The organism is Neisseria sp. HMSC15G01 (genome assembly GCF_001808255.1).
Taxonomy (GTDB): Bacteria; Pseudomonadota; Gammaproteobacteria; order Burkholderiales; family Neisseriaceae; genus Neisseria; species Neisseria subflava_A.
Genome location: NZ_KV792686.1, coordinates 286,392 through 338,751 on the forward strand (window position 1 = coordinate 286,392; position 52,360 = coordinate 338,751).

At 49.5% G+C, this 52,360-nt stretch carries 52 protein-coding genes; 29 read left to right on the top strand and 23 right to left on the bottom strand.

Annotated elements, in window-relative coordinates:
• Positions 1–67: 67 nt before the first annotated feature.
• Complete coding sequence (gene ribBA, locus HMPREF3139_RS07730) at positions 68–1,411, bottom strand: bifunctional 3,4-dihydroxy-2-butanone-4-phosphate synthase/GTP cyclohydrolase II (protein ID WP_210388925.1); 1,344 nt, start codon at positions 1,409–1,411, stop codon at positions 68–70.
• 195 nt (positions 1,412–1,606) lie between these two features.
• Here ribBA and HMPREF3139_RS07735 point away from each other — a divergent pair, with 195 nt between their 5' ends.
• A complete protein-coding gene (locus HMPREF3139_RS07735; RefSeq protein WP_070461518.1) occupies positions 1,607–2,209 on the top strand; it encodes a DUF4230 domain-containing protein in 603 nt (200 codons plus the stop codon).
• Positions 2,210–2,274: 65 nt separating this feature from the next.
• Here the strand turns inward: HMPREF3139_RS07735 and HMPREF3139_RS07740 are convergent, their stop codons facing one another.
• A complete protein-coding gene (locus HMPREF3139_RS07740) occupies positions 2,275–3,522 on the bottom strand; it encodes an N-acetylmuramoyl-L-alanine amidase (RefSeq protein WP_070461460.1) in 1,248 nt (415 codons plus the stop codon).
• The gene (gene tsaE / locus HMPREF3139_RS07745; protein ID WP_063068225.1) at positions 3,510–3,980 is read right to left on the bottom strand and encodes a tRNA (adenosine(37)-N6)-threonylcarbamoyltransferase complex ATPase subunit type 1 TsaE; all 471 of its coding nucleotides are present in this window, start codon (positions 3,978–3,980) and stop codon (positions 3,510–3,512) included. The genes HMPREF3139_RS07740 and tsaE overlap by 13 nt, the downstream gene beginning before the upstream one ends.
• A gap of 171 nt (positions 3,981–4,151) precedes the next feature.
• Here tsaE and pheA point away from each other — a divergent pair, with 171 nt between their 5' ends.
• From pheA to prfH, 3 genes are all read left to right on the top strand, one after another.
• A complete protein-coding gene (gene pheA / locus HMPREF3139_RS07750; RefSeq protein ID WP_070461461.1) occupies positions 4,152–5,240 on the top strand; it encodes a prephenate dehydratase in 1,089 nt (362 codons plus the stop codon).
• A gap of 397 nt (positions 5,241–5,637) precedes the next feature.
• Positions 5,638–6,771: an RNA ligase RtcB family protein gene (locus tag HMPREF3139_RS07755; RefSeq protein ID WP_070461462.1), complete on the top strand. Its 1,134-nt coding sequence runs from the start codon at positions 5,638–5,640 to the stop codon at positions 6,769–6,771.
• 2 nt (positions 6,772–6,773) lie between these two features.
• The gene (prfH, locus tag HMPREF3139_RS07760) at positions 6,774–7,412 is read left to right on the top strand and encodes a peptide chain release factor H (protein WP_070461463.1); all 639 of its coding nucleotides are present in this window, start codon (positions 6,774–6,776) and stop codon (positions 7,410–7,412) included.
• An 86-nt stretch (positions 7,413–7,498) separates the two neighbouring features.
• On the opposite strand, the gene HMPREF3139_RS07765 is transcribed toward prfH, so the two are convergent.
• The 6 genes from HMPREF3139_RS07765 to HMPREF3139_RS07790 all read right to left on the bottom strand — a co-directional run bounded on the left by HMPREF3139_RS07765 (position 7,499) and on the right by HMPREF3139_RS07790 (position 15,595).
• Entirely contained in the window at positions 7,499–8,728 is a 1,230-nt protein-coding gene (locus HMPREF3139_RS07765; protein ID WP_070461464.1) for an HlyD family type I secretion periplasmic adaptor subunit, read from the bottom strand.
• 88 nt (positions 8,729–8,816) lie between these two features.
• Entirely contained in the window at positions 8,817–11,000 is a 2,184-nt protein-coding gene (locus tag HMPREF3139_RS07770) for a type I secretion system permease/ATPase (RefSeq protein ID WP_070461465.1), read from the bottom strand.
• A 42-nt stretch (positions 11,001–11,042) separates the two neighbouring features.
• Positions 11,043–12,272 carry a TolC family protein gene (locus tag HMPREF3139_RS07775; protein WP_070461519.1) on the bottom strand — a complete coding sequence of 410 codons (1,230 nt, stop codon included), beginning with the start codon at positions 12,270–12,272 and terminating at the stop codon, positions 11,043–11,045.
• 303 nt (positions 12,273–12,575) lie between these two features.
• The gene (locus tag HMPREF3139_RS07780) at positions 12,576–13,835 is read right to left on the bottom strand and encodes an RsmB/NOP family class I SAM-dependent RNA methyltransferase (protein WP_070461466.1); all 1,260 of its coding nucleotides are present in this window, start codon (positions 13,833–13,835) and stop codon (positions 12,576–12,578) included.
• A gap of 35 nt (positions 13,836–13,870) precedes the next feature.
• Complete coding sequence (locus tag HMPREF3139_RS07785; RefSeq protein WP_070461467.1) at positions 13,871–14,740, bottom strand: DUF1853 family protein; 870 nt, start codon at positions 14,738–14,740, stop codon at positions 13,871–13,873.
• Positions 14,741–14,779: 39 nt separating this feature from the next.
• Entirely contained in the window at positions 14,780–15,595 is an 816-nt protein-coding gene (locus HMPREF3139_RS07790) for an RNA methyltransferase (RefSeq protein ID WP_070461468.1), read from the bottom strand.
• A gap of 175 nt (positions 15,596–15,770) precedes the next feature.
• On the opposite strand from HMPREF3139_RS07790, the gene HMPREF3139_RS07795 reads away from it, so the two are divergent.
• The 6 genes from HMPREF3139_RS07795 to HMPREF3139_RS07820 all read left to right on the top strand — a co-directional run bounded on the left by HMPREF3139_RS07795 (position 15,771) and on the right by HMPREF3139_RS07820 (position 20,470).
• Complete coding sequence (locus HMPREF3139_RS07795; protein ID WP_070461469.1) at positions 15,771–16,556, top strand: inositol monophosphatase family protein; 786 nt, start codon at positions 15,771–15,773, stop codon at positions 16,554–16,556.
• Positions 16,557–16,818: 262 nt separating this feature from the next.
• Entirely contained in the window at positions 16,819–17,622 is an 804-nt protein-coding gene (proB, locus tag HMPREF3139_RS07800; RefSeq protein WP_070461470.1) for a glutamate 5-kinase, read from the top strand.
• A gap of 9 nt (positions 17,623–17,631) precedes the next feature.
• Positions 17,632–18,882, top strand: a complete 1,251-nt coding sequence (locus tag HMPREF3139_RS07805) for a glutamate-5-semialdehyde dehydrogenase (RefSeq protein WP_070461471.1) — start codon at positions 17,632–17,634, stop codon at positions 18,880–18,882.
• Between the two features lie 88 nt (positions 18,883–18,970).
• On the top strand, positions 18,971–19,282 hold the full coding sequence (gene grxD, locus HMPREF3139_RS07810) for a Grx4 family monothiol glutaredoxin (protein ID WP_003681608.1): 312 nt from the start codon (positions 18,971–18,973) through the stop codon (positions 19,280–19,282).
• A 146-nt stretch (positions 19,283–19,428) separates the two neighbouring features.
• Positions 19,429–20,055 (top strand): uracil phosphoribosyltransferase, encoded by a 627-nt coding sequence (gene upp, locus HMPREF3139_RS07815; protein WP_004519527.1) that lies wholly within the window; start codon positions 19,429–19,431, stop codon positions 20,053–20,055.
• A 97-nt stretch (positions 20,056–20,152) separates the two neighbouring features.
• A complete protein-coding gene (locus tag HMPREF3139_RS07820) occupies positions 20,153–20,470 on the top strand; it encodes a DUF2322 family protein (protein WP_070461472.1) in 318 nt (105 codons plus the stop codon).
• A gap of 61 nt (positions 20,471–20,531) precedes the next feature.
• On the opposite strand, the gene trxA is transcribed toward HMPREF3139_RS07820, so the two are convergent.
• The 9 genes from trxA to HMPREF3139_RS07865 form a co-directional block, all read right to left on the bottom strand.
• Entirely contained in the window at positions 20,532–20,864 is a 333-nt protein-coding gene (gene trxA, locus HMPREF3139_RS07825) for a thioredoxin TrxA (RefSeq protein WP_003681479.1), read from the bottom strand.
• Positions 20,865–20,990: 126 nt separating this feature from the next.
• Positions 20,991–22,556 carry an ABC transporter ATP-binding protein gene (locus HMPREF3139_RS07830; protein ID WP_070461473.1) on the bottom strand — a complete coding sequence of 522 codons (1,566 nt, stop codon included), beginning with the start codon at positions 22,554–22,556 and terminating at the stop codon, positions 20,991–20,993.
• A gap of 81 nt (positions 22,557–22,637) precedes the next feature.
• The gene (locus HMPREF3139_RS07835; protein WP_070461474.1) at positions 22,638–24,191 is read right to left on the bottom strand and encodes a fatty acid--CoA ligase; all 1,554 of its coding nucleotides are present in this window, start codon (positions 24,189–24,191) and stop codon (positions 22,638–22,640) included.
• 321 nt (positions 24,192–24,512) lie between these two features.
• A complete protein-coding gene (locus tag HMPREF3139_RS07840; RefSeq protein WP_070461475.1) occupies positions 24,513–25,298 on the bottom strand; it encodes a TatD family hydrolase in 786 nt (261 codons plus the stop codon).
• 8 nt (positions 25,299–25,306) lie between these two features.
• On the bottom strand, positions 25,307–25,660 hold the full coding sequence (locus HMPREF3139_RS07845; protein ID WP_003682949.1) for a PilZ domain-containing protein: 354 nt from the start codon (positions 25,658–25,660) through the stop codon (positions 25,307–25,309).
• A 10-nt stretch (positions 25,661–25,670) separates the two neighbouring features.
• Positions 25,671–26,651: a DNA polymerase III subunit delta' gene (locus HMPREF3139_RS07850; RefSeq protein ID WP_070461476.1), complete on the bottom strand. Its 981-nt coding sequence runs from the start codon at positions 26,649–26,651 to the stop codon at positions 25,671–25,673.
• 322 nt (positions 26,652–26,973) lie between these two features.
• A complete protein-coding gene (locus tag HMPREF3139_RS07855; protein ID WP_070461477.1) occupies positions 26,974–28,290 on the bottom strand; it encodes an MFS transporter in 1,317 nt (438 codons plus the stop codon).
• A complete protein-coding gene (gene ccoS, locus HMPREF3139_RS07860; protein ID WP_070461478.1) occupies positions 28,290–28,475 on the bottom strand; it encodes a cbb3-type cytochrome oxidase assembly protein CcoS in 186 nt (61 codons plus the stop codon). The genes HMPREF3139_RS07855 and ccoS overlap by 1 nt, the downstream gene beginning before the upstream one ends.
• A complete protein-coding gene (locus HMPREF3139_RS07865) occupies positions 28,475–28,780 on the bottom strand; it encodes an HLGFF motif protein (RefSeq protein ID WP_070461479.1) in 306 nt (101 codons plus the stop codon). The genes ccoS and HMPREF3139_RS07865 overlap by 1 nt, the downstream gene beginning before the upstream one ends.
• Positions 28,781–29,014: 234 nt before the next feature.
• Here HMPREF3139_RS07865 and HMPREF3139_RS07870 point away from each other — a divergent pair, with 234 nt between their 5' ends.
• On the top strand, positions 29,015–30,211 hold the full coding sequence (locus HMPREF3139_RS07870) for an acetate kinase (protein WP_070461480.1): 1,197 nt from the start codon (positions 29,015–29,017) through the stop codon (positions 30,209–30,211).
• 151 nt (positions 30,212–30,362) lie between these two features.
• Here the strand turns inward: HMPREF3139_RS07870 and HMPREF3139_RS07875 are convergent, their stop codons facing one another.
• Both HMPREF3139_RS07875 and HMPREF3139_RS07880 read right to left on the bottom strand, forming a co-directional pair.
• Positions 30,363–33,125 (bottom strand): TonB-dependent receptor domain-containing protein, encoded by a 2,763-nt coding sequence (locus tag HMPREF3139_RS07875; protein ID WP_070461481.1) that lies wholly within the window; start codon positions 33,123–33,125, stop codon positions 30,363–30,365.
• Positions 33,126–33,510: 385 nt separating this feature from the next.
• Positions 33,511–33,972, bottom strand: a complete 462-nt coding sequence (locus tag HMPREF3139_RS07880) for a c-type cytochrome (RefSeq protein WP_070461482.1) — start codon at positions 33,970–33,972, stop codon at positions 33,511–33,513.
• Between the two features lie 132 nt (positions 33,973–34,104).
• Between HMPREF3139_RS07880 and HMPREF3139_RS07885 the strand changes: the two genes are divergently transcribed.
• The 6 genes from HMPREF3139_RS07885 to HMPREF3139_RS07910 all read left to right on the top strand — a co-directional run bounded on the left by HMPREF3139_RS07885 (position 34,105) and on the right by HMPREF3139_RS07910 (position 39,454).
• Complete coding sequence (locus HMPREF3139_RS07885) at positions 34,105–34,929, top strand: SDR family oxidoreductase (RefSeq protein WP_070461483.1); 825 nt, start codon at positions 34,105–34,107, stop codon at positions 34,927–34,929.
• A 113-nt stretch (positions 34,930–35,042) separates the two neighbouring features.
• Positions 35,043–35,516 (top strand): Fur family transcriptional regulator, encoded by a 474-nt coding sequence (locus tag HMPREF3139_RS07890; protein ID WP_049351198.1) that lies wholly within the window; start codon positions 35,043–35,045, stop codon positions 35,514–35,516.
• Complete coding sequence (locus HMPREF3139_RS07895) at positions 35,504–36,433, top strand: CobW family GTP-binding protein (RefSeq protein ID WP_070461484.1); 930 nt, start codon at positions 35,504–35,506, stop codon at positions 36,431–36,433. Before HMPREF3139_RS07890 ends, HMPREF3139_RS07895 begins: the two co-directional genes overlap by 13 nt.
• Positions 36,434–36,530: 97 nt before the next feature.
• Positions 36,531–37,586: an ABC transporter permease subunit gene (locus tag HMPREF3139_RS07900; protein WP_070461485.1), complete on the top strand. Its 1,056-nt coding sequence runs from the start codon at positions 36,531–36,533 to the stop codon at positions 37,584–37,586.
• A 36-nt stretch (positions 37,587–37,622) separates the two neighbouring features.
• Positions 37,623–38,663, top strand: a complete 1,041-nt coding sequence (locus tag HMPREF3139_RS07905) for an ABC transporter permease (RefSeq protein ID WP_070461486.1) — start codon at positions 37,623–37,625, stop codon at positions 38,661–38,663.
• Positions 38,664–38,773: 110 nt separating this feature from the next.
• Positions 38,774–39,454, top strand: a complete 681-nt coding sequence (locus HMPREF3139_RS07910; RefSeq protein ID WP_003680951.1) for a sulfite exporter TauE/SafE family protein — start codon at positions 38,774–38,776, stop codon at positions 39,452–39,454.
• Between the two features lie 85 nt (positions 39,455–39,539).
• Here HMPREF3139_RS07910 and HMPREF3139_RS07915 read toward each other — a convergent pair whose 3' ends face one another.
• From HMPREF3139_RS07915 to xseA, 3 genes are all read right to left on the bottom strand, one after another.
• Positions 39,540–40,349: a sulfite exporter TauE/SafE family protein gene (locus HMPREF3139_RS07915; RefSeq protein WP_070461487.1), complete on the bottom strand. Its 810-nt coding sequence runs from the start codon at positions 40,347–40,349 to the stop codon at positions 39,540–39,542.
• A 1-nt stretch (position 40,350) separates the two neighbouring features.
• On the bottom strand, positions 40,351–41,130 hold the full coding sequence (pssA, locus tag HMPREF3139_RS07920) for a CDP-diacylglycerol--serine O-phosphatidyltransferase (RefSeq protein WP_070461488.1): 780 nt from the start codon (positions 41,128–41,130) through the stop codon (positions 40,351–40,353).
• A gap of 123 nt (positions 41,131–41,253) precedes the next feature.
• Positions 41,254–42,603 (bottom strand): exodeoxyribonuclease VII large subunit, encoded by a 1,350-nt coding sequence (xseA, locus tag HMPREF3139_RS07925; protein ID WP_070461489.1) that lies wholly within the window; start codon positions 42,601–42,603, stop codon positions 41,254–41,256.
• Between the two features lie 181 nt (positions 42,604–42,784).
• Between xseA and lpxK the strand changes: the two genes are divergently transcribed.
• The 12 genes from lpxK (at position 42,785) to HMPREF3139_RS07990 (ending at position 51,897) form a co-directional block, all read left to right on the top strand.
• On the top strand, positions 42,785–43,795 hold the full coding sequence (lpxK, locus tag HMPREF3139_RS07930) for a tetraacyldisaccharide 4'-kinase (RefSeq protein WP_070461490.1): 1,011 nt from the start codon (positions 42,785–42,787) through the stop codon (positions 43,793–43,795).
• A 64-nt stretch (positions 43,796–43,859) separates the two neighbouring features.
• The gene (locus tag HMPREF3139_RS07935) at positions 43,860–44,525 is read left to right on the top strand and encodes a DUF2059 domain-containing protein (RefSeq protein WP_070461491.1); all 666 of its coding nucleotides are present in this window, start codon (positions 43,860–43,862) and stop codon (positions 44,523–44,525) included.
• A gap of 46 nt (positions 44,526–44,571) precedes the next feature.
• The gene (locus tag HMPREF3139_RS07940) at positions 44,572–45,120 is read left to right on the top strand and encodes a DUF2059 domain-containing protein (RefSeq protein ID WP_070461492.1); all 549 of its coding nucleotides are present in this window, start codon (positions 44,572–44,574) and stop codon (positions 45,118–45,120) included.
• 93 nt (positions 45,121–45,213) lie between these two features.
• Positions 45,214–45,396: a Trm112 family protein gene (locus HMPREF3139_RS07945; RefSeq protein ID WP_003679524.1), complete on the top strand. Its 183-nt coding sequence runs from the start codon at positions 45,214–45,216 to the stop codon at positions 45,394–45,396.
• Positions 45,393–46,151: a 3-deoxy-manno-octulosonate cytidylyltransferase gene (gene kdsB / locus HMPREF3139_RS07950; RefSeq protein ID WP_070461493.1), complete on the top strand. Its 759-nt coding sequence runs from the start codon at positions 45,393–45,395 to the stop codon at positions 46,149–46,151. The genes HMPREF3139_RS07945 and kdsB overlap by 4 nt, the downstream gene beginning before the upstream one ends.
• 21 nt (positions 46,152–46,172) lie before the next feature.
• Positions 46,173–46,691 (top strand): 3-deoxy-manno-octulosonate cytidylyltransferase, encoded by a 519-nt coding sequence (locus HMPREF3139_RS07955; RefSeq protein ID WP_070461494.1) that lies wholly within the window; start codon positions 46,173–46,175, stop codon positions 46,689–46,691.
• Positions 46,692–46,762: 71 nt separating this feature from the next.
• Positions 46,763–47,410 carry an adenylate kinase gene (adk, locus tag HMPREF3139_RS07960; protein WP_003746105.1) on the top strand — a complete coding sequence of 216 codons (648 nt, stop codon included), beginning with the start codon at positions 46,763–46,765 and terminating at the stop codon, positions 47,408–47,410.
• Positions 47,411–47,520: 110 nt separating this feature from the next.
• Positions 47,521–48,252, top strand: coding sequence for an orotidine-5'-phosphate decarboxylase (pyrF, locus tag HMPREF3139_RS07965; RefSeq protein WP_070461495.1), 732 nt, complete (start codon positions 47,521–47,523; stop codon positions 48,250–48,252).
• A gap of 13 nt (positions 48,253–48,265) precedes the next feature.
• A complete protein-coding gene (locus tag HMPREF3139_RS07970) occupies positions 48,266–48,937 on the top strand; it encodes an NAD(P)H-binding protein (protein ID WP_070461496.1) in 672 nt (223 codons plus the stop codon).
• 41 nt (positions 48,938–48,978) lie between these two features.
• Positions 48,979–49,941, top strand: a complete 963-nt coding sequence (rfaE1, locus tag HMPREF3139_RS07975) for a D-glycero-beta-D-manno-heptose-7-phosphate kinase (RefSeq protein ID WP_070461497.1) — start codon at positions 48,979–48,981, stop codon at positions 49,939–49,941.
• Positions 49,942–50,080: 139 nt separating this feature from the next.
• Positions 50,081–51,085, top strand: coding sequence for an ADP-glyceromanno-heptose 6-epimerase (gene rfaD, locus HMPREF3139_RS07980; protein WP_070461498.1), 1,005 nt, complete (start codon positions 50,081–50,083; stop codon positions 51,083–51,085).
• Positions 51,086–51,552: 467 nt separating this feature from the next.
• Positions 51,553–51,897, top strand: coding sequence for a hypothetical protein (locus HMPREF3139_RS07990; RefSeq protein ID WP_070461500.1), 345 nt, complete (start codon positions 51,553–51,555; stop codon positions 51,895–51,897).
• The last annotated feature ends 463 nt before the right edge of the window (positions 51,898–52,360 follow it).

Consider the following 52,360-nt stretch of genomic DNA (forward strand, 5'->3'; position numbering starts at 1 on the left):
AAAAGGCCGTCTGAAAATTTTCAGACGGCCTTTTATTTCATTTGCTTTGAGAATCAATCAAGCAAGATTATTTCTCAGCTTCTTCAAAACCGACGACTTCGAGGCCGAAGCCGGTGAGGCCGGTGAAGGATGAAGGCTGGCCGAGGACGCGCAGTTTTTTGACGTTGAGGCCAGCGAGAATTTGTGCGCCTATGCCGTAGCTTTTGCTGTCCCATTTGTAGGCTTGGTTTGCGCCTTTGGGCAGGGTGCGGTCGAGCAGGGTGGCGCCGTCTTCGGTACGGTGCAGGAGGATGACTACGCCGCTTTCGGCTTGTTGGATGCGCTCAAGGGCTTTGGGCAATGACCAGGAATGGCGCGGGTTGGCTTGGATGAAGTCCATGACGCTGAAGGGTTCGTGGACGCGGACGAGGGTTTCTTCGTCGGCGGTTGGTGTACCTTTGACGAGGGCGAGGTGGGTTTCGCCTGAGAGTTTGTCGACGTAAACGTGTTGTTGGAACTCGCCCCACGGGGTTTGTACGGGTGCGTTGCCCATGTCTTCGAGCAGGCTTTCGGTGCGGCTGCGGTATTCGATGAGGGCGGTAATGGTGCCGATTTTGAGGTTGTGTTCTTCGGCGAATTTCATCAGTTCGGGCATGCGCGCCATGGTGCCGTCGTCGTTGATGATTTCGCAGATGACGGCGGCGGGAATCAGGCCGTTCATTTGTGCCAGATCAACGCCGGCTTCTGTGTGTCCTGCGCGGACGAGTACGCCGCCTTTTTGGGCACGCAATGGGAAGATGTGGCCGGGTTGGACGATGTCTTCTGGTTTGGCGGATGGGGAAACGGCGGTTTGAATGGTCAGGGCGCGATCGGCGGCGGAGATGCCGGTGGTAATGCCGTGGGCGGCTTCGATGGAGACGGTAAAGTTGGTACCGTATTGCGCGCCGTTTTTCTGGGTCATCATGGGCAGGCCGAGTTTTTCGACCATTTCGCCGTCCATCGGCAGGCAGACCAGGCCGCGTGCGTGTTTAATCATGAAGTTGATGGCTTCGGGGGTAACGAATTGGGCGGCCATCAGCAAGTCGCCTTCGTTTTCGCGGTCTTCGGCATCGGTGATGATGACCATTTTGCCGGCTTTGATGTCTGCTAGGATTTCTGGGATGGTGGAGATGTGGGACATGGTATTTCTTTCTTGGCTGATGGTGGGGGCGTGGCGGTCTTGGTGGTCTTGATCCAGCCACATGTCAGGCATATTGGCTGCCTGCTCGATTTTTCGGGCTTTTTTCTCGCCGAAAGATTTGTTTTTCAACAGGGCGGACAGCTCGCCTTGGTTGATGGCGATGGCTTGTGCAAACTTGGTCTGCTGGCCGTTGTGGTGTTGTGTTATCCATTGCCGCAGGTTGTGGCGGCGCAGGTCGGTGGTGTTCATGATGAGATGGAATTGAATTGTGTGTAATGGATTGTAGTCTTGTCTTTACCAAAAGGCAAACTTTGTTTATTGAGTTTTTTTATTACTTTTTAGTAATAAGTTTTAATATTTCAGACGGCCTGGGTATGGCTTGAAATTGACGGTTTTGGGAGAATATGGGGAATGTTTTGATGATTATTTTAACGGGGGATGTTTGAAATGAAAATGCTTGGGCGCGGATTGGTCGTGCTGGTGTTGTGTGCGCTGACGGCTGCAGGCGGCTGGTTTTATGCCCTGCATGGTCAGAACGAAGAACATCAGGTTTTGTCCCGTGAGGGGGTTTTGATGCAGATTAAGCAGATGAACCGCTTGGAAAGTACGGCATTTTATATCGATACGATTATCCGTACGGAGAAAAAAGGGGATTGGCGCAGGCTTTGGCAGGATTCTCAAAGCGGTATTTTTATTGTGCGCGGTAAGGTGTTGGCCGGTTTGGATTTGGACAAGTTAGGCGCGGACAATGTCAATATTGTGGACGACAAGGTCTTAATCAGCCTGCCGGCGGTGGAAATTTTGAGCGTGGATTTGGAAAATATCGAAGTGTACGATATTCAGACCGGCTCGTTTAATTTGCTGCCTATGGATAAGTCGGTATTTAAGACGGTGCAGGAAGAAGCGAAAAGGCAGGTATTGCAAAGCGCGTGTAAGGCTGAGATTTTGGAGCATGCCAACCGTCAGGCGCAAATCCAGTTGGAAAACTTATTTGCATTGACGCAGACGAAGGTGTCCGTCTATCCGGCTGCGGTAGGGAAGTGCGGTTAAATAGATTGCTTGAAAAGATAAGGCCGTCTGAAAAATTTTCAGACGGCCTTTGTTTCATCAAGCCATTATCCGCGTCGTAAAACGGCGGTATTGATGTATTTTTGAATACCGGTGGCAATGGCTTGGGCGCATTGTTGGCGGAAGGATTCGCTGCCGAGTAGCCGCTCTTCGGTAGGGTTGGAGAGGAAGGCGGTTTCCACCAAAATGGACGGAACATCCGGCGCGCGGAGGACAGCGAAGTTGGCTTCGTCAACGCGGCCTTTGTGTAATTGGTTGAGTTTGCCCAATTCGGTCAAGACGGAATGGCCGAGTTTGCGGCTGTCACGCAGGGTCGCGGTTTGGGTCATGTCCAAAATCGTGTTGTCGACATTGGGGTTGCCGCTGGTTTGTACGCCGCCGATGGCGTCGGCGTTGTTTTGGGTTTGGGCAAGGAATTTTGCCGCCGAGCTGGTCGCTCCTTTGGTATTGAGCATATATACGCCGGTACCGCGAGCGGACGGGCTGGTAAAGGCATCGGCGTGGATGGACACGAATACGTCGGCATTGCGTGCACGGCCTTTGGCAACGCGTACGCCCAATGGGATAAAGATGTCTTCGTTGCGCGTCATGAATACGTTGTAACCCAAGGCTTCGAGGCGTTTTTTGGTTTCGCGTGCAATGGAGAGTACAACGTTTTTTTCTTTGAGGCCGCTCGGGCCGATTGCGCCGGGGTCTTCGCCACCGTGACCGGGGTCAATCATAATCACGGGACGGCGGTTGCCGCCGCTGCCGCGATTGTTTTTAGGGGCAGGGGTGTCGTATGCGATATTGGTATTCGGACGTTGTTTGGGGACATTGCCGTTGAGCAAGGCCATCATCGGGTCGTTGGCATCTGCGCCGTGCGGATAGAGGTCGATAACCAAGCGGTTTCTGAAGTTGCCGACGGGGGCGAGCGCAAAGACTTGCGGATGGGAGCTTTGTTTGAGGTCGATGACGATACGCACGGTATTGGGCGTATTTTGACCAGCACGAATGCTGCGGATAAAAGGGTCGTTAGACAGCACTTTGCTGGAAATGCCTTGCAGGACGCTGTTGATTTCCGCTCCTTGAATATCTACAACCAACCGGCTGGGGTTGTCCAACATAAAATGTTGGTATTTCATCGAATGGTTGCTCTCAAGGGTAACGCGTGTGTAGGCGTTCGCCGGCCAAATGCGGACGGCAAGGAATTGCGCAGGAGAGGCCGGTTTGGCCAATGCGGCACCAACGGGCGTGAGGGTGAGAAATAGTCCTGTGCCTTGACGGAGAATGTGTCTTCTAGTTAATTTGACCATGATTCTAAACTTTTTCGGCCTTGGTTTGTGTGGGCGGAAAAGGTGCAGGTTCTGCCCTTATCGGTGTACGTCAATGTAATGGTAATGTCTGCCGGAGGCGTGAATTCCCCACCTTGCTGCGGCCATTCGATGAGGCAGATGCTGTCGGGCGCAAACAATTCGTCCAAACCGGCATCTTCCCATTCCTCGGGCATGGTAAAGCGGTAGAGGTCGAAATGGTGGAGGGTGAATGCATCCAGCGGATAAGATTCGACAATGGTGTAAGTCGGGCTTTTGACTGCGCCCGTATGTCCCAGTCCGCGCAAAATCCCGCGTGTCAGCGTGGTTTTGCCTGCACCCAGCCCGCCTTCAAGATAGATGGTCAGCGGAGCGGAAAGCTGCTTGCTCCATTCTTCACCCAGTTGCAGGGTTGCTTCTTCATCGGGCAGAAAACGGGTGTACAGTCCGTTTGAGTGCATGGAATAGGCCTTGTCGTTCAAAAGGCTTAATTATGATGGAATTGGCGGCGTTTGCAAACCTGATAGACGATAAAGTTAGATAAAGATAGTGTTGAGGCCGTCTGAAAACGGAATTCAGACGGCCTTTAATGTTAAAATGAAAATATCCCTCACAAAATTGCGAGACAGCTTATGCCTTTATCCATAGACGAACAATTATTGCCGCACCGCAATGCCATCGACAGCATTGATGCGGAAATCCTCCGTTTGCTCAACGAGCGCGCCGGTCATGCGCATGCTATCGGCGAATTGAAAGGGACAGGCGCGGTGTACCGTCCTGAACGGGAAGTGGCCGTTTTACGCCGGATTCAGGATTTGAACCGCGGCCCCTTGCCGGATGAATCGGTTACCCGGCTGTTTCGCGAGATTATGAGCGAATGTTTGGCGGTAGAGCGTCCGCTGACGATTGCCTATTTGGGCCCGAAGGGGACATTTACCCAGCAAGCCGCCATCAAACATTTCGGCCACGCCGCACACACCATGGCGTGTACCACCATCGACAACTGCTTCAAACAAGTCGAAACGCGCCAAGCCGATTATTTGGTGGCGCCGGTGGAAAACTCGACCGAAGGCTCGGTGGGCCGTACTTTGGACTTGCTGGCTGTAACCGCGTTGAAAGCCTGCGGCGAAGTGGTTGTCCGCATTCATCACAACCTGCTGCGTAAAGACAACCACGAAATCGGCGGCATTACCAAAGTTTTTGCCCATGCCCAAGCCTTGGCGCAATGCAACGACTGGCTCGGCCGCAACCTGCCCAATGCCGAGCGTATCGCCGTAGCCAGCAATGCCGAAGCGGCGCGTTTGGTTACCGAATCTGACAGCCCGAATGTGGCCGCCATTGCCGGACGTATCGCGGCGGAAATTTATCAGTTGAGCTTTGCCGCTGAGTGTATCGAAGACGAGCCGAACAACACCACGCGCTTCTTGGTGATGGGCCATCAAGACACAGGCCGCAGCGGCAACGACAAAACTTCTTTGGTCGTCTCCGCGCCCAACCGTGCCGGTGCCGTTACTGCTTTGCTGCAACCTTTCACCGAGTTAGGCATTTCCATGACCAAATTTGAAAGCCGCCCAAGCAAATCGGTTTTGTGGGAATACCTGTTCTTCATCGACATCGAAGGCCATCAAAGCGATGAAAATGTCCAAAAAGCCTTGCAGCTTTTGGGCGAACGCGCTTCCTTCGTGAAAGTTGTCGGCTCTTATCCGACCGTTGTTTTGTAAGGATTATTGGGTATCAAAGGCCGTCTGAAAAGTTTTCAGACGGCCTAAATTATGTTCTCAATATTTGCTATTTATGCAACATTATTGGCAGATTGATGTCAGTAAGTTTGCATAATTGGAAATAAACCCTCTATAATCCGAACGTTTTTAATATTTTCATGCAAAGAAAGGAGCAAGCCATGACACGCAATATTTCAATCCGCTCAATCACATTCTTTGCAGCTCAAGCGTCGGTCTGACTTTCGGATAACGCTTTTCGCATTCCATGTCGCCCGTTTCGGGCTGCTTTCCTTACGATTATCGGCTAGAAACCAGGCCGTCTGAACATTTCTCAGACGGTGGCTATTTATTGTCATCTGCTGACGATTTCTATCCGTTTTAAAGAAAGCATAAACACATGGGCAATTATCCCCATCATATTCAAATTATTGCCGATTCAAATACATGGATTGAAGGCAACGCTGTCGCACAGCTCGAAACCACCGCCCGATTACCGCATATGTTGCGCGTTGCCGGAATGCCGGATTTACACGCTGGGCGCGGTTATCCGGTTGGCGCGGCATTTTTCAGCGACCGTCATTTTTATCCTGCCCTGATTGGAAACGACATCGGTTGCGGCATGGCGTTTTGGCAGACCGATTTACGCGCGGCCAAACTCAAACCTGCCAAACTCGCCAAACAGCTTGGCAATATCGATACGCCGCTAGATAAAGACGAACAGGTCGATTTATTAGGTGACGCTGTCGATATGCACCAATTTTCAGACGGCCTTGCTGTAGGTACGATTGGCGGCGGCAACCATTTTGCCGAGTTGCAAACCGTTGACACCGTTTATCGCACCGATTTGCTTCCGCCCGATTTTGATGAAAACCATCTGCAACTGTTGGTGCATAGCGGTTCGCGCGGATTGGGCCAGCAGATTTTGCAATACCATATTGCCGCCTTCGGGCATCAAGGTTTGGCGGAAGAGGGCGAAGCGGCGGCGGCCTATCTTGCCGAACACCAAACAGCCCTTGAATTTGCCAGCCTTAACCGCCGTTTGATTGTGGCCAGAATGCTTGACCGTTGGCGCGCAGAAGGAACATGCCTGCTCGATGTCCACCATAATTTTTTGGAACAAACCGAGATTGACGGCACAATCGGTTGGCTGCACCGAAAAGGCGCAACGCCCACCGATAAAGGCTTGGTCATGATACCCGGCTCGCGCGGCGATTACAGCTATCTGGTCCAACCTGCCGAATATTGTCAAATTTCGTTGAATACCTTGGCTCACGGCGCAGGTCGGAAATGGCAGCGCGGCGAATGCAAAGGCAGGTTGTCGCACAAATACACTGCCGACAGCCTGCGCCAGACCGAATTCGGCAGCGTAGTCGTTTGTCAGGATAAGGCCTTGATTTTTGAAGAAGCGCCGCAGGCTTATAAAAGCATCGACAGCGTTATTGCCGCCATGAAAAACGCAGGTTTGATTGAATTGGTCGCGCGGTTTAAACCTGTTTTGACTTATAAAACCGGCGGCGAGTGTGGAGCGTAAAGATGAAACAGAATACACCAGCGGTTCATCTGCAAATTTCCACCGCGCAAGGGCCGGCAGAGTGCCGAATATTTGCCCGTTTCGTCTTGGGCAAGCTGCTTGCCGAAGCCCAATCAAAAGGCATTGATGCCGAACTCGTTAACGAAACCGCCGATAAGTACGGCATTTTGTCGGCGACGCTCAAATTGGCAGGGCAAAAAGCCGAAAGTTTGGCGCAAACTTGGCAGGGGACGCTCCAATGGATATGCCCCAGCCCCGTCCGCCCGAAACATCCGCGCAAAAATTGGTATATAGGCGTTTTTCGTTTGCCCGATATGCCGCAGACGTATGAAATGCCGTCTGAAAACGGAATCGAGTTTCAAACCTGCCGTTCGGGCGGTAAAGGCGGGCAACACGTCAATAAAATCGAAAGCGCCGTCCGCGCTACCCATAAAGAAAGCGGCATTTCCGTGTGGGTCGAGAGCGAACGCAGCCAGCATGCCAATAAAAAATTGGCGGTAATGTTATTGGCGCAAAAGCTGGCAGAGCATCATGCCGGACAGGCAGGAAATTTTGCGCAGGAGCAGCACACGCAACTCTATCAAGTTGAGCGCGGCAATCCGAAAAGGACGTTTGTCGGAGCGACGTTTAAGGAGAAGTAATTTGCCTGTCGGATAAACAGGCATAGTGAAAACATAAACCAAAGGCCGTCTGAAAACTTTCAGACGGCCTTTTATCAGTTTATCGATTAGCGTTCGCTCAACGCTTGTTTCATACGCGTAATCGGTTTGATCAGGTATTGGAAGATGGTTTTTTCACCGGTTTTGATGTCTACCGTTGCAACCATACCCGGAATAATCGGCATCGGTTTGCCGTTTTTGTCTTTCAGGGAGTTGTTTTCGGTTTGGACGAGAACGCGGTAATAAACTTGGTTCGGGTCAAGTTTTAAGTCGTTGGCACGGTTTTGCATAGAGTTGCTGACGGTATCGGCGCCGACGAGGGTAACTTTGCCTTCTAAACCGCCGTAGATGGAGTAGTCGTATGCGCTGACTTTAACCAATGCAGGTTGGCCTGCGCGGATAAAGGCGATGTCTTGCGGACGGATATAGGCTTCGACCAGCAGTTTGTCATCAACCGGGACGATTTGCATGATGTCTTCGCCTGCGTTCACAACGCCGCCGATGGTGGTGACTTTTATGCCTTTGACGATGCCGCGCATAGGGGCGCGGATTTGCGAGCGTTCAACCGGGTCGGCACGCATGGCAACGTTTTCTTTGGATTGCGCCAGTTCGGATTCGGCTTGCAAGAGTTCGTTGTTGGCATCGGCTTTGTAGCGGTTGCGGCGTTCAGAGATTTGGGTGGCCAAGTCTGCGGAATCGCGGCGCATTCTTAAAAGTTCGACTTCGGAAACATAACCTTCGGAAACAAGAGGAGCAGTAATGGCAATCTCTCGATCAAGTGCGGCCTTGCTTTGGGATAGGCCGTTGATGGCATCCACCATGACTTGGCGGCGTGCTTTGTAGGCGGCGATTTCGCGACGGCGAAGCTCGGGACCCACGCTGTCAGGGAAGGAGAGCTTGGTTCCGTAGGCTTCAGCTTTAAGGCGGGCAATAGTGGCTTCGAGGTTTGCGACTTTGGCTTCGCTTTCGCGCAAAACGGCGGAGCTGCGTGTGTCGTCGAGTTTCATCAGAATCTGATCTTTCTCGACCATATCTCCTTCTTTAACCATGATTTCGGTTACGATGCCGGGATCCAGGCTTTGGATTACTTGCTCACGGCTGCTGGGAATGATATTGCCGTTGCCACGGGTAACTTCTTCGACAGGGCTGTTGTAAGCCCAAATAACGAAGACAATCATCAGAATAAAAAACAGGATGATGACAATAAACTGGCCACTGTGTTTTTCTTTTTGCAGGGCGGCGTTGAGGTCGTTGATAAGGTCGAGATCTTTGGATTTGACGTTGTTTTCGCGGCTCATAATCGTGTGTCTTTATTGTGTTTGGTGGATTTTAACCATTAGGGCAGGCTGTTTGAAAGGGCAAGTAGGTTTCAGACGGCCTTTTGCTTTATCGTGCTGCTGATTGAGAGGCAGCAGCAGCTTGTTGCTGTTGTTTGGCGTTGGCTGCTTTGGCCTGTTCGTTTTGCATGAGTTTTTGCAATACGAGGTCACGCGGGCCGTCCATCACGACTTTACCATTATCCATCACAATGATGCGGTTGACGATTTGCAGCACTTGCGGACGGTGGGTCACCAAAAGCATGGTGCGGTTGCGACCCCATTGGGCAATAGCATTGAGCGCCATGCGTTCGGTAGCCTGGTCCAGGCTGGTGGTCGGCTCGTCCAGCAAGACGACTTTCGGGTTGCGCAAGGTCATGCGTGCCAGGGCGATGATTTGTTTTTGACCGCCGGACAAGCCTAAGCCGTCTTCACCCAGAGGCATATCCAAACCACGTGGATGGTTGCGGATGATTTTGTCGAGGCCGAAGCGGTTGAGCGCAGTCAGTAAGTCTTGGTCGGTAGAGTAGCTGCCGGTACGCGCCAAGTCCATATTTTCACGCAATGTGCCGAGGAACAGGCGTGGCGATTGGCTCAACAGCAGGACTTGATCGCGCAGGAAGTTGGGGTCAAGCTGGCGCATATCGACGCCGTCAAGGGTAACGTTGCCTTTTTCAGTGTCGTACAGACCGCTGGCCAGTTTGAGCATGGTGCTTTTACCGCTGCCGATACGGCCCAAAATACCGACTTTTTCACCCGGTTTGATGGTCAGGCGCAAATCTTCGACGGCGCTGTTGTTGTCGGCTTGATATTTGAACGATACATTTTCAAAGGTAATGTTGCCTTGTACGTTGTCCAAAGTAATGTATTTGCGTTCCGGATTGCGCTCGATAGGGCGGGTAACGATGTCGTTTACACCTTTGAGGGCAAGTTTGGCCTGTTGGAAGCGGGTGGCCAAACCAGCGATTTGTGCCAACGGCGCCAAGGCGCGGCCGGACAGAATCACAGAGGCAATCAATGCACCCATGGTGATACGTTCCGCATGGTTGTCGGCATGAATCAAATAGGTACCGACGACGACCAAGAAGACGGTATTGAGCTGCTGCATGGCAACGGCGAAGTTGACCATGAAGTTGCTGGTGTCTTTGACTTTGATGGAAGAAGCGGAAGTTTTGGCGGTGTATTCGTCCCAACGTTGTTGCGCCCAAGATGTGGCGTTGTTGGTTTTCAGGGTTTCGATGCCTTCGATGGCTTCAACGGCAAGGCCGGAGCGTTGCGAACCTTCTTTCATCGATTCGTTGATGTGGCGAGAGAGCGGGCGTTGTACGACAAAACCGACAATCACGACAATCGGAATGATGGTTAGGGGAACGAGTGCCAGTTTGCCGCCGACCATGGAAATTACGAAGATAAACAGCAACAGGAAAGGCAAGTCGACAATAGTCAACAAGCTGGCACTGGTCATGAACTCTCGCACGGCTTCAAATTCGCGCAGGTTGCTGGCGTATGAACCGGAAGAAGCTGGACGGTCTGCCAGACGTAATGCCATCACGCGGCGGAACAGGGCGGAGCTGATGATCAAGTCGGCTTTTTTGCCGGCAATATCGGTCAAATGACCACGAATCATCTTGGCGGCAAATTCAAACAAAATCGCCAAGACCACGCCGATGCTCAATACCCACAAGGTTTCATAGGCCTGATTGGGAATCACGCGGTCGTACACGTTCATCACATACAGGGAGCTGACGAGCGCAAGGAAGTTGATAATGATGGTGGCCAAAATGACTTGGTAGTAGTAGCTGCGGAAACGCCAAATGACTTTCCAAAACCATGCTTTGGGCAGATGGTATTCAGGCAGCTCCGAGCGCATATCGGTCGCCATTTTGGGTTTGATAAACCAGCAGTAGCCCAAATACAGGCCGGAAAGCTGCTCGTGGCTGAGTTCCTGTTCCAAACCGTCTACTTGGCGGATATGGTATTTGCGCTCTTGGCCGGAGCCTTCGATTTGGGTGATGACCGCTGCCTCTTCGTTGTGCAGGATAATCATGACCGGCACGGCGAGCGAGGGGATGTCTTCCAGATTGCGCTTGGATAAGGTGTTTTCAAAGCCGTGGCTGCGCAGGACTTCGACCAGTGAGTGATAGTTGACCTTGAGCTTTTTGTCGCGCACGACTTCGGCGGACAAAGCGGCTTCGGATACGGGCGCACCCAAAAGGCGGGTCACTAAAACGATGTGTTCAATGATGGCTTTCATATTTTTCGCGTAATGTTTTTGATTTAACCGGTGGATATGGCTTTATTTTTTTGCCAAACCGACCCAAGCGGAGATTTTGGCCTGAGTATTTAAATAGTCGAGTGCCGCATCGCGGAAATCGTTGCGGGCGGCAACGTAATCCTGCTCGATGGAGGATAACTCGCTGTATGCGCTCAAAACGTCGGTCAGCGTACGTCTTGCAACTCTAAATTGCATTTCATAGGCTTTGATAACATCTTTTTGAGCGAGAATATGTTGAGCTGTTAATGCGGTGCGCTGTTCGCTTTCCTGCATATCGATGGCCGACGTTTGAACGCGTTCGTTCATGTCGCGCAGGATTTGTTCGGACTTGGCTTCTGCAGCAATCAATGATTTGGCATTGCGCTCTACATTGTGGCGTGCAGCAATATCCAACACATTCCATGCAACGTTTAAATAAAGCTGTCTGGTGTTGCGCGTTGCACTGCCTTCCAAATTGAGGGCAGGCAGGCGTTCGGCTTTGGAAGCGTCCAAATCGGCACGGACGCTGTCGCGTTCGGCTAATTGTGCCTGATAGGACGGATTGTTGTTACGGTTGGGGTTGTTAAAGCGTTCGCTGATGGATTTTGCTGTGTCGTTTTTAAACGGATCTTCCAAATCGTTGGCGGTCAGTTGGCGCGAGGTATAGCGGGACAGACGGCTCAGAGCCAAATCCATGGTGCGGCGTTGTTGGGCGATAATGTTGGCTACTTGCAGCTGGCGTGCGCGCGCTTCAATCAGTTCAAAGTGGCGGCCGGCATCCTGTTTGACGATTGTGGTCAAGGTTTTTATGAGGGCGTTATGGCGCGCCAAAGTCTGTTCGTTGAGGATCAGGGTTTCTTTTGCACGTAATGCGCTCAGGTAGAGGCGGCCGATATCGCTGCCCAGCTGCTCTTGGCTTTCGGTGTATTTGTGTTGATAGTATTCTTCGCGGCTGCGGTCGCGGCGGACGGCGGCTTCAATCGCACCCCATGAGTAGATGTTCACGCTGCCGCGCACGCCGATACCGTCATCCATATCGTTGCTGTTGTATTTATTGTGTTGCGCCAGCACTTTCGTGCCGGTCAGGGTAACGACAGGATAATGGCGTGCACGCGTGGCTTTGGTCGTGCTTTGTGCTGCTTCTTGAGTGGCTTTGGCTTCACGCACAATCGGGTCGCTGATTAAAGCGTCCCTGAGGATGTCTTGCAGGCTGTATGCAGAGGCCGTCTGAAACGGCAGCAGGCAGCAGGCGACGGCAATAGCCGATGACAATAAACGGGGCTTTGTGGGGGAAGAATAAATATGCGACATGATTTTTAACCAAATAATTTATATATTATCGTTGTCCGTATCGGGTATCACCTGAGGCATGACCGGGCGAATTTTGAACGAGAACACATACATTTACAAAGCATAGAGCATTTTTTCCAGCTTTTCACAATATTCTGATAAAAGGTCGAGATACATGCCTTAAAGTATATTATTGCAGAGCGCGACTATCGTTTCTAATGATTTTAATGTAAAAAATCTATCAAAAAGGCCGTCTGAAAGGATTTCAGACGGCCTTTTTCAACCTTAATCCTTACGTTGCAATACAGCGGCAAAGAAGCCGTCGGTTTGGTGTTCTCCGGAGTTGAGGCGCAGGTATTTTCCGGTATCCAAATCGACCTTCAGGCTTTGCAGCAGTTCGGCGCAGTTGACGAGTTCAAATTCGGGATGTTCGGACAGGAAACGTTCGACTTGCAGCTCGTTTTCTTCCGGCAACACGCTGCAGGTGGCGTACACCAAGCGGCCTTGCGGTTTGACCAATTTGGAGGCGGCATCGAGGATGCTGTGTTGCTGTTCCAAAAGGTTGGCCACGGTCTCGGCGGATTGGCGGTATTTGAGGTCGGGATTACGGCGTAAAGTACCCAAGCCGGAGCAGGGCGCGTCCACCAACACACGGTCGGCTTTGCCTGCCAGTCGGGCGATACGGGTATCGTGTTCGCTGCTGATGCGTTCGGGGTGGATATTGGTCAGTCCGGCACGGGTCATGCGCGGTTTGAGGTTGGCAAGGCGTTTTTCGGCGATGTCGAATGCGTAGATTCTGCCTTTGTTGGCCATTTGCGCGCCGACAGCCAAAGTTTTACCGCCGGCACCGGCACAGAAATCGACAATGATTTCGCCGCGTTTTGCGCCCACCAATAAGGCAAGCAGCTGGCTGCCTTCGTCTTGGACTTCCAGTGTACCGTCTAAAAATAGCTCGTGTTTGTTAAGCGCGATTTTGTTTTTCAGGCGGATGCCCCAAGGCGAATAAGGCGTGGCTTCTGCATCGGCACTTTCGGCTTGCAACAATGGCAGCACTTTATCGCGTTTGCCTTTCAAGGTATTGACGCGGATGTCGAGCGGGGCAGGTTGGTTGATGCTGCGGCCGAAGGCGAGAATTTCTTCTTCGCTCCAATGCTGTTGCAGCTGTTCCACCAGCCATTGCGGCAATTCTGCGGCGGTATTCAGGCCGTCTGAGAACTCGGTTTTGCGGGCTTTCAAATTGCCGAGGAACTCTGTTTCTTCTTCATCAAGCAGGTCTTTGATTTGGCTGATGTTGGTACTTCTGCCGAGAACCAGCGCGGCGAGTGCGGCTTTGCGCGGCTGCGCGTGCGGACGGCGCAGGGCGGTACTGATTTTTTGATAGTGGCGCAGTGCGGCAAAGGCGGTTTCGGCGATTTCGTGGCGGTCTTGGCGGCCGAGCTTTTTGTGTTCGCGGAAGTAGGCGGAGAGGACGGCATCGGCAGGCTGTTTGAAAGTCAGCATTTCAGCCAAAACTTTGGCGGTATGGTCGAGTTGTGCGGCGTTCATAATGTAATGGGTTCTCTTAAAGTGGGTAAATGGTTTCAGACGGCCTTCATAATGCGTTCGATTTCGTGCCAAAAGCCGTCCGGCCGTAATTCCAAAACGGCAATCAAGCCTTGGTCGATACGGCGGATTTCGGTTGCGTTTAATGTTTCGGTTTCGGCGACACGCGCAGGTGCAAGATAGGCCATGCGGTCGAGCAAGTGATAACGCGCTTCTTGGCGTTCAAACCCGTATTCCGCCCAATCTTGAATATAGATGCCGCGCCAGCCGTATGGATTAAGTGGCGGCTCAAAAGCATGGAAACCGTGTGGAAAAAAGCCGATGCCGCGCACGATGGAAGCAGGAAGCAGATTTTCCGGCAGGCCTTGTGCGGTTAAGGTTGCTTTGCCTTGCGGCGTATGCAGCAGCTGGGATTGCTGCACCAGTTTGGTGGCTTTGTCCGTCAGCATGTCTTTAGGATTGAGGCCGCGCAGGTTTTGCGCTTGGTCTCCGCCGTAGTATTTACACGCCAGCTCGATATGGTAGGGCTGTTGGTTGAGGGAAACGACGAAATCCGCAGCGCCTAAGGTTTGGCCGTCTGAAAAAACGGGCAGATTGTATGCGTGCAGTTTGGCGTGCGGCGCGTTGGCAAACCAAAAAGTCAACAGCTCTTCAGCATAAATGCCGAGACGATGACCAAACGGGGCGCGTTGGGCGAGGTAATCCATCAGCGGTGCGGGATCGGCGTCCAATGCCAAAAGGTAGCGGAAACCGTGTTCCCCCAATAGTTCGCGTACGCTCAATTCGCAACCGTTTTGCCACAAAGGGGGCGCAGTCAGCAGCGAGGCGAGGTCGCGGACGGGTTGGCTGGTGAGCTTCCACCATAATGCGTCTAGGGCGTAATTCATGCTTATCCGAATATCAGTCATGCCGTCTGAAAGGCTGGAAATGTTTTCAGACGGCCTTAATCAGTCTTTTTTATGGATACGGTGGCTGACGGTATTGAAAAAACCGCGCAGGATATCGATGTCTTCGGTTTGCGTGTTGGCGCGTCCGAACAGGCTCTGCATACGGCGCATCAGGCGCTCGCCGTTGCGGCGGTTGAAAAAGCCGATGTCGTTCATCACGCTTTCCATGTGGGCGACCATGCCTTTGATTTGCTCGTGGGTCGCGGAGTGGTCTTCCTGTTGAAGATGGGTCATGGGCGAATCGGTTTGGCTGAAGATTTCGTAGCACACGACCTGCACGGCTTGGGCGAGGTTGAGCGAGAAATAGTCGGGATTGCCGTTGATGGTCATCAGTCGGTTGCAGGCTTGGACTTCTTCGATGCTCAAGCCGAAAGTCTCGTTGCCGAAGACCAGCGCCACTTTCTCGCCGCGGTTGGCGGCCTGCAGTAATTCGGGCACCAAATTGCGCGGCGTTTGCAGCGGCGCGGTGATTTCGCGGCGGCGGCTGGTCAGGGCGCAGGCGATGGTGGTGTCGGCAAGGGCTTCGTCCAAAGAAGCGGCAATGGTGGCATTTTCCAAAACGTCTGCCGCGCCGGAAGCGAGGATGAAGCTTTCTTCCGGTAATTTAAACAATTGCGGATGCTCCGGGTCGAACACGGGCGGATTTTCCGTCATCGGCGTTGCCATCAGATTGGGGGCGACGATGGTCAGTTTGTGCAGGCCCATTGTTTTCATGGCGCGCGCGGCGGAGCCGATATTGGCGGGATGGCTGGTGCGTGTGAGGATGATGCGGATGTTGTCCAGATAAGCGGGCAGGGCAGGTTTTTCGGAAGTCATGTTTTATTTTCTGTTTGTACGGGAATCAGGTATAATGCGCCATCTTTTTGTTTTCAGACGGCCTTTTTCCATGCCGTCTGAAATGTTCTTTAACAGCATCGGAAACGATTAACAGCCTCTTGTGTGCCTTGTTCGGCGCATTAGGGCGTATTTTACCTGAATTAGGAAGAAAACCATGAATCCGTTTTTAAATACCGCTTTCAAAGCCGCCCGTAAAGCAGGGCAAATGATGATTCGCGCCGCCGGCAATCTGGATGCCGTCAAAGTAGACAGCAAAGCATTCAACGACTTCGTTTCCGATGTTGACCGCAGCTCCGAGATGATTTTGGTGGAAGCGCTCAAAGAAGCCTATCCGCATCATAAAATCACTTGCGAAGAAGGCGGCTCCCACGGTAAAGCCACCGCCGAGTACGAATGGATTATCGACCCGCTCGACGGCACGACCAACTTCCTCCACGGCCATCCTCAATACGCCATCTCTATGGCACTCTTGCACAAAGGCGTGTTGCAAGAAGCTTTGGTGTACGCACCTGAGCGCAACGACGTATATATGGCTTCCCGCGGCAAAGGCGCGTTGCTTAACGACCGCCGCATCCGCGTTTCCAACCGCATCGAATTGAACCGCTGCCTGATCGGTACCGGCTTCCCTGTTGTCGATCAAAGCATGATGGACAAGTATCTGGCGATTTTGAAAGACTTCTTGGCAAAAACCGCCGGCGGCCGTCGTGAAGGCGCAGCTTCTTTGGATTTGTGTGCCGTTGCGGCCGGCCGTTTGGACGGTTTCTTCGAGTTCAACCTCAAACCTTGGGATATTGCCGCCGGTGCATTGATTGTCCAAGAAGCAGGCGGCATCGTTACCGATATGTCCGGTAATGAAGGCTGGTTGGAAAGCGGCGATATCGTTGCGGCCAATCCTAAAGTATTGGCGCAAATGCTGAAAATTATTTCTGAGCACCAATAAGCGTTTGTAGGGAACGGTCTGTATTTATCTTTGCAGGCTAGAGTTTCAATAATCGGTAAAAGGCCGTCTGAAACCTGAAATAGGGTTTCAGACGGCCTTTTGTTTTGTTGTTAACGGATTCGGATAAGAGCTGAAAATACGCTTTTAAAGGAAGCATTTTTAATTTTGTCTGTATTTTCTATTGCTTCGCAGTTATGATGTGGATTAGCTTGGCTGAAATAATGCCGCGTGCAATCATAAAAATAGAAAGCAGAGGAGAATAATGAAACGAGATTTTGAAGCAGTAAAACGCATTGTCATTAAGATTGGAACCAGCTCTTTGGTGTTGCCAAACGGTAAAATCAATTTGGCAAAAATCGACCAACTGGCCTTTGTCATTTCCAGCTTGGTCAGTAAGGACAAAGAAATTGTGCTGGTGTCTTCCGGCGCGATGGGCTTTGGGCTGAATGTCCTCAATATGGAAAAACGTCCGGCGGAAATGGCGCAGCAGCAGGCTGTTTCCAGCGTCGGCCAAGTGGCCATGATGAGCCTTTACTCGCAGATTTTTTCCCATTATCGGATGACGGTATCGCAAATCCTGCTGACGCGTGATGTGGTCGAATATCCAGAAAGTTTGGCAAACGTTACCAATGCTTTTGAATCCCTGCTTTCCATCGGCGTCATCCCTATTGTCAATGAGAACGACGCGGTCAGCGTGGACGAGATGGACCATGCTACCAAGTTTGGTGATAACGACCGCCTGTCGGCAGTTGTGGCGAAAATCGTTAAAGCCGATTTGCTGATTATGTTGTCCGATATCGACGGTTTGTTTGATAAAAATCCGGCTGTTCACGCCGATGCCAAGCTGCGCAGCCATGTGGCCGATATTACTGAGGAAATCATTGCTTCTGCCGGCGGATCGGGCAGTAAGTTTGGTACGGGCGGCATGCTCAGTAAGATTAAGAGCGCGCAGATGATGTTTGAACATCACGGCCAGATGGTGTTGATGAACAGCGCCAATCCGCGCGATATTCTTCAGGTTTTAGATGGCGCGCCTATCGGAACTTGGTTTGCACAAGAGAAATAGGGAGGTTTGATGAGCTATATCGAACAGTTGGGCAAGAATGCCCAAAAAGCCAGTAAAACGTTAATCAGCTTGGGAAGCGTGGAAAAAAACAATTTGGTGCGTCAGGTCGCAAAGGATTTGGTTGAACAGGCTGAGGTGATTTTGGCGGAAAATGCCCGCGATTTGTCCGCTGCAAAAGAAAACGGCATTTCGGACATTATGCTCGACAGGCTGCGCTTGAATCATGAACGCATCAAAGGCATTGCAGAAGGCGTTGGGCAGGTTGCCGATTTACAAGACCCGATTGGGCAGGTTGTCCGCGGCTATACCAATTTGGACGGTTTGAAGATTGTTCAAAAACGCGTGCCTTTGGGCGTGGTCGCCATGATTTTTGAAAGCCGCCCGAATGTTTCGGTCGATGCGTTTTCTCTGGCCTTTAAAACCGGCAATGCCATTATTTTGCGTGGAGGTCGCGACGCGATCCATTCAAATACCGCATTGATTGCCGTCATCAGGCAGACTTTGGTAAAAGCGGGAATGGATGCCGATGTGGTGCAGCTGGTTGAAGATACCAGTCATGCCGCTGCCGAGGAATTGATGCAGGCAGTCGATTATATTGATGTGCTGATTCCGCGCGGCGGTGCGCGCTTGATTCAGACGGTGAAAGAGAAATCGAAAGTTCCCGTCATTGAAACCGGAGTCGGTAATTGCCATATTTATGTGGACGACAGTGCCGATTTGGAGATGGCAGTCGATATCGTCGTGAACGCCAAAACGCAGCGTCCGAGCGTGTGCAATGCAGCTGAATCTTTGGTTGTCCACGAAAAGATAGCGGAGGCGTTTTTGCCCAAACTGGAAGAAGCAGTTGCCAAAGTGCATCCGGTCGAATTTAGAGCCGATCAGGAAGCACTGCGTATGTTTAAAAATGCTGTTTTGGCAACCGAGGAAGATTACAGTACCGAGTTTCTTGACTATATTATGTCGGTCAAAACGGTAAAATCAGTGGAAGAAGCCGTCGATTGGATTAATGGCCATACGACGCATCACTCGGAAGCGATTGTGACCCAAAGCATTGCCCATGCCGAGTTTTTCCAAGAAAGCATTGATGCGGCGGCGGTTTATGTCAATGCGTCTACTCGGTTTACCGACGGCTTTGTTTTCGGATTGGGCGCGGAAATCGGTATTTCCACCCAAAAAATGCACGCCCGTGGCCCGATGGGTTTGGAAGCGCTGACTTCGACCAAATTCTATATCAATGGCAACGGTCAGATCCGACGTTGAGAAACGCCCCTCAACTTCATCAATTTGCGTATAATGGCGGGAAATTTGATTTTCCCCGAACAACCGATTTAGTAAAAAGGAACACACCATGTCCTCTATCCACGATCAAATCAAAGAAGTCGTTACCACGCACCGCGTCGTATTGTTCATGAAAGGCACGAAGCAATTCCCTCAATGCGGCTTCTCTTCCCGCGCCGTACAAATCCTGAATGCGGCAGGTTGCACCGACTATGTGACTGTCAACGTATTGGAAAACGATGCCGTACGCCAAGGCATTAAAGAATACAGCGACTGGCCGACTATTCCTCAACTGTACGTCAACGGCGAATTTGTCGGCGGTTCTGACATTTTGATGGAAATGTACGAAGCCGGCGAACTGCAAGAATTGCTGAAAGCTTAATCATCTACAATATTCCGTAATGTAAAATTGTTGACAAAGGCCGTCTGAAACCCTGATTCAGACGGCCTTTCGCATGAATACGCACTTTGCGCGCCATGCGAAAAAAAGTATAATCCCCCTCCATCAACGCAATTCGGAAAATCAACATGAACGTTACCGTTATCAACCACCCTTTAGTCCGCCACAAACTCACGCTGATGCGTGAAGCGGATTGCAGCACTTACAAATTCCGCACGCTTACTACCGAGTTGGCACGTCTGATGGCATATGAGGCCAGCCGTGATTTTGAAATTGAAAAATACATTATTGACGGCTGGTGCGGCTCTATTGAAGGCGACCGCATCAAAGGCAAAACGCTGACCGTCGTCCCGATTTTGCGTGCCGGTTTGGGTATGCTCGACGGCGTACTCGACCTGATTCCAACTGCCAAAATCAGCGTTGTCGGCTTGCAGCGCGATGAAGAAACTTTGAAACCAGTTTCTTATTTTGAAAAATTTGTTGACAGCATGGACGAACGTCCAGCTCTGATTATCGACCCAATGTTGGCGACCGGCGGCTCTATGGTTGCCACCATCGACCTTTTGAAAGCCAAAGGTTGCCGTAACATCAAAGCATTGGTATTGGTTGCCGCTCCGGAAGGCGTGAAAGCCGTCAATGACGCGCATCCTGATGTAACCATCTACACTGCCGCGCTCGACAGCCACTTGAACGAACACGGCTACATCATCCCAGGCTTGGGCGATGCCGGCGATAAGATTTTCGGTACACGTTAATTGAAATGTTTAAGGCCGTCTGAAAAGTGTCAAACATCAACTTTCAGACGGCCTTGTTATATGGTTTGCTTTAAAACCCACATCAGAAAGGACAATCATGAGCTTCCAAGATAATCTGGCCACCATGCCTGCCATCGACCATTTGAGCGGCTTGGATATTCTCGATAAAGAGGACAATGTGGTTCATCACATTCCCAATGCGCCCGGCAAACAAGGCTCGCTCAAGCTTTACTATGCTTTGGCACAAGAGTTTGACAGCAAGCTGGACGCAGCGGCAGCAGAACGCGGCCTGGCATGGTTTGCCGAACATGTTGCCGATGCCGAAGCCAATCCGGGTAAACATCCAAATATTGATTTGCTGTTTAAAGTGAAAGCTGACAATATCAGCCTGACTTTGAAACCATTGGCTGCTTAATGAATACAAAAAAGGCCGTCTGAAAACAATTTTCAGACGGCCTTTTTATATGCTTAAAGCCTTAAGCGATAGAAGCTTCAACGAATGCAGTCAGTTGACCTTTAGCCAATGCGCCGACTTTAGTGGCAACGTTTTCGCCGTTTTTGAACACCATCAGGGTAGGGATGCCGCGAACGCCAAATTTGGCAGGAGTGGCTTCATTGTCGTCGATGTTGATTTTAACGACTTTCAGACGGCCTTGGAATTCGGAGGCGATGTCGTCCAAGATTGGGGCAATCATTTTGCAAGGGCCGCACCATGGTGCCCAGAAGTCCAGCAATACAGGTACGTCGGATTTCAAAACGTCTTGTTCGAAGCTGGCATCGCTGGCGTGGATAATCAATTCGCTGCTCATGTTTGTTTCCTTTTAAATCGGGATTAATGAATACGTTGTTCAGAATAGTGGCAGACAGGGAAAATTTCAAGTGCCGCCGTCCGGTAATAGTTTTTTTGAAATGCGTCTATCGTAATCCTTAAAGATTCAGACGGCCTCTTGAACCATGTGGCCGGAGTGGGCAATCAAATGGCGCGTGTAGTCGCTGCTTGGATTGGCAAACACGTTTTCGCATTCGCCTTCCTCAACGACTTTGCCGTCTTTCAACACCATCACGCGGTGGGAAATGGCGCGGATGACGGCGAGGTCGTGGCTGATGATGATGAAGGCGAGGCCGTATTCTTTTTGCAGGCTGCTGAGCAATTCAAGGATTTGTTGTTGCCATTGGACATCAAGCGCGCTGGTTGGTTCATCCAATACGAGGATTTTTGGGCGGACAATGATGGCGCGGGCGATGGCGAGGCGTTGGCGCTGGCCGCCGGAGAATGCGTGCGGATAGCGTTCGAGTGCGTCTTCGGGCAGGCCGACTTGTTTGAGGACTTCCTCGACGCGGCGGCGCATTTCTTCGTGCGGCATTTCAGGTTCGTGTACGCGTAAGGCCTCGGAAACGGTATCGAAGACGTTCATGCGCGGATTGAATGCGCCGAACGGGTCTTGGAACACCATTTGGATTTCGCGTCTCAATTCGCGTTTCCATGGCTCGCCGTTGACAATCAGGCTGCCTTCGGAATCGATAAGGTGCATAACGGCTTTCGCCAGCGTGGTTTTGCCGCAACCGCTTTCGCCAATGATGCCCAATGTCTCCCCCGATTTGAGATCGAAAGAAATGGGGTTGAGGATGGTTTTGTCGCGTTTTTTAAACCAGCCGTCTGATTCTTTGATGGAAAAGGCGATTTGTTCGGCCTTAAGGACGGTGGCCGGGTTTGCAGGTAAAGGAGCCACTTTGCGCATTGTGCCGGCGTTGAGCAGCATTTTGGTGTATTCGTGCTGCGGATTGGCGAAGACTTCGGCTGCTTTGCCGGTTTCAAGAATACGGCCGTTACGCATAACGGCGACATCATCGGCAAAACGGCGTACAAGGTTCAAGTCGTGCGTAATGTAGAGCATGGTCATGCCGTGGTCTTCTTGCAGGCGTGAGAGCAGGTCGAGGATTTGGGCTTGGACGGCAACGTCCAAAGCGGTGGTCGGTTCGTCGGCAATCAGGAGCTTGGGCTGGGCTGATACGGCCATGGCAATCATGGCGCGTTGGCGTTGGCCGCCGGAAAGTTGGAAAGGGTATGCCTGGGCTTTTTGCTCGGGCTGGTGGATGCCGGTTTCGTCCAAGAGTTCGATAGCGCGCGTCCATGCCTGTTTTTTATCCAAACCCAAATGCAGGGACAGGACTTCGGCGATTTGTTCGCCGACGCGCATGACGGGGTTGAGGGCGGTCATGGGTTCTTGAAACACCATGCCGATTTCGCGGCCGCGCAGTTTTTGCAGGGCGCGTTCGGGCTGGGTCAGCAGATTGGTTCCGCAATATTTCAGACTGCCTTCAAAGGTAACCATTGGATTAAGGCGCATAATGCCTTGCGACAATACGGTTTTGCCGCTGCCGCTCTCGCCGACCAATGCCAGTTTGCGGCCAGGTTGCAGGGTAAGGTTGATATCGTACAAAACTTGTTTGCTCGGAAAGGAGCCGTTTAGGTTTTCGATTTCGAGTATAGGTGTAGTCATGGTCGTGGCCGTCTGAAAAGTTTGTTGATGACAGGTTTTCACACGGCCTGCATGAATCAAGGGGCCGTCTGAAACAGAGGTTTAGTCTTGAAACTGTTCTTTGAGTTTGCGTTTTAACACTTTGCCGGTGGCATTGCGCGGCAGCTCGTCTTGGAAGATGACTTGTTTTGGGATTTTAAAGTTTGCCAACAGGCCGCGCAGGTGGCTGCGGACTTCGGCTTCTTCCAGCTTCATGCCTTCTTTGAGTTGGATAAAGGCAATGATTTCTTCATCGGCGTATTGGTCCCTCACGCCGATTACAGCAGTGGCTTCCACAGCTTCGAGTTTGTAAATGGCTTCTTCGATTTCGCGTGGATAGACGTTTTGGCCTTTGGAGATAATCAGGTCTTTTTTGCGGTCAACGATGAAGATGAAGCCGTCTTCATCAATAGTGACGAAGTCGCCGGTTTTCAGCCAACCGTTGACAATGGTTTCATCTGTGGCGTCAGGCATATTGAGGTAGCCTTGCATCACCGAGTCGCCTTTGATGATGAGTTCGCCCACTTCGCCGCGCGGCACTTCGATCAATTCGTCATCGACGGCTTTCACGGTGAGGCCGGGCAGGGCAACGCCGACGCTGGCGGTTTTTTGGCGGTCGGGCGTATTGACGGCCACAACGGGCGAGCATTCGCTCAAGCCGTAGCCTTCCAGCAATTTGGCGCGCGGGAATTTGGCTTTAAAGTCGTCGATGGTTTGTCCGGCCAGAGGCGCACCGCCGCTAATAAACAGACGGACGCGGTTGAACCATCTGAAATACCAAGGGATTTTAGTTTTACTCATGGCGGTGTAAATGGCCGGTACGCCGAGGAAAATGGTAGCGCGTTTGAGTAAAACCTGTTTCAACACGTTGGAGAACGGGAAGACGGATTTGACCAAAATAATCGAGCAGGCTTGATATATCGGCAGCAAAACCATGGCGGTCAGCGTAAAGCTGTGGAACATAGGCAAGAAGACGACGAAGCGGTCTTTTTGCGAAATTTGGAAAATTTGTTCGATGCCTGAAAGGTTGGAAAACAGGTTGCTGTAACTGATTAATGCGCCTTTGGGGTGGCCGGTTGTGCCGGAGGTGTAGATAATGTGCGCCAAATCGTTGGCAGACGGCTGACGGCTCAGATTCGGTTTGCCGGGGAATGTTCGCGCGGCATCGAAATAGCTGTCATCACTACTGGCGGCTTTGGTTTCGCCAATCCAGATGATTTTATTGACTTTGGTTTTGGCTTTGATGTTTTTGAGTTCTTTGGCCAACGGCGCTGAGGCGAACATGAAGCGTGCGCCGCAATCATTGAGAATGTAGGAAAATTCTTCGCTTTTCAAAAAGACGTTCAGTGGGACGGCTACCGCGCCGATGGAAGTAATGGCGAAATAGGCGGCAATAAATTCGGGTGAGTTGGAAACGACAAGGGCAACCCTGTCGCCATATTGTACGCCTTGGTGTTGTAGATAGGCGGCGACGGTTTCTACTTCGTGTTTGAGGGAGGAATAGCTGATTTTTTCTTTGTCGTTGAAAATGACTGTGCCTTTACCGTTTTTTTGGCAGGCTGCAGTCAGCATAGCGTAAAAATTAGGGTGGGTGTGCATTTCGGAGTTTGTGTCCATATTGTGTCGATTGATGTACGGTTTCGATGAACCGTTTATTTCGAAGGATAGGTTTTACATCCTATCGGTAAAATAAGCAAGAGGCCGTCTGAAAATACTTTCAGACGGCCTTGAGCTTTGCTGGGCTTAGGAAAGCAATATTTTGAATTTAAACTTATTTATTGTGTTGATGGGAATATTCCCATTCTTCAAAAGTTTGCCGTTCTGAAGATAGCGCAAGCCGATTGCGTTTCTGTCTCAAGCCATTTCGAGTTTACCGTTGAGTTTGAGGCAGAATCCTGATGACGGGTTGGCAGAGCCAATGTTTAGAGATTTTGAGACCTAGCCATTGTTCAGACGGCCATCGGGTACTTTCTTAAACAGGCGATAGAAATTGTCGCTGGTGTTTTGTGCCAATGTTTCCAAGCTCTCGCCGCGCAGATTGGCTAAGAACTCGGCCGTATAGCGAACGTAGGAAGGCTCGTTTTGTTTGCCGCGTTTGGGAACTGGTGCGAGGAAGGGCGCATCGGTTTCTACCAAGATTCTATCGGCAGGGACGTATTTGGCGGCTTCCTGTATCAGCGGTGCGTTTTTAAACGTCACAATGCCGGAGAAGGAAATGTATAACCCCAAATCCAAAGCGGCTTTGGCAAAGGCGACGTCTTCAGAGAAGCAGTGAATCACGCCGGAGTTGGTATGGCATTCTTTCAAGATCCGCAATGTGTCTTCGGCCGCATCGCGCGTGTGGACGATAACGGGCAGGCCGCTTTCGTTGGCGGCTTGGATATGGTCGGTAAAGCGTTGATGTTGCCATGACAAATCGCCTTTGCACCAGTAATAGTCCAAACCGGTTTCGCCGATACCGACGATTTTGGGATGTTTGGCCGCTTCTACCATTTCGGCAATGGTAAATTCTTCTGCTTCTTGGCTGTCGGGATGTATGCCGATGGTGCAGTAGATGTGGTCGTTTGCCTGAGCAATGTCGAAGACTTCGGCAAAACTTTGTTTGCTGACGCTGATGGCAAGCGCCTGTTTGACGCTTTGCGCTTCCATGTTGGCAAAGACTTCGGGCAGGCGGTCTTTTAAGCCGTCAAAGTTGAGATGGCAATGTGAATCGATTAAATACATGGTATTTATTACAGGGTAAAAGTAGTGCGGTCGCTGCGCAGACGCGGGCCAAGCTCGGCTTCGATCAGGTTTTTTGCCTGCAGGCAGCTTTCGTGTTCGGAGAATGCAAGTCCTACGCCTTTGGGACGGTGGGCTGAAGTGCGCGCCGGATTGATCCAAACGACTTTGGTGGGCAGGAAGCGTTTGGGATAGTCGGCGATTTCGACGGCCAAGAGGATGTCTTCGCCTAGTGAGAATACGTCATCGGTCGGTACGAACAGGCCGCCGTGTTCTAAAAACGGCATATAGCAGTTGTACAACAAATTGGGGTCTTTGAGTTGCAAAGCCAACATCTTCGCCGGAATGTCTTTTTTATTCATCATTGATTACCTGTTAGGGTTTGTTTTGCCAAAAATCCAAATATTCGATAAGCAGATACTCAAGCTGCATTTTAACACTCAAGGTATGATATCCGTAAGGGTTGAGCGCGTTCAGACGGCCCAATAGGGCAAACAGCTTGCGTGAATCGGTTTTAGAGGCTGTCTGAAGCAGGGCTTGGGCATGGTGCGGATAATAAAGCGGCGCCATGTTTTGTTGTGCCAAGCCGACATCCATCAGCCACTTTTGCAGCCAGTCGATGAAAACGGCCAGCGGTTGTTTTTGTTTGTCGAACGCGGCGGCGTAGTCGAGTATGGCCAACAGGCGCGGGGCAGCCAGCAGCGTCAGCAACTCTTCGCGTAATGCGTCCAATTCTGGAGTCGGCGTGAATAAAGGTGCGCCGCTGTGGAATGCCAACATGGCTTCGGCATTTTCCACGCCCTGTTGGCGCAGGTATGCCGCAGCCTGCTCATGGGTAGGCGAGGGCAGCACCATCTGGCGGCAACGGCTTTTGATGGTGGGCAGGAGTTTGTCGCGTGCATGGGTAACGAGCAGGAAAACGACGTGTTGCGGCGGCTCTTCCAGAGCTTTCAACAAACCGTTTGCCGCCTGTGTGTTCATGCTTTCCGCCGGATGCACCAATACCACGCGCAGGCCGCCACGGACAGCAGTCAGGTAAATGTTTTCCACAATATCGCGCACGGCATCGATTTTGATTTGCAGGAGTTTGCGTCCTGTTGCCTCGTCTTCGGGAATTTCCGGCGTGAGTTCATAAAAGTCGGGATGGGTATTTTGGCTGAATAAATGACACGAAGCACACTCGCCGCAGGGTTCATGACCGGACTTGGGCGATTCGCACAGCAATGCCTGCGCGACAAAGCGGGCAAACTCGGTTTTGCCGGTATTTTCTTTGCCGGTAAACAGCCAGGCGTTGGGACGGTTTTGCCAATGGGCGGCGAGCTGTTGCCATTGGGTTTCATGCCATGGATAAATCATATCGTTTGGGAACTATAAGGTAGGTGGTTATTATACTCTCAGGCCGTCTGAAAAAGGTTTCAGACGGCCTTTAATAAACTGCCTAAAAATTAATCAAGTATCGTCTTTCTTTGAAATATCAATTATTAAGCTTACTTATTCACAGCCTTTGCACACGCTTGTTTGGGGAAAATGTGCATTTTGTTTGGGAGTAAAGTTGTGCTTAAAATTTAGGCAGATGTGTTTTTTAATTTTAAATCAGACAGTAATCTGATTTATGCACAAGCTGTCCACGAGATTGAATAGTGAAAATGTGCATGGTGGGGATACATTTCAGACGGCCTTATTTGCTGATTTTCAATAAAGCAGTCAAATCCCCGATAAATTTCGATTCCCGTTTGATGAGGTAAACAATCAACGGAAGATTACCCACGGCAACAATCAAATACAGCAGCGTGATGCTGTCAAACAACATCAGCAAAACTGCGCTCAAAATGGCGGCTGACACCATAAATACGCCGTTGATGATGTTGTTGGCGGCGACGGCGTGGGCGCGGAAGGTTTCGCTGCTGGCGGTTTGCAACCAAGTGTAGAGCGGTACGGAGAAAAAGCCTCCGAAAAAGCCGATGGCCGACATCACGAGCATAATCGGATACGCTTTAGCTTGCGATAAAAACCAAATAATGCCGTTTAATTCGGTAAAGCGTTGGCCTTGGGTCAGCCACACCAGCAATAATCCACAGACCGTTAGCCCCAGAGTGCCGATGGTAACCAAGCCCAAAATCAGGCGCTCGTGGCTGAGTTTGGCGCATAATACCGAGCCGATGGCGATACCGATGGAGAACAGCGCCAACATCAGGTTGAACACATTATCGTTGCCGCCCAAATGGATTTGCGTGAACGTCGGCAGTTGGGTGGTATAAACCGAGCCGACAAACCAAAACCATGAAATACTGATGATGGAAGTGAATACGGGTCGGTCGGCCGCCGCTTCACGAATCAGTGAATTCGTGCCTTTGATGATGTTCCATTCGATTTTTGTGTCCGGCATTTTAGCGGGTACAGACGGCATAAACAGGCTGGTCATCGTGCCGCCGATAGCGACCAATAACACCAAACCGCCAACAATATACGGCGGAACGCCTGCGACTGCGGTGCCCAAAATCTGGCCGAGCAAAATGGCGATAAACGTACCTGATTCAATCAGACTGTTGCCCATAATCAGCTCTTTGTCGTTGAGGTAATCGGGCAAAATGGCGTATTTCAGCGGGCCGAACAAAGTCGATTGCGTACCCATGCAAAACAGGCAGATTAAAAGCAAAGGCGCGGATTGAATATAGAAGCCATATGCCGCTACTGCCATGATGATGATTTCCAACAGCTTGATCCAACGCGCCAAAACGGCTTTGTCGAATTTGTTGCTCAGCTGCCCTGACAGCGCGGAAAACAGGAAATAGGGCAGGATAAACAGCATCGCGCCCAAGTTCAGCATTTGGCTGGACGGCAGAAAGTCGTTTTTGCCCAAACCGTAAAAACTGATCATCACGAATAATGCGGTTTTAAACACATTATCGTTAAACGCGCCTAAAAACTGCGTCCCAAAGAGCGGCGCAAAACGGCGGGTCGTGTGGAAATTCAGATTGTCTTTTTTAAGGCTCATTATTTGGATTCTTTGTCTTCGTCTTTTTCGATCAGTTTTTCAGTGGAGTCGTCGTCCATCAAAATGCGGTGCGCAGGTCCTTCAAGGTCGTCAAACTGTCCGTTTTTACCCGACCACCAGAAAAACCAACCGATGATAAAGGCCAAAATAATGCTGATGGGGACAAGGATAAACATACTTTCCATTACATCGCTCCGGTCAAATCGCTCAGGATAAAGGTTTTGCCGCTGACTGTCAGGTATTCGTTGCGCAACGCACCGATATTTTTATCGTCAAAAAACAATTCGATACGGTCTTTAACCACGCGCCAGTATTGAGGGATATCGGTTTGCTCGAAAGGCGACAATACCGCTGCTTCGGTTGCATCTTCGCTTTGCAGTTTGACTACAAAGCGTCCGCTTTGCGGCGGATTTTGCGATTCATCGTCTGCTAACATAATAAAAAATCCGGCATGTTCGCCGTCTTGAGTGTGGATACTGAAATAATGCATATCGGGAAATCTTCAAAACCGCCGTCATTTTTTCAGACGGCCTAAAATAAAATTCCGTCCATTTTACATCAAATATTAAGTCAAGCAGCCGATTACATTTTTTGTTAGAATACGGCGTTTACTTTGTTAATCTGTTCAGACCGCTACCCACTACGTCCCACAAGGGGTGCAACATAGCCGGAGCAGCAGTAAGGTCCCGACAAAAATGCCGTCTGAAACCTCAAGGAGCATAAAATGACACAAAAATTAATCTTGGTTTTGAACTGCGGCAGCTCTTCCCTCAAAGGTGCCGTATTGGATAACGACAGCGGCGAAGTATTACTGAGCTGCCTGGCAGAAAAACTCAATCTGCCTGATGCCTACATCACCTTCAAATTCAACGGCGAAAAACATAAAGTTGAATTGGCCGCCAAGCCAGACCATACCGGCGCGGTAGAAGCACTGATGGACGAGCTCAAAGCCCACGGCCTCGACACCCGTATCGGTGCGATCGGCCACCGCGTGGTAAGCGGCGGCGAATTGTACAGCGAATCCATTTTGGTTACCGACGAAGTTATCGACGGTATCGAAAAATGTATTCCACTTGCTCCTCTGCACAACCCGGCACACCTTTTGGGCCTGCGCGCTGCACAAACCATTTTCAAAGGCCTGCCGAACGTTGTCGTATTCGACACTGCATTCCATCAAACCATGCCTGAACATGCTTACAAATACGCTGTTCCACATGAATTGTACGAAAAATACGGCTTGCGCCGTTACGGTGCACACGGTACCAGCTACCGCTTCGTTTCTGACGAAACTGCACGCTTCCTCGGCAAAGACAAAAAAGATTTGCGCATGGTTATTGCCCACTTGGGTAACGGCGCATCTATTGCGGCAGTTGCCAACGGCGAATGTAAAGATACCAGCATGGGCCTGACTCCGCTGGAAGGTTTGGTAATGGGTACACGCAGCGGCGATATCGACCCTTCAGTTTTCAGTTTCTTGGCTGAAAACGCCAACATGACCATTTCCCAAATTACCGAAATGCTGAACAAAAAATCCGGCCTGCTCGGTATCTCCGGTTTGTCCAACGACTGCCGTACCATTGAAGAAGAAGCTGCCAAAGGTCATCCGGGCGCCAAACTGGCTCTGGAAATGTTCATCTACCGCTTGGCTAAATACATCGGCAGCATGACAGTAGCGGCAGGCGGTTTGGACGCATTGGTCTTCACCGGCGGTATCGGTGAAAACTCCGACATCATCCGCGAACGCGTATTGGGCTACTTGGGCTTCCTCGGTCTGTACATCGACCAAGAAGCTAACCTGAAAGCCCGCTTCGGTAATGCTGGTGTGATTACCACTGCCGACAGCAAAGCTGTTGCCGTTGTGATTCCTACTAACGAAGAATTGATGATTGCACACGATACAGCCCGTCTGAGCGGCCTGTAATCTCCGTCATTATTGAAAACCTGCCCGCAAGGGTAGGTTTTTTGTTGTGTATAGATGAAAAAAATTTTGAGAATATATTGAAAAAAGCCGGCAAACATTGCGTTTACCGGCTTTTTAATCAGTGTAATATTAAGAACGCTGATAGATAGGTTTAGAACTTATAACTGATGGTAAACAGCAAAGTCCTGCCTCGTGCGTAGTTGTTTAAGACGGAGCGTGTCGTACCGCCATATTTGCCATTGCATAAACCGTTGGCATCGCATTCGACCTCTTCATCATCCCAACCGCCTTTTCTTTCAAATACGCTGAAATAGCGCTGGGTTGCGGCATCGTTTGCGGCATCCAAAGGATCGACATAGCGTTTATTGAACGCATTTTGAATGTCGAAACGAAGGATAAGGTTTTTCTTCGGTTCATAATTGGCATAGAAATCAAAAATCATCGGCTGTCTGTTGATGCTTTCTGTTTTTTTGATCACCCTTCTGCCCATTTGATGTGAAGAGTAGGTATTAGCACCGGTTGTACCGTCAACAAATTCCTCCTCAGTCGTTGCCCGTGTACTTTTGCCGTAATAGCGCATAATGCCGCCGATGGTCAATTTGTTGCCCAACCATCGGGACCCTAATTCAAACCGACCGTAATCTCGGGGCAAGCGGGAAATTTTGCTTAAGCCGTAGCCTTGTTTGATTTGGTCTTCTTTAGAAGAGTTGCGGGGCGATTCGCTGGCATCGCTATAATTGGTCGGCTGGTTGGTTTTTTGATAGGCGTAAGACAGGGTGGTAAAAAAGCGGCCGAAATCATAGTTCATTTCCACTTCCAAACCGTTTTTATGGACAGGTTTGGCATAGTTTCGATGCTGGATGGAGTATTGCAGGCCGGTACTGGTTACCCAGCTGGGTGCTTTATCCAAATCCCACCATTTGCCATAAACATTGTGGATATAGTTGTTTATTCTGCTGCGGTAGGCGACCAGTTTGAAACCCAATACATCGTCCGGCTTGAAAATCCCTTTTTTGAAGGTATTGAAGCCTATTTGGTAAGTATTGGCCTGTTCCGGCTTAAGGGCTGTATTAACGCCCGAGTCGCCGATTTGTGAAAAATACATTTCTTGAATATTCGGCATTCTATGCGTACGCGAATAGCTGATAAACGGCATAAAGTAGTCGTTGACATTGATGTTTAATGCCACCGAATGGTTTACCGCATGCTTTTTACCGGATTTGGTATAAACTGGTTCGTAAAGGTCGCAGCTTGGCGTGCAATGCTGTTTATAAATTTCAGAATCTTCTCCAAATGCTTTTTTAAAGTCTTCTTGGGTATTGAAGTAGTCGGTATATTCGCCCTTGTAGCGGTAGTTGACCATATTGGCGCTGTAATTCAATTGATAAATGCCTTTTTTCAAGGAAGTATCAAAATAGAACGTATTGAATTTTTGCTGGCCTGAAGGTTGCAATATGGTTGATTTTTGAGGAAATATTCCTTTGTCTCCTTTGAAGCGGCCTAAAAAGCTGTACAGGCCGGCATCTTGATCCGGGCCGTCGTAAAACAGGCTCAGCTCTTCCGGAAAGCGGTTTTTACTGTATTGGTTTTTAAAGAAATTGAAACCGACAGTAGTTTTTAAATCTGTTTTTTGGGGAAGTTTGAAAGAAAAGCTGTTGTTGATATCCAAAAGATTGGCCGTATTTTTGGTTTCCAAATAATCAAGCAGTCCCCATCCTGAAAAACGTGAGTTTTTCGGATATTTTTGTTTTCCCAAATTATGGGCGGCCAACACGTTTAAATCGACATAATCGCCAATGTTTAAGTTGTAATTGGCTTGGTAGTTGCGGTTTTCTACTTTGCGGCTGCCGATACGGTTGTTCATGGTACGAAGCTGAAGGTCGAGCTTGTTGTTGTCGTTTTCGTATTCCACTTTGACCAAATGGCTGTTTGAGCGTTGTTGCAGGCTGGTCGGGTCGATTGGAGTCAGATCCCATTGCGGTGCCAAATTCTCTTTCCAGCCTCTTTCCAAGTCATCGACATAATCTCTTTGTAAAACTTCAGGATCGTTATATTTTTTGGAGAAAGGGTAGTCCCAATAGCTTTTACCGACCGCATTGCGCTTGGAAAAGTCGCGAACCCAACGATTTTGCCCTTGGTCGAATTTTAATAAGTTGCGTTCAAAATATTCTTGTTTTTTACGGTCCAAATATTCTTCGCCAAAATTGCCGATACGCTGACCGCCGCCGCCTACTTTATAGTTTTGCTCGACATTACGGTGGCTGTAGCCATATAAAGCGCCAAGGCGCGCACCGCTGTCAAACCATTTTTGTACTGCTCCGGTTGCCATAAAGTTGCTTTTGGTGCTGTTTGTGCCGGTCAATCCTTTGGTTAAGAGGCCGAAGGTATTGTTTCCGTGTACCACATCGTCTACTCGTAAAGTACGGAAATTGGCTGTACCGGATAAGGTATTGATGCCGTTGGCACCCGAGAAACTGCCTTTGGTTACATCCACGCCGGCAATAAAATTGGGATCCAGTGCCGTACCGAATTGGGAGGAGCTGCCACTGCGTCCGGCATCGGCAGAAGTGGAATAGAAGGTTTGGGTGACGCCGTCAACCATCGTATTGACACGTCCCAAACCGCTATCGCCACGGATATTGACCGCCAATACCCCCGATCCCTTGTCTTGTTGGGTGAAAACGCCGGGCATGCTCCGCACGATGGTATCGATGTTTTCGCTGGATTGATAAACGCGTTCACGCGAACTTTTGGCTTGGCCTTCGGTAAAAACTTTTTTCTCTTTGGCAATGTGTTTGCTTTTGACTTGAATTTCATCAAGCTCTTGAGTTGAAACCTCTTCTTCTGCGTGTGCGATATTTGTTATAGCCAGTAAAGATAATGTTAGTAGATTTAATTTGAAATTCGGATTCATGATAGTTACCTCAGAAACGAAGCCGCTACTTTATAACATATTATTAAACTTTACAAATATTTTAATAATGGTTTTTATTTATTAAAAAATAAAGTAAAATTTTGTTTTAGAAGATAATCCACCCGCATATGATTAATCTGGCTGAAAAGATAAAGCAGGTCTGAATTTGAATTTGGGTGGTTGAGAAGAAGGGAGATTTAATTGAATTTAAACAGCTGGAAGAAGAAAATTTGATTGCGCTATGTGAATTGAGCCGTCGGTTTCAAATGAAACCGGTAAAAAACATGAAATGCAAAATATAAAGTCGATATAGAAAGGTTTGAAGGTAGTTGAAGAAAAGGCCGTCTGAAAATGATATTTCAGACGGCCTTTATTGTTTTAAGCCTTATTCCGGACCGCGGAATGTGTCGTGGCAGGATTTACAGGTTGCACCGGTTTCGCCGTAAGCGGCTTTGATTTCTTCCAATTTGCCGGTTTGGGCGGCGGCGTTGAGTTTTTCAACCGCAGCAACGAATTTTTCTTCTTCGGCTTTGAAGGTTGCCGTGTCTGTCCAGATGGCAGGCAGGGCGCGGCCGTTGCCTTGAGGGTCGGATTCAAACAGGGTAAACGGTTTTTTGCTGTTTTCGGCGAAGGTTACGGCGGCTTGTTTGAATTTTTCTACGTCGTAAGGCTCTTCGTCTTTGACCATTTTGCCCATGCGGGTAAACTCGGGCATCATGGATTTGAACGCGGCCGTACGGTCTTCGGAAATCGGGCCTTTAGGCTGGGAAGGCGCGCCGCTGCCGCCGCAGGCGGAAAGTGTAAGCACCACTGTTGCCAAAGCAACAGGGAGAAAACGGGTTTTCATATGGAGTGTGTCCTATTGTAATGATATGATTATCGTTAAATTTAAAATCAGCCAGCCAAACGCTTAGGCCGTCTGATAAGGCGTTATCATACCTTAAACCCAAGTCTGAAACGAGTACAGAAAGGAAACGATATGGCAATTTTGATTACCGGGGCATCGGCAGGATTCGGCGCGGCAATGTGCCGCACTTTTGTTGCGGCAGGCTATCATGTCATTGGCGCGGCAAGGCGCGAAGACAAATTGCAGCAGTTGGCAGAGGAATTGGGCGAGCAGTTTTACCCTTTGGAAATGGATGTTTCTCGTACGGAGTCGATTCAAAACGCTTTGAACAGTCTGCCCGAGTATTTAGCTGAAATTGATTGCCTGATCAACAATGCCGGTTTGGCTTTAGGTCTGGATTCAGCTGATAAAGCCGATTTTGGCGATTGGGAAACCATGATTCAAACCAATATCATCGGCCTGACTTTTCTGACCCGCCAGATTTTGCCGCAAATGGTAGCGCGCAAACAGGGCTACATCATCAATTTGGGTTCGATTGCCGGCAGTTATGCTTATTCAGGCAGTAATGTCTATGGCGCGACCAAGGCTTTTGTGCGCCAATTCAGTATGAACCTGCGCGCCGAATTGGCAGACAAAAACATCCGCATTACCAATATCGAACCGGGCTTGTGCGGGGATACCGAGTTTTCCAACGTCCGTTTCAAAGGTGACGATCAGCGTGCGGCCGAGGTTTATGAGAATGTCGAGTTTATCCAGCCGCAAGATATTGCCGATACCGCTTTATGGCTCTATCAACGTCCTGCGCGGATGAACGTCAATTCCATCGAAATCATGCCGGTTGCCCAGACCTTTGCAGGCATGAAAGTTTACCGTGACGCGCCTGCTCCAGTGAAGGCAGAAACGTTTGAAAAACAAAGTATGTCTTTGTTTGGAAAAATTAAATCTTGGTTTAAGTAATCGGCATCAGGCCGTCTGAACATTTCAGACGGCCTCTTTGTTATCTGAAATTGAACAAACACGTTATAATGTAATTTTTTATTAACAAGGCCGTCTGAAAGGCTGTTTCAGTTATGAACGCAATCAAACAAAAAATCTTAGAACAAGCGCAGCGCGATGGTGTGCAGGTAACCGCTTTGCGCGAGCAAGTGCTTGATATTGTTTTGAAACAAAGCGGCGTGATTAAAGCCTACAACGTTCTGTCGCAGATGCAGCAGCAAAGCGAGGGCGTGGTTGCGCCGCCGACGGCCTACCGCGCCCTTGATTTTTGGGCGGAGCAGGGCGTTTTGCACAAAGTGGCGGCGGTCAACGGCTATATTCTGTGTAGCCACGCGCAGCACGAATGCGACGACCATTGCCATGACCACGAAGAAGCCGAAGCGCACCACAGCGCGTTTATTTTGGTTTGTACCGAATGCGGTACGGCAGATGAGCAGACCTTGAGCCAAGAATGGGCGGCATTGCGTGCAGGCGTGGCCGAAACCGGTTTCTCATTAAAAGAAGAACATGTTGTTTTAACAGGAATTTGTAAAAAATGTCAGAAGTAAAAAAGACTAAAGTCCACCTGATTTCAGGCTTCCTCGGAACAGGCAAAACCACCGCACTCAAAAGTCTGATGGCGCAAAAAGATCCGAATGAAAAATGGGTCATCATCGTCAACGAATTTGGCGAAATCGGCATTGACGGCGCTGTCTTGAGCGACAACGGCATTCCCGTCGCAGAAATCGCCGGCGGCTGTTTGTGCTGTACTGCCGGCGCACAAATGGGTACGACCGTACAAAAAATGCTGCGCGATGCCCAACCCGACCGCTTGATGATTGAAGCCAGCGGCCTGGCGCACGCCGCCAGTGTTATCGACGAATTGAAAGCCAAGCCGCTCGACAGCATGTTGGAAATCGGCGCTGTTTTTACCGTTGTCGATCCACGCCAATTCATTAATCCCGATTACGCTCAACAAGCCTTGTATAAAGACCAAATTGGCATTTGCGACGTATTGGTCGCCAGCAAAACAGACTTGTGCACGCCCGAGCAGCTGGCCGAGTTTCACGATAAAGCGGCCAAGCTGTTCCCGCCTAAAGCCAAAGTGGTTGAAGTTCAAAATGCGCAACTCGACATCCAATGGCTTGATATTCCCGTGGTCGAAAAATCGCGCTACCGTCTCAAAGCCCTGCCGGACAACACCATGGGCTTCCAGTCCCAAGGTTTCACTTTCCCTTCCGGGCGTGATTTCGACGGCGAAAAGCTGACCGATTTCTTCAACGACCTGCCTAAATTTACAGACGGCCTCGTGCGCGCCAAAGGCGTGTTCCAAGTGCTCGGTACATGGGTATGGCTCAACTGGGTGGACGGTCAATGGGGCGCAAACCAAGTTTCGTGGCGCCGTGACTCGCGCTTTGAGCTGATTGCCAAATCGTTTGACGCGGATTTAATTGAGAAGAAATTGCAGGAGGCCTTAGAGAAGTAAATAATCGGCCAAACGCTTATTAATCCGTTACTATATGCTGTCTGAGGTCAGTGGTTTCAGACGGCCTTCAAATCAAAAAATAGAGGAACACTTTATCATGTGGCGTTATATCTTTCATCGTTTGCTCCTTTTGATTCCCACGTTGTTGGGGATTTTGGCGATTACCTTCGCCGTCATTCAGTTTGTTCCCGGCGGTCCGGTGGAACAGATGGTTCAGCAGCTGACGCAGGGCGCAGTTGGCGGCGAAACAGCAGGACGCAGTATGCCTGGAACTTTGGCTAAAAACGGCAACCGCATCAGTGCGGAAGATTTGGCTGCTCTGAATGCTTTATACGGTTTCGACAAGCCGCCTGTGACGCGTTTTGTCGATATGGTATGGAAATTCGCCCGTTTTGATTTGGGCGAGAGCTTTTTCCACCACCAAACCGTATTTGAGTTGGTAAAAGAGAAAATGCCGGTATCGATGAGTTTGGGTTTGTGGACATTCTTCCTAACTTATTTGATATGTATTCCGTTGGGTATTGCCAAGGCGGTCAGGGATGGCAGCCGGTTTGATACGGTTACGGGTATGATCATTTTGGTCGGCTATACCGTACCGCCGTTTGTCTTGGGCTTGGTGTTGCTGGTGTTGTTTGGCGGTGGCAGCTTTTTTGCCTGGTTCCCACAGGGCGGCTTGGTCGGCGATGATTTCGATACACTCTCTTGGGCAGGTAAAGTCAAAGATTATTTGTGGCATATGGCCTTGCCGATTACCGCTTCGGTAGCAGGCAACTTGGCGGTAATGACCGTATTGACGAAAAACGTATTCCTTGAAGAAATTCGCCGTCAATATGTTTATACCGCGCGAGCCAAGGGCTTGCCTGAGAAACAGATTCTGTGGAAACATATTTTCCGAAATGCCATGATTCCTCTGATTACCGGTTTCCCAGCCGCATTTATCGGCGCATTCTTTACCGGAAGCCTGTTGATTGAAACGTTGTTCTCGCTGGACGGGTTGGGTTTGCTGTCTTACGAGGCAGTGATGAAACGTGATTATCCTGTCGTAATGGGTACGCTGTATGTGTTCACACTGATGGGGTTGTTGGCTAAATTGGTGTCAGATATTTCGTATTCGTGGGTCGATCCGCGCATTCACTTTGGCGGACAGAAATAAGGCCGTCTGAAAATGTCTTCAATCCATTATTAAAGAATGTTTCAAACCATGAAAAAGAAAAAATCTACTTCAAACCCTACTTGGCAAGCCTTTAAACAGCATAAGCGCGGTTGGTTGGCTTTGCGGATTTTGGCCGTTTTGTTTGTCGTCACTTTGCTTGCACCTTTGTGGAGCAACGACAAACCTTTGTGGATACGTTATCAGGGCGAGTATTTCTTCCCCTTGGTAAACGAATACAACGAAGCCACATTTGGCGGCGATTTCGATACGCCGGCGGATTATCTGGATCCGCTTATCCGCCACAACATTACTTCAGACGGCAATTTTGCCTTTTACCTGCCCAATCCTTACGATGCCGATACCTTGAACGATTTTGATACGGTACCCGATCCGGCCAAACCATCCGAACGGCATATCTTGGGAACGGACGACCGCGGCCGCGACCTGTTGGCGCGCTTGGTTTACGGTTTCCGTGATTCGCTGTTGTTTGCCTTGGTGTTGACCGTGGTGACTACCGTGATTGGCGTGATTGCAGGCGCGGTGCAGGGTTATTTCGGCGGTAAAACCGACCTTCTGATGCAGCGTTTTATCGAGGTTTGGGGCGGTATGCCGGAGCTGTACCTCTTGATTATCCTGTCTTCGTTCTTTAATCCGGGACTGTTGATTTTGCTGGTGTTGCTGTCGCTTTTCGGCTGGATGGGCTTGTCCGACTATGTCCGCGCCGAGTTTTTGAAAAACCGTCAGGCCGATTATGTTTTGGCGGCGCGCGCGATGGGTGTGGGCAACCGTGAAATCATGTGGCGCCATATCCTGCCCAACAGCTTGACGCCGGTATTGGCCTTCCTGCCTTTCCGTATTTCTGGCGCCGTACTTGCCCTGACCAGTTTGGACTTCTTGGGCTTGGGCGTACCTGCCTCACAGGCAAGTTTGGGTGAGTTGCTGGCGCAAGGCAAAGACAACTTGGACGCGTGGTGGATCGGCCTGTCTGCCGTTGCCACGTTGACGGTAATGCTGCTTTTGTTGGTCATGATCGGCGAAGGTTTGCGTCAGGCATTTGACGTACGCGCACGCAGTTAATTGCTTTTCTAAAGCGTGAAGAGGGTGGGCGGAAAGGCTTATCCTGCATTCTCAAGGCCGTCTGAAAAGTTTCAGACGGCCTCATCCATTCGTTTGAATCATTAAAAACCATGAATCAAGAAATCACATTTCTTACTCTTTTTCTACTCGGCTTTTTTGGCGGAACGCATTGCGTCGGCATGTGCGGCGGATTAAGCAGCGCATTCGCTTTGCAACTGCCGCCACATTTAAACCGAATCGGGCTGATTGTATTGTTGAACTTGGGGCGCATCAGCAGCTATGTCGTCATTGGCCTATTGGTCGGTTTGGTCGGGCAGGTCGGCATTTCCTTGGACGATACGCGCGCGGTTCAAAACGGTTTGTATATTGCCGCCAATGTTTTGCTGCTTTTACTTGGGCTGTATCTTGCCGGTATTTCGACTGCCGCGACCAAAATCGAAGGCATCGGTAAACCGATATGGAAGCGCCTGAATCCTTTGCTGAACAAATTGCTGCCGATTAAATCGGTGCCTGCCTGTTTCGGCGTGGGCGTGCTTTGGGGCTGGCTGCCTTGCGGTTTGGTGTACAGCGCGTCTTTGTATGCCTTGGGCAGCGGCAATGCTTTGCATGGCGGGCTGTATATGCTGGCGTTTGCATTGGGGACCTTGCCGAACCTGCTTGCGATGGGCATATTTGCAGCGCAGTTGAAAACCTTTCTGCAAAAACGCATGGTTCGTTTGTGCGCTGGATTATTGGTGGCAGGATGGGCGATATGGCGCTTGGCCGTATTTGCAATGGGGCAAATAGGGTAAGGTAAAAAGGTTTTATTTAATTTGTTGCTTTGCAATCAAAAAGGCCGTCTGAAAGATTTTCAGACGGCCTTTTTCACAAGAAAGATTAATGTATTAAATTCCAAGCCATCTTGGCGGCAATCAGCAACAGCATAATGCCGAAGGCGATTTTGAGTTTTCGGGCGGGCAGCTTGTGCGCCGTTTTTACGCCGAGCGGAGCAAAGAGGATGGTGGCAACGCTCAATATGGCCACGGCCGGAAGATAGATAAAGCCTGCCGCGCCTTTAGGCAGGTTGGCAATATGCAAACCGTTGGCAAAATAGCCGATAGTGCCGGCAATTGCAATCGGCCATGCCAGACCTGAAGATGTGCCGATGGCGCGATGCGCCGGAAAGTTGCAATACAGCAGAAATGGAACGGATAGCGAACCGCCGCCGATACCGACCCAGCTCGAAGCCGCCCCAAAAAGCGTGCCGACAGCTGTCAGGCCGGGGAGGGCGGGCAGGGTGCGTGAAGGTGTGGGTTTGGAATCGCGTAGGGTTTTGAGTGCGATAAAGGCAAGAAATGCAATAAAGAAAACCTGCAAAGCCAGCGTCGGCACATATTTTGCCGATACCGCGCCGAGGAGTACGCCAAGTATCATGCCCGGCGTCATTCGGCGGACGGTAGCCCAATCGATGGCGTGTTTTTTATGCTGGGCATACATGCTGGAGAAGGTGGTAAACACCATGACGGCAAAGGAAGTGCCGATGGCAAGATGCTGGGCATAGGGGTGGCCGCCTATGCCTTGCAGTTGCAACGCCCATAAGACAACGGGGACAATCAGCGTGCCACCGCCTACGCCGAATAGTCCGGCAATAAAGCCCGCTGCACTACCGACGGCGAGCAGGGAAAGGATGATGTCCCAAGACCACATTTCAGACGGCCTTGTCGTGTTTGTGTGTTTTATGGCGTTTTTTAAACCAACGGATGACTGCCATCACATAACCGGACAGGCTGTAACCGAGGAAAAACAGGAAGAGGACGAGTGAAGGCTTCCAGTTGATGAGCAGCAATACCAACACGGCCAACACCATGCCCATAAACGGTACTTGGCGGCGGATGTTGATTTCTTTGAAGCTCCAAAACGGAATCTGCACAATCATGGAAATACCGGCAAACAGGGTGATACCCAATGCCCACCAATGCACGTTGGGGAAGCGTTCGACGCTGTGGTTGACCCAAATCAGGCCGACAATCAACGCAGCGGCGGTCGGGCTTGGAACGCCGATAAACCAGCGTTTGTCGACTTTGCCGATAAGCGTATTGAACAGCGCCAAACGCAGGGCGGCGCAGGCGCAGTAGATAAAGGCGACGGAATAGCCGATTTTGCCAAACTGCCAAAGTTGCCATTTGTAGGCAATCAGGGCAGGCGCCACGCCGAAACTGACCATATCGGCAAGGCTGTCGAGCTGTTCGCCGAACGCGCTTTGGCTGTTGGTCAGCCGCGCAACGCGTCCGTCCATGCCGTCGAGCAGCATGGAAAGGAAAACTGCAATCGCCGCCGTTTCATAACGTCCGTGCATGGACTGGGTAATGGCGAAGAAGGCGCAAAACAGTGCGGCGATGGTAAAGGAATTGGGCAGCAGGTAAATGCTGTTTTTGCGGATGGAGTTGCGTGGAGGAATCGGATTTTCTGTATTTTGTGAGTTGTCCATAATGTTTCCGTATATGCTGCGGGTGCAGATAAGGCATTATACCGCATTGGCAGGTTAAGGATTTTTAACAGGCAGACATAGTTTCACTTCAATCGCATAAAGTTTCAGACGGCCTTTATTTTGTCAGTCAAACAACTCGCCCTGCGCCTGCTCTTTGGTCACGCGTACGTCGGTTTCGCCGTCGGCAAAAGTGATGTGCAGTTTCTGTCCTTGTTTCAATATATCGGCATTGCGGATGACTTGTCCGCGTGTGTTTTTGACGACCGAAAAGCCGCGCTCCAGAATATGCTGCGGCGATATGGCTTCGAGCAATGCGGCTTGGGCGGTCAGGCTTTGACGGCGGTGGGCAAGCCGCTGGTGGAAGGAATGCGACAAGGTCGTCTGAAAGCGGTCGATATTGTTTTTGTAAACGGAAACATCAGGACGGCAATGTTTTAGGGTTTGGGTTTGGCGTTCAAAACGGGCGGTATGGGCGCGGAGGTTTTGCGTCATCGAATAAGACAGCGTTTGCGCCAGTTTGTTGATTGAAGCGCGTTGCTCGTCAAGTTTTTGGCGCGGATGACGGATTTGCCGTGCGAGCCAGTCAAGTTTTTGGCTGGCATCGAAATAGCGTTGTTCCAAAACGGTTTTCAGACGGCCTTGCGCTTGGGCTAGACGATGTAGCGATTCTTGGCGGTTGGGGCTGACCAATTCCGCCGCACCGGTCGGTGTCGGTGCGCGTACGTCGGCAACGAAATCGGCGAGTGTGAAATCGGTTTCGTGGCCTACGCCGCTGACGACGGGAATCGCGCAGGTTTCGATGGCGCGCACAACCGGCTCTTCATTAAACGCCCACAAGTCTTCAATGCTGCCGCCGCCACGGCAGACAATCAGCACGTCACATTCGGCGCGTTGCGAAGCGGTTTTAATCGCTTGGGCAATTTGCAACTCGCTGCCTGTGCCTTGTACGGGCGTCGGATAAACGATAACAGGGATTTCGGGCGCGCGGCGGTTTAAGGTGGTCACAACATCGCGCAAAGCCGCCGCCGCCAGACTGGTGACGATGCCGATACATTGCGGACGGGCAGGTAAAGGTTTCTTGCGTTCCGCCGCAAACGCGCCTTCCGCCTGTAACTGCGCCTTCAATCGCTCATAGGCTTCGTAAAGCTGCCCCAAGCCTTTGAGCCGTACTTCGTTTACGGTAATCTGAAATTCGCCCCGCGCTTCGTAAATACTGATTTTCCCTGATACTTCGATATGGTCGCCTTCTTTCAAAGGCTTCGCCAAGCGCATGGCCGCACCCTTAAACATGGCGCAACGCACCTGCGCGCGGCTGTCTTTGAGCGAGAAATAATAATGTCCGCTGGCGGCACGGATCAGGTTGGACACTTCGCCCGCAATCCACAAACCGGCAAGATGGTCTTCCAGCAAGGCTTTGGCGAGGGCGTTAAGTTCGGATACGGAAATGGAGGAGGGCGCGAAGAGTTCGGACATTGCGAAACGGGAAAAATTTGGGAAAGTTGAATTATAAGGGTTTTAGAGCGATTCGTTGTATTCGTTTTTATGAAACTTTCGCCCTTTGTTTTAATATTATCAAAGCCGCATGTTCAGGCAGCCTTGTCTGGGCGGGCTTGTGTTATATTATCGTTTGATTTTCGCTTCAAAAGCCGTGCGTATGCCCAAACTCCACCAAATTATCGAACGCCATTGGCAATCCCCCAATCCGTTTTTGTCTTTTCTGTTAAAACCATTGTCCAAGCTGTTTGCCAAAATTGCTGCGAAACGGCGCGATGATTTTGTTTCAGGCCGTCTGAAAAGCGAAAAATTGCCAGTGCCTGTGGTGATGGTCGGCAATATCCATGCAGGTGGGACAGGGAAAACGCCGATAGTCGCCGCGCTGGTGTCGGGTTTGCAGGAAAAGGGCGTTAAGGTCGGCATCATCAGCCGAGGTTACGGGCGCAAGAGCAAGGCGGTTCATGTATTGAATACAGCCAGCAGTGCGGCAGATGCAGGCGACGAGCCTTTATTGCTGTTTCGCCAAACCAGTGCGCCGACGGCGGTAGGCAGCAGCCGTGCAGAAGCAGGCAGGGCATTGCTTGCGGCGTATCCGGAGCTTGAATTGATTGTGGCCGACGACGGCTTGCAACATTATGCCTTGCAACGCGATATGGAAATTGCCGTCTTCCCGGCGGCAGATACAGGACGCACCAATTTGGATTTACTGCCCAACGGCAGCTTGCGCGAACCTTTGTCTCGATTGGCTTCCGTTGATGCGGTTGTCGTCAGCGGGGGGCAAGCAGATACGGCATTTAGGCCGTCTGAAAATATGTTTGCCAGCCATATTGAAACAGGGCAGATTTACCGTTTGAACAGGCCGTCTGAAAAATTGGATTTGGCGGGTTTGGGAAATCAAACCGTCGCCGCCGTTGCCGGTATTGCCAAGCCGGAGCGTTTTTTCAATACGTTGCAAAGCATGAATATTGCTTTAAAACAAACCGTTGCCTTGCCTGATCATGCAGATATTACGGCGGCGGATTTGCCGGACGCAGATGTGGTGATTATCACGGAAAAGGATGCGGTCAAATTTTCAGACGATCAGGGCCTGAATCATGTGTGGGTCTTGCCTGTTTATGCGATAATTGAGCCGGACTTGGCGGCGTTCGTATCCGCGAATGTTTCAATCTAAATGCTTATAGATGTTTCACAGATGTTTTAAAGATGATCTTCAAACTACGCGATAGGAGTAAATCATGAAGTTAAAATATTTGTTGGTTGCTTGCGCAGCTTTATTTGCATCCACTCAAAGCTTAGCTGCTAAACCAAGTGATGAATCTGCAATAAAATGGTTGGAGATTCAAGGGATAAGCAGTAATTATAGCGAGAAAGTACAACGTTCTTTGGAGATGGTAAATAAAGAGGACAATGAGCGCTTGTTAACGATGACGCCCAAAGCTCAAAAAGCGCAGATGAAGGCGGTCATCAGCCGTTATATGAAAAACATGCAAGACGATTTGAGCCGCCCTGAGTTGAAAAAACAATGGTTGGATGAAGAAAAGCGTGCCGTACAGAAAGTATTTACACAAGAAGAAGTCGATGTACTCAACAGCTTCTTCTCTTCCCCTCGGGGCAAGGGTATTTTGAAAAAAATCAATCATCTCAGACAGCATGGCGGAGATATTGACAATGTGCTGAGCCAAGCAGACGTGGATAGCATAGTAAAAGTATTTGAGCATGGGGCCGGTAAGTCTGCATTTGAAAAGATAGAACGTTTCGACAAATTGAATGATGAGATTGTTGAAAAGACAATGAGCAACAACTATATCAACGCAAGCAGGAAATATACACCTGCTTTTGAGGAGCAAACACATGGTATTTTATGCAAAGGCAACAAACATTTGCCGAATTGTGCCAAATAATTTTCCGACTATCTGAAAATATTTTTTTATTGAAAAGGAGAAAAAAATGAAACTGAAAACCTTATTATTGCCCTTCGCCACGCTGGCCTTGTGTGCCAATGCGTTTGCCGCGCCGCCCAGTGATGCGTCGCTGGAGCGTTGGTTGGATACACAGAATTTTGACCGGGAATTAGAAAAAAATATGATTGACGGTTTCAATGTTGGATTTAAACCGTATGCAGATAAAGCCCTTGCCAAAGTACCGGAAGCGAAAAAAGAGCAAATAGCAAAAGCTATTGATCGTTATCGCGAAAATGTTTTGAGAGATTTAATGACGCCCGAAGTGAAACAGACTATCCGCAATAATTTATTAAAGAATGCCAAATTAACATACACTCAAGAAGAAGTTGACGGCATGATTGCCTTTAATAGTTCACCTGTCGGGCAGGCTGTTGTTGTTAAGACTCCTCTTATGCGCAATCAAGCTATGAACGAACTAATGACTTTTGGATTGGCATTAACAGAGAAAGCTGCACAGCGTCATATGCCTGAATTTGCGAAAGAGGTGCAAGGTATCATGTGCGGCGGCAAAAAACCTGATGCAAGCTGTAATTAAGCCAAATAGGTTGGGAAAAGCATAAGAAATAAATTATAGTCGTCTGAAAAATATTTCAGACGACCTCCAATTTATCAAACCCGAAAGTACCCCATGGAAAAAAAATTCTTAGACATCCTTGTTTGTCCTGTGACCAAAGGCAAACTCGAATACCATCAAGACAAACAGGAATTGTGGAGCCGTCAGGCGAAGTTGGCTTATCCGATTCGTGACGGCATCCCTTATATGTTGGAAAACGAAGCACGAGCGTTGAGCGAAGAGGAACTGAAAGCATGACCGAATTTGTCGTATTGATTCCGGCGCGGTTGGATTCTTCACGTCTGCCGGGTAAGGCTTTGGCCGATATTCACGGTAAACCGATGGTTGTACGCGTCGCCGAACAGGCGGCAAAAAGCGAGGCTGCGCGTGTTGTCGTTGCCACCGACCATCCCGATATTCAGACGGCCTGTCAGGCGCATGGCATCGAAGTGGTCATGACTTCCAATCAACACGAAAGCGGTACAACGCGCCTTGCCGAAGCGGCCAATACGCTGAAACTGCCGCAACATCTGATTGTCGTGAACGTACAAGGCGATGAGCCTTTAATCGACCCAGAGCTCATCAACCGTACGGCTGAAGTTTTGGTTGAAAATAATGTGCAAATGGCAACCGCCGCTCATGAATTGCACGATTTTGACGAGTTTATGAATCCCAATGTCGTCAAAGTCATCCTTGATAAAAACCGCAACGCCATCTATTTCAGCCGCGCCCCGATTCCTTATCCGCGCGACGCCATGCGCGCCGAAAAACGCGAATTACCTTCTGAAACAGCCGTTTTGCGCCATATCGGCATTTATGCCTATCGTGCAGGCTTCCTGCAACGCTATTCGGAAATGGATGTTTCTCCTTTGGAAACCATCGAATCGCTGGAACAGTTGCGCGTCCTGTGGCACGGTTATCCGATTGCTGTTGAAATCACCCAAGAAGCGCCTGCTGCCGGTGTGGATACGCAGGAAGATTTGGACAGAGTGCGTGTTGCGTTTAAATCTTAAGGCCGTCTGAAAGGAAAAGACATGAATGATTTCCGCCATTTGAGCCGTGAAGAACAAAAATTGCTTGCCGACGTGGCGAAGCTGGTAAGAGAAGATGAGCAAGAATTCAACTATGATATGCTGAAAATAGAAGCGCCGGAGCAGGCCAGCGGCGAGTTCTGGTTCCGCATGGCAGAAATGCTCAGCACTTTGCCGCCCAACCAGTCATTGGACTTGCGTATGAACGGCGGGCGCTTGACTGTTGCCGTATCGATTTTGTCGGTATTGCTGCAAGACAATCCCGATATTCCTCAGCTTTGGGCACAAAAAATCATTGCGCTCAACTATTTGGCTCATGGCCATCAAACCCGTGCAATCGGTTTGGCGCAGCAGCCTGACAAAGCGGCCGAAGCCAATGAGGAAGAATATTTGGCGAAAGCCTTATCGCAAAACTTGCTTTCCACTTTGAAAGACGCGATAGAGCGATTCCCTGAAGACGCATGGTTTATCGGAATGCGCGACGATGCATGGAAGCATTTCGGCCCGAAAGAGGCCGTCTGAAGTTTTGAACGATAAACACAAGCCGTGTAAAATTATCTGAACATTAAATCCGTCAACCAAAAGGACTCATCATGAAAGTATTATTGTTGGGCGCACCAGGCGCCGGCAAAGGCACACAGGCTCAATTCATCACTGCTGCATTCGGCATTCCTCAAATCTCTACCGGCGACATGCTCCGCGCAGCCATCAAAGCAGGCACTCCGTTGGGTTTGGAAGCAAAAAAAATCATTGATGAAGGCGGTTTGGTGCGCGACGACATCATTATCGGCATGGTTAAAGAGCGTATTGCCCAAGACGACTGCAAAAACGGTTTCCTGTTTGACGGTTTCCCACGTACATTGGCACAAGCCGAAGCCATGGTTGAAGCTGGTGTGGATTTGGATGCCGTGGTTGAAATCGATGTACCTGACAGCGTGATTGTCGACCGCATGAGCGGCCGCCGCGTGCATTTGGCCTCCGGCCGTACTTACCACGTTACCTACAATCCGCCTAAAGTCGAAGGCAAAGACGACGTAACCGGCGAAGATTTGATTCAACGCGACGACGACAAAGAAGAAACCGTGAAAAAACGCCTTGCCGTTTACCACGAGCAAACCGAAGTTTTGGTTGATTTTTACAGCAAACTGGAAGGCGAACACGCGCCGAAATACATCAAAGTTGACGGCACCCAAGCAGTAGAAGCCGTGAAAGCCGAAGTATTGAAAGGTTTGGGCAAATAAGTTTTGCCAAAGTAAAATCATGAGGCCGTCTGAAAAAATATTTTCAGACGGCCTTTTGTGTACAAAAGCTGTTAAAATCGAAGCTATAACCGTTTATCCGCAGGTATCTTATGAATCCCTTGATCTCCGACTTCCAAACTCAGCAACAACGTACTCCCGTCATCGTCGCCCTCGATTTTGCCAACGAAAAAGATACGCTCGGATTTGTCCGCAATCTTGACCCGACACTGTGTCAAATCAAAATCGGTAAAGAGCTGTTCACCGCAACCGGCCGCAATTTGGCAGAAAGCTTAATCAATCAAGGTTTCAAACTTTTCCTCGATTTGAAATACCACGATATTCCCCACACAGTTGCTCAGGCCTGTAAAGTTGCCGCCGATATGGGCGTGTGGATGGTCGATATGCACGCATCGGGCGGTCGCCGCATGATGGAAGCAGCAGCAGAAGCCGTTGCCGGATATCAAACCAAGCCGCTTTTGATCGGCGTAACCGTGTTGACCAGCATGGAACAAAGCGACTTGGCAGAAATCGGTTTGAACATCGCCCCTGAAGAACAAGTCATCCGCTTGGCGAAACTGGCGCAAAGTTCGGGCTTGGACGGCGTAGTATGTTCCGCTCAAGAAGCCGTACCATTGCGCCGCGAATTGGGACAGGATTTTGTCTTGGTCACACCGGGCATCCGCTTAGATGTTGCAGGCAATAATGATGACCAGCGCCGTATTATGACGCCGGCCGAAGCCTTGGCTGCCGGTTCAACCTATTTGGTAATGGGCCGTCCGGTAACTAAAGCTGCCGATCCGGTAGCTGTATTGCGCGAAGTGAACCGCGTGGCAAACGCTTAAGGCCGTCTGAAGTATGAAGGCGATTGTGATTGGCGCGACAGGCGCAACAGGAAAATCCTTGTTGCCTTTACTTGCAACCAGTTCAGAGGTTGAGTCCATCGACTGTTTTGGTCGCAGACATCCTGATTTTACTCACCAAAAGCTAAATAGCCATCAGATTGATTTTTCTAAGCCTGATGATTGGCGTGAAAAAGTGCAGGGCGATGTATTGTTTGCCTGCTTGGGAACTACCTTGAAAGCGGCTGGCAGTAAAGAAGCGCAATGGGCAATTGATTATGAGGCAAATCTTGAATTTGCCAAAGCCGCACGAGAAAACGGCGTCAATACTTTGGTTTTGATTTCCGCTTCCGGTGCAAATTCTGCTTCGAGCCTGTTTTATCAACGGATGAAGGGCGAATTGGAGCAAGCAATTATCGCTTTGAATTTTCCGCACCTTATTATTTTCCGCCCGCCATTGCTGATTCGTCCGAACAGCGACCGCTTGGGCGAAAAAATAGCAGAACGGATTTCTCGCGTACTCAACCGCATCGGCATGCTGAAAAACCAACGTCCGCTTGCTGTCGAAAAATTGGCGCAAGCCATGCTGAAAGCAGCGTTGTTGTCATCTCATGAACAGGCGTCGTACTCGAAAAACCATATGCAGGTATATGAGCCTCAAGATATTTTTAGGCTGTTAGATCAATAAACTGATAACAAGCCTTACACAGAGATTTTAATGGAGCCAGTATGGTAACCAAGTTCCAACAAGAAACCCTAAAATCACGTTTTGCACAAGCCAAAGTCCTTGTCGTCGGCGATGTGATGCTCGACCGCTATTGGTTTGGCGATGTGTCCCGTATTTCTCCTGAAGCCCCAGTGCCGGTGGCGAAAATCGCCCGTATCGACCAACGAGCGGGTGGGGCGGCGAACGTTGCGCGCAATATCGCCTCATTGGGCGGTAAAGTAGGGCTGTTGTCCGTGACCGGCGATGATGAAGCTGCAGATGCGTTGGACGCATTGATGATGCAAGACGGCGTTTCTTCCTATCTGATGCGCGATAAGCAAATTGCGACTACTGTCAAATTGCGTGTCGTTGCCCGCAACCAGCAGCTTATCCGACTTGACTTTGAAGAATTGCCTCATCGTGAGGTGTTGGAACAAATCAAACATCAATATCGAGAAGTGTTGCCTGAATACGATGCCATTATTTTTTCAGACTACGGCAAGGGCGGTTTGTCGCATATTTCCGATATGATCGATTGGGCGAAGCAGGCCGGTAAACCCGTTTTAATCGACCCGAAAGGCGATGATTACGAGAAATATGCCGGCGCTACGCTGATTACGCCGAATCGTGCAGAATTGAAAGAAGTGGTGGGCAGCTGGAAAAACGAAAATGATTTGACTGAAAAAGCCCAAAACCTGCGCCGTCATCTTGATTTGACCGCGATTTTGCTGACCCGAAGTGAAGAGGGTATGACCCTGTTCAATGAGGGTGAGCCGATTTATCAGCCTACACGGGCCCAAGAAGTCTATGATGTATCGGGTGCAGGCGATACTGTTATTGCCGGAGTGGGTTTGGGTTTGGCCGCTGGTTATACCATGCCTGAAGCGATGCACCTTGCTAATACGGCAGCGGGCGTTGTCGTGGCAAAACTTGGTACGGCGGTTTGCTCGTTTGCCGAATTGACCAAGGCATTGGAAGAGCAATAATTGCTGTTTCAGACGGCCTTAAAATCTAAAGGCCGTCTGAAAATAGAGTTGGAAAATAATCCAGACAGACAAGTTTTTATTTTCAGACGGCATGATTACTTCAAGGCCGTCTGAAAAATCAAAATAAAGGAAACTCATTATGACCATTATCGTAACAGGCGCGGCCGGCTTTATCGGCAGCAACATCGTTAAAGCACTTAACCAGCGCGGTATTACCGACATTGTTGCCGTCGATAATTTGAGCAAAGGCGAAAAATTTAAAAACCTTGCCGAGTGTGAAATTGCCCATTATCTCGATAAACACGAATTTATCCGCCAAGTGCGCGGCCATCTTCTGCCTTACGACGATATCGAAGCCGTTTTTCATCAAGGCGCATGTTCCGATACCATGAATCATGATGGTCTTTACATGATGGACAACAACTACCAGTACACGCTCGATCTCTTGGACTGGTGTCAGGATGAACGCATTCCGTTCCTTTATGCCTCCAGCGCTGCTGTATATGGTAAGGGCGAAATCTTCCGCGAAGAGCGCGAACTGGAAAAACCGCTCAATGTGTATGGCTACTCTAAATTCTTGTTTGACCAAGTATTGCGCCGCCGAATGGAAGAAGGTTTGACCGCCCGAGTCGTCGGCTTCCGCTACTTCAATGTTTACGGACAACAGGAACAACACAAAGGCCGTATGGCATCGGTTGCCTTCCATCATTTCCACCAATACCGCGAGCATGGTTATGTTAATCTGTTTGGCGCTAATGACGGCTACGGTAATGGCGAGCAAACACGCGATTTTGTCAGCGTAGAAGACGTTGCCAAAGTTAACCTTTACTTCTTCGATCATCCCGAGCTTTCAGGCATCTTCAATCTCGGTACAGGTCGTAGCCAACAGTTTAACGATCTTGCCGCTGCCACCGTCAACGCCTGCCGTGCAGCCGAAGGCAAGCCTGAAATGAGTTTGAAAGAGTTGGTTGAAGAAGAACTTATTCGTTATATCCCATTCCCAGATGCGCTTAAAGGCAAATATCAGAGCTTTACTCAAGCGGATATCACCAAGCTGCGCGAAGCCGGGTATAAAGAAGAATTCTTGGATGTAAAACAAGGCGTCAGCCGTTACGTTAAATGGATGCTGGAAAACTTGGTTTAATCCTTCTTGGCTTAAATGAAGAAAGGCCGTCTGAAAAAGGATTTTCAGACGGCCTCATCATTTTGGGAGGCTTTAAAATTATAAATTTGCCTTTATTCGATAAGAATGGAAATAGCGTTTTTTACAACAAAGGTTTCAAAAAGGCTTAGTAGGGTAGCAGTGGATCTGCTGGAGTATTTGTAAAAGCTGTTGAGATATTATAGGTGTGAATAGATGAAATGAGACGATGCTATAACCAGTAAAATAAAAATGACTGGAAGTTTTTTAGTCTATTTATATTTAGGGACTGTACTAGATTATCCATCTGTACTTTTTCTTTAATTTTCAGTGTATTATAATCATATTTCAAGGGTAGCATATCTGCTAATCTAGTAAAGCCCCTAAAATTAATACGAATGGTAAGCAGCAGGGACGCACTCAAGCTGAATATAATGAAATAACACATTTTAAGATAAGGAGTCATTGATATGAAACAGATAGTTGTCCCTTTAAGTGTTGAAGCCATGAAAAAATTAGATTACGATCAAGCTGATGATAATGAACTATATGTATTTAAACTTTCAGAACAAGAGGTTAATTTGTTATTTGAGAAAAATTTCTTCGATAAAATAAATGAGATAATAGATACATATATAGATGATTATGAGGATGAAAAAATAATTGATTTAAGAAAATTAATTATTCTAAAAAATTTTTTACAAGATAATTCCCATCAGGCATTGACAGATATCCCTCTTAGAATATATCAAAATATTTTATTTTTAACTCAGCTGGCTATTTCCAAACAGACAGGTTTATTTTTCTTTTTTTAAATAACAAGCGCATTTGGAAATGCAAACCATAGCCCATATAAAACTTAAACTCAACAAGTAGCATGTGTGCAGAACGCACGCATGCGGTTCTCAAGGTTTGAGCCAAAAGGTCGTCTGAAACAACAAATACCTTTCTTTTAATAAGTTGCCACAGCAATCAGACAAAAGCAGCCTATCTCCACATCCATATAGGCAACATAGGGGAGATATTTTGTAAATTCTACAAATATTTTACCTGCTAAACAGGGTAGGATATGGTATGAAGCGAACATTAGCTTAATAAACACTATGTCAAGATCGAATCAGGCTGGTACTAGATTGTTGTATTCCAATGATGGATTGCTATATAACAACTGATCGTTATATCTCTGCAACACAAATTGGAACTTGTAAATAGGAGTATAACTTATGCAATTAGAGATTATCGGCAGTAAAATTTATACTGAACAAGATTTTCATAATC

What these genes read in the sequence shown, in the direction of transcription:
- upp (WP_004519527.1), top strand. Translation starts at nt 19,429, where the DNA reads ATGAACGTTACCGTTATCAACCACCCTTTAGTCCGCCACAAACTCACG.
- HMPREF3139_RS07990 (WP_070461500.1), top strand. Translation starts at nt 51,553, where the DNA reads ATGAAACAGATAGTTGTCCCTTTAAGTGTTGAAGCCATGAAAAAATTA.
- HMPREF3139_RS07905 (WP_070461486.1), top strand. Translation starts at nt 37,623, where the DNA reads ATGTTTCAAACCATGAAAAAGAAAAAATCTACTTCAAACCCTACTTGG.
- HMPREF3139_RS07780 (WP_070461466.1), bottom strand. Translation starts at nt 13,835, where the DNA reads ATGAACGCCGCACAACTCGACCATACCGCCAAAGTTTTGGCTGAAATG.
- HMPREF3139_RS07840 (WP_070461475.1), bottom strand. Translation starts at nt 25,298, where the DNA reads ATGTATTTAATCGATTCACATTGCCATCTCAACTTTGACGGCTTAAAA.
- rfaD (WP_070461498.1), top strand. Translation starts at nt 50,081, where the DNA reads ATGACCATTATCGTAACAGGCGCGGCCGGCTTTATCGGCAGCAACATC.
- pssA (WP_070461488.1), bottom strand. Translation starts at nt 41,130, where the DNA reads ATGGACAACTCACAAAATACAGAAAATCCGATTCCTCCACGCAACTCC.
- HMPREF3139_RS07865 (WP_070461479.1), bottom strand. Translation starts at nt 28,780, where the DNA reads ATGCATTATTTCAGTATCCACACTCAAGACGGCGAACATGCCGGATTT.
- xseA (WP_070461489.1), bottom strand. Translation starts at nt 42,603, where the DNA reads ATGTCCGAACTCTTCGCGCCCTCCTCCATTTCCGTATCCGAACTTAAC.
- HMPREF3139_RS07915 (WP_070461487.1), bottom strand. Translation starts at nt 40,349, where the DNA reads ATGTGGTCTTGGGACATCATCCTTTCCCTGCTCGCCGTCGGTAGTGCA.
- HMPREF3139_RS07755 (WP_070461462.1), top strand. Translation starts at nt 5,638, where the DNA reads ATGGGCAATTATCCCCATCATATTCAAATTATTGCCGATTCAAATACA.
- HMPREF3139_RS07875 (WP_070461481.1), bottom strand. Translation starts at nt 33,125, where the DNA reads ATGAATCCGAATTTCAAATTAAATCTACTAACATTATCTTTACTGGCT.
- HMPREF3139_RS07910 (WP_003680951.1), top strand. Translation starts at nt 38,774, where the DNA reads ATGAATCAAGAAATCACATTTCTTACTCTTTTTCTACTCGGCTTTTTT.
- HMPREF3139_RS07845 (WP_003682949.1), bottom strand. Translation starts at nt 25,660, where the DNA reads ATGATGAATAAAAAAGACATTCCGGCGAAGATGTTGGCTTTGCAACTC.
- HMPREF3139_RS07890 (WP_049351198.1), top strand. Translation starts at nt 35,043, where the DNA reads ATGAACGCAATCAAACAAAAAATCTTAGAACAAGCGCAGCGCGATGGT.
- HMPREF3139_RS07940 (WP_070461492.1), top strand. Translation starts at nt 44,572, where the DNA reads ATGAAACTGAAAACCTTATTATTGCCCTTCGCCACGCTGGCCTTGTGT.
- HMPREF3139_RS07795 (WP_070461469.1), top strand. Translation starts at nt 15,771, where the DNA reads ATGAATCCGTTTTTAAATACCGCTTTCAAAGCCGCCCGTAAAGCAGGG.
- adk (WP_003746105.1), top strand. Translation starts at nt 46,763, where the DNA reads ATGAAAGTATTATTGTTGGGCGCACCAGGCGCCGGCAAAGGCACACAG.
- HMPREF3139_RS07970 (WP_070461496.1), top strand. Translation starts at nt 48,266, where the DNA reads ATGAAGGCGATTGTGATTGGCGCGACAGGCGCAACAGGAAAATCCTTG.
- pheA (WP_070461461.1), top strand. Translation starts at nt 4,152, where the DNA reads ATGCCTTTATCCATAGACGAACAATTATTGCCGCACCGCAATGCCATC.
- HMPREF3139_RS07790 (WP_070461468.1), bottom strand. Translation starts at nt 15,595, where the DNA reads ATGACTTCCGAAAAACCTGCCCTGCCCGCTTATCTGGACAACATCCGC.
- grxD (WP_003681608.1), top strand. Translation starts at nt 18,971, where the DNA reads ATGTCCTCTATCCACGATCAAATCAAAGAAGTCGTTACCACGCACCGC.
- HMPREF3139_RS07855 (WP_070461477.1), bottom strand. Translation starts at nt 28,290, where the DNA reads ATGAGCCTTAAAAAAGACAATCTGAATTTCCACACGACCCGCCGTTTT.
- HMPREF3139_RS07895 (WP_070461484.1), top strand. Translation starts at nt 35,504, where the DNA reads ATGTCAGAAGTAAAAAAGACTAAAGTCCACCTGATTTCAGGCTTCCTC.
- HMPREF3139_RS07885 (WP_070461483.1), top strand. Translation starts at nt 34,105, where the DNA reads ATGGCAATTTTGATTACCGGGGCATCGGCAGGATTCGGCGCGGCAATG.
- HMPREF3139_RS07955 (WP_070461494.1), top strand. Translation starts at nt 46,173, where the DNA reads ATGAATGATTTCCGCCATTTGAGCCGTGAAGAACAAAAATTGCTTGCC.
- HMPREF3139_RS07785 (WP_070461467.1), bottom strand. Translation starts at nt 14,740, where the DNA reads ATGACTGATATTCGGATAAGCATGAATTACGCCCTAGACGCATTATGG.
- kdsB (WP_070461493.1), top strand. Translation starts at nt 45,393, where the DNA reads ATGACCGAATTTGTCGTATTGATTCCGGCGCGGTTGGATTCTTCACGT.
- HMPREF3139_RS07820 (WP_070461472.1), top strand. Translation starts at nt 20,153, where the DNA reads ATGAGCTTCCAAGATAATCTGGCCACCATGCCTGCCATCGACCATTTG.
- HMPREF3139_RS07735 (WP_070461518.1), top strand. Translation starts at nt 1,607, where the DNA reads ATGAAAATGCTTGGGCGCGGATTGGTCGTGCTGGTGTTGTGTGCGCTG.
- prfH (WP_070461463.1), top strand. Translation starts at nt 6,774, where the DNA reads ATGAAACAGAATACACCAGCGGTTCATCTGCAAATTTCCACCGCGCAA.
- trxA (WP_003681479.1), bottom strand. Translation starts at nt 20,864, where the DNA reads ATGAGCAGCGAATTGATTATCCACGCCAGCGATGCCAGCTTCGAACAA.
- ccoS (WP_070461478.1), bottom strand. Translation starts at nt 28,475, where the DNA reads ATGGAAAGTATGTTTATCCTTGTCCCCATCAGCATTATTTTGGCCTTT.
- HMPREF3139_RS07835 (WP_070461474.1), bottom strand. Translation starts at nt 24,191, where the DNA reads ATGGACACAAACTCCGAAATGCACACCCACCCTAATTTTTACGCTATG.
- lpxK (WP_070461490.1), top strand. Translation starts at nt 42,785, where the DNA reads ATGCCCAAACTCCACCAAATTATCGAACGCCATTGGCAATCCCCCAAT.
- proB (WP_070461470.1), top strand. Translation starts at nt 16,819, where the DNA reads ATGAAACGAGATTTTGAAGCAGTAAAACGCATTGTCATTAAGATTGGA.
- HMPREF3139_RS07880 (WP_070461482.1), bottom strand. Translation starts at nt 33,972, where the DNA reads ATGAAAACCCGTTTTCTCCCTGTTGCTTTGGCAACAGTGGTGCTTACA.
- HMPREF3139_RS07805 (WP_070461471.1), top strand. Translation starts at nt 17,632, where the DNA reads ATGAGCTATATCGAACAGTTGGGCAAGAATGCCCAAAAAGCCAGTAAA.
- HMPREF3139_RS07830 (WP_070461473.1), bottom strand. Translation starts at nt 22,556, where the DNA reads ATGACTACACCTATACTCGAAATCGAAAACCTAAACGGCTCCTTTCCG.
- rfaE1 (WP_070461497.1), top strand. Translation starts at nt 48,979, where the DNA reads ATGGTAACCAAGTTCCAACAAGAAACCCTAAAATCACGTTTTGCACAA.
- pyrF (WP_070461495.1), top strand. Translation starts at nt 47,521, where the DNA reads ATGAATCCCTTGATCTCCGACTTCCAAACTCAGCAACAACGTACTCCC.
- HMPREF3139_RS07870 (WP_070461480.1), top strand. Translation starts at nt 29,015, where the DNA reads ATGACACAAAAATTAATCTTGGTTTTGAACTGCGGCAGCTCTTCCCTC.
- HMPREF3139_RS07900 (WP_070461485.1), top strand. Translation starts at nt 36,531, where the DNA reads ATGTGGCGTTATATCTTTCATCGTTTGCTCCTTTTGATTCCCACGTTG.
- tsaE (WP_063068225.1), bottom strand. Translation starts at nt 3,980, where the DNA reads ATGCACTCAAACGGACTGTACACCCGTTTTCTGCCCGATGAAGAAGCA.
- HMPREF3139_RS07740 (WP_070461460.1), bottom strand. Translation starts at nt 3,522, where the DNA reads ATGGTCAAATTAACTAGAAGACACATTCTCCGTCAAGGCACAGGACTA.
- HMPREF3139_RS07945 (WP_003679524.1), top strand. Translation starts at nt 45,214, where the DNA reads ATGGAAAAAAAATTCTTAGACATCCTTGTTTGTCCTGTGACCAAAGGC.
- HMPREF3139_RS07935 (WP_070461491.1), top strand. Translation starts at nt 43,860, where the DNA reads ATGAAGTTAAAATATTTGTTGGTTGCTTGCGCAGCTTTATTTGCATCC.
- HMPREF3139_RS07850 (WP_070461476.1), bottom strand. Translation starts at nt 26,651, where the DNA reads ATGATTTATCCATGGCATGAAACCCAATGGCAACAGCTCGCCGCCCAT.
- HMPREF3139_RS07765 (WP_070461464.1), bottom strand. Translation starts at nt 8,728, where the DNA reads ATGAGCCGCGAAAACAACGTCAAATCCAAAGATCTCGACCTTATCAAC.
- HMPREF3139_RS07770 (WP_070461465.1), bottom strand. Translation starts at nt 11,000, where the DNA reads ATGAAAGCCATCATTGAACACATCGTTTTAGTGACCCGCCTTTTGGGT.